Origin of the sequence: Burkholderia sp. AU16482, from assembly GCF_002223285.1 — a bacterium.
GTDB lineage: Bacteria > Pseudomonadota > Gammaproteobacteria > Burkholderiales > Burkholderiaceae > Burkholderia > Burkholderia semiarida.
Genome location: NZ_NKEY01000006.1, coordinates 398,707 through 456,377, shown reverse-complemented (window position 1 = coordinate 456,377; position 57,671 = coordinate 398,707). Strand labels below are relative to the sequence as shown.

45 protein-coding genes and 1 riboswitch (1 of these 46 running past the window's edge) are annotated in these 57,671 nt (G+C 64.9%); of the genes, 12 read left to right on the top strand and 33 right to left on the bottom strand.

From position 1 onward, the window contains the following. The 11 genes from CFB35_RS19370 to CFB35_RS19315 form a co-directional block, all read right to left on the bottom strand. Positions 1-422, bottom strand: partial view of a voltage-gated chloride channel family protein gene (locus CFB35_RS19370; RefSeq protein WP_059573758.1) — the start only. Its footprint begins 820 nt before the window's first position; the window shows 422 of its 1,242 coding nt (coding positions 1-422); its start codon is at positions 420-422; the stop codon falls past the left edge of the window. Positions 423-502: 80 nt separating this feature from the next. Continuing rightward, positions 503-608, bottom strand: a riboswitch (Fluoride riboswitch). A gap of 82 nt (positions 609-690) precedes the next feature. Then, positions 691-1,710 (bottom strand): chemotaxis response regulator protein-glutamate methylesterase, encoded by a 1,020-nt coding sequence (locus CFB35_RS19365; RefSeq protein WP_059573757.1) that lies wholly within the window; start codon positions 1,708-1,710, stop codon positions 691-693. Further along, complete coding sequence (locus CFB35_RS19360; RefSeq protein ID WP_059573756.1) at positions 1,707-4,016, bottom strand: hybrid sensor histidine kinase/response regulator; 2,310 nt, start codon at positions 4,014-4,016, stop codon at positions 1,707-1,709. Before CFB35_RS19360 ends, CFB35_RS19365 begins: the two co-directional genes overlap by 4 nt. Then, complete coding sequence (locus CFB35_RS19355) at positions 4,013-4,729, bottom strand: chemotaxis protein CheW (RefSeq protein WP_059573755.1); 717 nt, start codon at positions 4,727-4,729, stop codon at positions 4,013-4,015. Before CFB35_RS19355 ends, CFB35_RS19360 begins: the two co-directional genes overlap by 4 nt. Before the next feature lie 46 nt (positions 4,730-4,775). Further along, positions 4,776-6,191 (bottom strand): protein-glutamate O-methyltransferase CheR, encoded by a 1,416-nt coding sequence (locus CFB35_RS19350; protein WP_059573754.1) that lies wholly within the window; start codon positions 6,189-6,191, stop codon positions 4,776-4,778. After that, the gene (locus CFB35_RS19345) at positions 6,188-6,700 is read right to left on the bottom strand and encodes a chemotaxis protein CheW (protein WP_059573753.1); all 513 of its coding nucleotides are present in this window, start codon (positions 6,698-6,700) and stop codon (positions 6,188-6,190) included. The genes CFB35_RS19350 and CFB35_RS19345 overlap by 4 nt, the downstream gene beginning before the upstream one ends. After that, the gene (locus CFB35_RS19340) at positions 6,697-8,373 is read right to left on the bottom strand and encodes a methyl-accepting chemotaxis protein (protein ID WP_059573752.1); all 1,677 of its coding nucleotides are present in this window, start codon (positions 8,371-8,373) and stop codon (positions 6,697-6,699) included. Before CFB35_RS19340 ends, CFB35_RS19345 begins: the two co-directional genes overlap by 4 nt. A gap of 133 nt (positions 8,374-8,506) precedes the next feature. Continuing rightward, the gene (locus CFB35_RS19330) at positions 8,507-9,640 is read right to left on the bottom strand and encodes a hybrid sensor histidine kinase/response regulator (protein WP_059573751.1); all 1,134 of its coding nucleotides are present in this window, start codon (positions 9,638-9,640) and stop codon (positions 8,507-8,509) included. Between the two features lie 490 nt (positions 9,641-10,130). Continuing rightward, entirely contained in the window at positions 10,131-11,714 is a 1,584-nt protein-coding gene (locus CFB35_RS19325; RefSeq protein WP_060009515.1) for a Na+/H+ antiporter, read from the bottom strand. Positions 11,715-11,947: 233 nt separating this feature from the next. Then, positions 11,948-13,381, bottom strand: a complete 1,434-nt coding sequence (locus CFB35_RS19320; protein WP_059573749.1) for an aldehyde dehydrogenase family protein — start codon at positions 13,379-13,381, stop codon at positions 11,948-11,950. A 29-nt stretch (positions 13,382-13,410) separates the two neighbouring features. Further along, positions 13,411-15,051 (bottom strand): acetolactate synthase large subunit, encoded by a 1,641-nt coding sequence (locus CFB35_RS19315; protein WP_059639075.1) that lies wholly within the window; start codon positions 15,049-15,051, stop codon positions 13,411-13,413. A 400-nt stretch (positions 15,052-15,451) separates the two neighbouring features. On the opposite strand from CFB35_RS19315, the gene CFB35_RS19310 reads away from it, so the two are divergent. Both CFB35_RS19310 and CFB35_RS19305 read left to right on the top strand, forming a co-directional pair. Next, positions 15,452-15,769: a type II toxin-antitoxin system RelE/ParE family toxin gene (locus CFB35_RS19310; protein WP_060163117.1), complete on the top strand. Its 318-nt coding sequence runs from the start codon at positions 15,452-15,454 to the stop codon at positions 15,767-15,769. 3 nt (positions 15,770-15,772) lie between these two features. Continuing rightward, complete coding sequence (locus tag CFB35_RS19305) at positions 15,773-16,072, top strand: addiction module antidote protein (protein WP_059573746.1); 300 nt, start codon at positions 15,773-15,775, stop codon at positions 16,070-16,072. Between the two features lie 46 nt (positions 16,073-16,118). Here CFB35_RS19305 and CFB35_RS19300 read toward each other — a convergent pair whose 3' ends face one another. The 5 genes from CFB35_RS19300 to andAc form a co-directional block, all read right to left on the bottom strand. Next, positions 16,119-17,405 (bottom strand): DUF445 domain-containing protein, encoded by a 1,287-nt coding sequence (locus CFB35_RS19300; protein ID WP_089465445.1) that lies wholly within the window; start codon positions 17,403-17,405, stop codon positions 16,119-16,121. A gap of 107 nt (positions 17,406-17,512) precedes the next feature. Continuing rightward, on the bottom strand, positions 17,513-18,733 hold the full coding sequence (andAa, locus tag CFB35_RS19295) for an anthranilate 1,2-dioxygenase system ferredoxin--NAD(+) reductase (RefSeq protein WP_089465444.1): 1,221 nt from the start codon (positions 18,731-18,733) through the stop codon (positions 17,513-17,515). Further along, positions 18,723-19,049, bottom strand: coding sequence for an anthranilate 1,2-dioxygenase ferredoxin subunit AndAb (gene andAb / locus CFB35_RS19290; protein ID WP_039344765.1), 327 nt, complete (start codon positions 19,047-19,049; stop codon positions 18,723-18,725). Before andAb ends, andAa begins: the two co-directional genes overlap by 11 nt. A 26-nt stretch (positions 19,050-19,075) precedes the next feature. Beyond that, positions 19,076-19,552 (bottom strand): anthranilate 1,2-dioxygenase small subunit AndAd, encoded by a 477-nt coding sequence (gene andAd, locus CFB35_RS19285; protein ID WP_006479528.1) that lies wholly within the window; start codon positions 19,550-19,552, stop codon positions 19,076-19,078. Between the two features lie 14 nt (positions 19,553-19,566). After that, on the bottom strand, positions 19,567-20,838 hold the full coding sequence (andAc, locus tag CFB35_RS19280) for an anthranilate 1,2-dioxygenase large subunit AndAc (RefSeq protein WP_034174903.1): 1,272 nt from the start codon (positions 20,836-20,838) through the stop codon (positions 19,567-19,569). A 213-nt stretch (positions 20,839-21,051) separates the two neighbouring features. Between andAc and andR the strand changes: the two genes are divergently transcribed. Beyond that, the gene (gene andR, locus CFB35_RS19275; RefSeq protein WP_059573743.1) at positions 21,052-22,014 is read left to right on the top strand and encodes an anthranilate 1,2-dioxygenase regulatory protein AndR; all 963 of its coding nucleotides are present in this window, start codon (positions 21,052-21,054) and stop codon (positions 22,012-22,014) included. 270 nt (positions 22,015-22,284) lie between these two features. Here andR and CFB35_RS19270 read toward each other — a convergent pair whose 3' ends face one another. From CFB35_RS19270 to CFB35_RS19260, 3 genes are all read right to left on the bottom strand, one after another. Further along, positions 22,285-22,671: a hypothetical protein gene (locus CFB35_RS19270; protein WP_226094226.1), complete on the bottom strand. Its 387-nt coding sequence runs from the start codon at positions 22,669-22,671 to the stop codon at positions 22,285-22,287. 28 nt (positions 22,672-22,699) lie between these two features. Beyond that, on the bottom strand, positions 22,700-24,373 hold the full coding sequence (locus tag CFB35_RS19265; RefSeq protein WP_059573742.1) for a methyl-accepting chemotaxis protein: 1,674 nt from the start codon (positions 24,371-24,373) through the stop codon (positions 22,700-22,702). Positions 24,374-24,720: 347 nt separating this feature from the next. After that, positions 24,721-25,611, bottom strand: coding sequence for a LysR family transcriptional regulator (locus tag CFB35_RS19260; protein WP_059573741.1), 891 nt, complete (start codon positions 25,609-25,611; stop codon positions 24,721-24,723). 91 nt (positions 25,612-25,702) lie between these two features. On the opposite strand from CFB35_RS19260, the gene CFB35_RS19255 reads away from it, so the two are divergent. Genes CFB35_RS19255 through catC form a run of 3 tightly spaced genes read left to right on the top strand, consistent with a single transcriptional unit; the run spans position 25,703 to position 28,104 of the window. After that, complete coding sequence (locus tag CFB35_RS19255) at positions 25,703-26,836, top strand: muconate/chloromuconate family cycloisomerase (RefSeq protein ID WP_059573740.1); 1,134 nt, start codon at positions 25,703-25,705, stop codon at positions 26,834-26,836. A gap of 31 nt (positions 26,837-26,867) precedes the next feature. Beyond that, positions 26,868-27,770 carry a catechol 1,2-dioxygenase gene (gene catA, locus CFB35_RS19250; protein WP_059573739.1) on the top strand — a complete coding sequence of 301 codons (903 nt, stop codon included), beginning with the start codon at positions 26,868-26,870 and terminating at the stop codon, positions 27,768-27,770. Between the two features lie 43 nt (positions 27,771-27,813). Continuing rightward, positions 27,814-28,104, top strand: coding sequence for a muconolactone Delta-isomerase (gene catC / locus CFB35_RS19245; protein ID WP_059573738.1), 291 nt, complete (start codon positions 27,814-27,816; stop codon positions 28,102-28,104). A 106-nt stretch (positions 28,105-28,210) separates the two neighbouring features. Here the strand turns inward: catC and tssJ are convergent, their stop codons facing one another. From tssJ to tssB, 13 genes are all read right to left on the bottom strand, one after another. Further along, complete coding sequence (tssJ, locus tag CFB35_RS19240) at positions 28,211-28,729, bottom strand: type VI secretion system lipoprotein TssJ (RefSeq protein WP_059573737.1); 519 nt, start codon at positions 28,727-28,729, stop codon at positions 28,211-28,213. A 13-nt stretch (positions 28,730-28,742) separates the two neighbouring features. Beyond that, on the bottom strand, positions 28,743-29,798 hold the full coding sequence (gene tssG / locus CFB35_RS19235) for a type VI secretion system baseplate subunit TssG (RefSeq protein ID WP_226094229.1): 1,056 nt from the start codon (positions 29,796-29,798) through the stop codon (positions 28,743-28,745). Between the two features lie 65 nt (positions 29,799-29,863). Then, positions 29,864-31,678, bottom strand: coding sequence for a type VI secretion system baseplate subunit TssF (gene tssF / locus CFB35_RS19230; RefSeq protein ID WP_059573736.1), 1,815 nt, complete (start codon positions 31,676-31,678; stop codon positions 29,864-29,866). Between the two features lie 10 nt (positions 31,679-31,688). Next, positions 31,689-33,272 (bottom strand): type VI secretion system protein TssA, encoded by a 1,584-nt coding sequence (gene tssA / locus CFB35_RS19225; RefSeq protein ID WP_059573735.1) that lies wholly within the window; start codon positions 33,270-33,272, stop codon positions 31,689-31,691. An 8-nt stretch (positions 33,273-33,280) separates the two neighbouring features. Further along, entirely contained in the window at positions 33,281-37,093 is a 3,813-nt protein-coding gene (locus CFB35_RS19220) for an ImcF-related family protein (RefSeq protein ID WP_059608795.1), read from the bottom strand. Continuing rightward, positions 37,090-38,328: a hypothetical protein gene (locus CFB35_RS19215; protein WP_081068165.1), complete on the bottom strand. Its 1,239-nt coding sequence runs from the start codon at positions 38,326-38,328 to the stop codon at positions 37,090-37,092. The genes CFB35_RS19220 and CFB35_RS19215 overlap by 4 nt, the downstream gene beginning before the upstream one ends. 3 nt (positions 38,329-38,331) lie before the next feature. Next, positions 38,332-38,589 carry a PAAR domain-containing protein gene (locus tag CFB35_RS19210; protein ID WP_081066514.1) on the bottom strand — a complete coding sequence of 86 codons (258 nt, stop codon included), beginning with the start codon at positions 38,587-38,589 and terminating at the stop codon, positions 38,332-38,334. 1,284 nt (positions 38,590-39,873) lie between these two features. After that, positions 39,874-40,563, bottom strand: a complete 690-nt coding sequence (locus CFB35_RS34495) for a hypothetical protein (RefSeq protein ID WP_124657252.1) — start codon at positions 40,561-40,563, stop codon at positions 39,874-39,876. A gap of 354 nt (positions 40,564-40,917) precedes the next feature. Then, complete coding sequence (locus CFB35_RS34490; RefSeq protein ID WP_143328748.1) at positions 40,918-41,367, bottom strand: hypothetical protein; 450 nt, start codon at positions 41,365-41,367, stop codon at positions 40,918-40,920. After that, on the bottom strand, positions 41,364-44,012 hold the full coding sequence (locus tag CFB35_RS19205; protein ID WP_179231765.1) for a glycoside hydrolase family 19 protein: 2,649 nt from the start codon (positions 44,010-44,012) through the stop codon (positions 41,364-41,366). Before CFB35_RS19205 ends, CFB35_RS34490 begins: the two co-directional genes overlap by 4 nt. A gap of 8 nt (positions 44,013-44,020) precedes the next feature. Then, the gene (locus tag CFB35_RS19200; RefSeq protein WP_059575341.1) at positions 44,021-46,360 is read right to left on the bottom strand and encodes a type VI secretion system Vgr family protein; all 2,340 of its coding nucleotides are present in this window, start codon (positions 46,358-46,360) and stop codon (positions 44,021-44,023) included. A gap of 79 nt (positions 46,361-46,439) precedes the next feature. Beyond that, the gene (tssC, locus tag CFB35_RS19195) at positions 46,440-47,990 is read right to left on the bottom strand and encodes a type VI secretion system contractile sheath large subunit (RefSeq protein ID WP_059575339.1); all 1,551 of its coding nucleotides are present in this window, start codon (positions 47,988-47,990) and stop codon (positions 46,440-46,442) included. 73 nt (positions 47,991-48,063) lie between these two features. Continuing rightward, the gene (gene tssB / locus CFB35_RS19190) at positions 48,064-48,576 is read right to left on the bottom strand and encodes a type VI secretion system contractile sheath small subunit (protein ID WP_059575337.1); all 513 of its coding nucleotides are present in this window, start codon (positions 48,574-48,576) and stop codon (positions 48,064-48,066) included. 562 nt (positions 48,577-49,138) lie between these two features. Here tssB and tssK point away from each other — a divergent pair. From tssK to tssE, 6 genes are all read left to right on the top strand, one after another. Then, positions 49,139-50,488 (top strand): type VI secretion system baseplate subunit TssK, encoded by a 1,350-nt coding sequence (tssK, locus tag CFB35_RS19185; protein WP_089465443.1) that lies wholly within the window; start codon positions 49,139-49,141, stop codon positions 50,486-50,488. Next, positions 50,488-51,243, top strand: coding sequence for a DotU family type IV/VI secretion system protein (locus CFB35_RS19180; protein ID WP_179231797.1), 756 nt, complete (start codon positions 50,488-50,490; stop codon positions 51,241-51,243). The genes tssK and CFB35_RS19180 overlap by 1 nt, the downstream gene beginning before the upstream one ends. After that, a complete protein-coding gene (locus CFB35_RS19175; protein WP_256940069.1) occupies positions 51,240-53,015 on the top strand; it encodes an OmpA family protein in 1,776 nt (591 codons plus the stop codon). The genes CFB35_RS19180 and CFB35_RS19175 overlap by 4 nt, the downstream gene beginning before the upstream one ends. A 96-nt stretch (positions 53,016-53,111) precedes the next feature. Next, positions 53,112-53,597: an Hcp family type VI secretion system effector gene (locus tag CFB35_RS19170; RefSeq protein WP_059575329.1), complete on the top strand. Its 486-nt coding sequence runs from the start codon at positions 53,112-53,114 to the stop codon at positions 53,595-53,597. A gap of 107 nt (positions 53,598-53,704) precedes the next feature. Continuing rightward, entirely contained in the window at positions 53,705-56,431 is a 2,727-nt protein-coding gene (tssH, locus tag CFB35_RS19165) for a type VI secretion system ATPase TssH (protein WP_089465440.1), read from the top strand. Next, positions 56,428-56,850 (top strand): type VI secretion system baseplate subunit TssE, encoded by a 423-nt coding sequence (gene tssE / locus CFB35_RS19160; RefSeq protein ID WP_059575349.1) that lies wholly within the window; start codon positions 56,428-56,430, stop codon positions 56,848-56,850. Before tssH ends, tssE begins: the two co-directional genes overlap by 4 nt. Positions 56,851-56,860: 10 nt before the next feature. On the opposite strand, the gene CFB35_RS19155 is transcribed toward tssE, so the two are convergent. Continuing rightward, positions 56,861-57,646 (bottom strand): NAD(P)H-dependent oxidoreductase, encoded by a 786-nt coding sequence (locus CFB35_RS19155; RefSeq protein ID WP_089465767.1) that lies wholly within the window; start codon positions 57,644-57,646, stop codon positions 56,861-56,863. Positions 57,647-57,671 lie beyond the last annotated feature (25 nt).

Here is a 57,671-nt window from a genome sequence, read left to right as displayed (position 1 = left end):
CGATCGAGGCGGAGCACGTGCGTGATGCGATCGGCAAGCGCGCCGCCCATCTGCACGGCCGTGCCCTCGCGCCCGGCCGAGCCGCCGAACAGGTGCGTGACGACGGTCGCGACGAGCACGAGCGGCGCCATCCGCTTCGGCACGAGCGCCTTCGGGTCGTGAATCTCGTCGATCAGCAGGTTGTTGCCGCGCGCGACCGACTGGCCGAATCGATGGTAGATCCAGCCGGTGGCGAAGCCGGCGGCCGGCAGCCCCCACAGCAGCCACGGATGGGCGACGCGCGTACCGGTCGCCCAGTCGAGCGCGATCAGGAACAGCGCGGAAGCCGTGCCGGCGAGCGCGCCGAGCAGGGCCGAAAGCGCGAGCCAGCGGCACACGTAGCGCACGGTCGCGAAAAAATCGGCAGAAGTCGTGAAAAACATGATTTCCCAGATTCGACGGAACATCAAAACCTGGGCGGCAGAATACCGGATGGACGGCCTGCGACCTCCTGACGACCCAGGAACACGCAGGCATCATCAGCCGGGCAAACCGGCGGTTGAGGGCCGCACCGCGCGCGCCACGCGCCGGGAACGACCGCAGGGAGGCATGCCATCTCCGCAGGCGGCAATTGTACGCGACGGCGCGCCACGCACACAATGCAGACGCCGCCGGGCCGCTGCGAAACGACGGCGCCTGCCCGCTGCGCCGTCAGTCGCGCGGCGCGAGCGCGATCCGCGCGATCAGCCGGGGCGCGATCTGCTCGAGCGGCAGGATCGCCGACGCCGCGCCGATCGCCGCGGCCGCCTTCGGCATCCCGTACACGGCGCTCGTCGCCTCGTCCTGCGCGATCGTGTACCAGCCCTTCGCACGCATCGCCTTCAGGCCGAGCGCGCCGTCGCGCCCCATGCCGGTCAGCAGCACGCCGAGCGCCTCGCCCTGCCAGCCGTCCGCGACGCTGTTGAAGAACACGTCGATCGACGGCCGGTACGGCGTGTCGGCCGGATGCCGCGTATAGCCGAGCACGCCGCGCGGCGACAGCGTCAGATGGTCGTTGGTCGCCGCGAGCAGCACCGTGCCCGCTTCCGGCACGCTGCCCTCCCGCGCGACGCGCACCGGCAGCCGCGTGTAGCCGTCGAGCCATTCGGCCATGCCGTACGCGAATGCCTGGTCGACGTGCTGGACGATCACGATCGCGGCCGGAAAATCGGCCGGCAGCGCGCGCAGCAGCGCGGTGAGCGCGGTCGGCCCGCCCGCCGACGCGCCGATCGCGACGAGCGTCGGCTGGCCGCGCGCGGACGCGGGCCCCGGCGGCACGAGCGCCGCGGAGCGGCTTTCGAGCAGCCGGCCGATCTGGTCGATCTTCGCGAGCAGCGCCTGCGGCGACGCGTCGGTCGACAGCCCGAGCGCGAGCGTCGGCGTGTCGACCGCGTCGAGCGCGCCCGCGCCCATCGCCTCGTACACCGACGACGTATTGGCGCTGACGCTCGCCGTCACGATCAGGATCGCGCACGGCGCGCGCGCCATGATCCGGCGCGTCGCGGCGACGCCGTCGACCTTCGGCATCACGAGATCCATCAGCACGACGTCGGGCGGGTGCGCGACGCAGAAATCCACCGCCTCGTCGCCGTCGGTCGCGACCCACAGCACGCGATGGTCCGCGCGCAGCGCGATCACGCGGCGCAGCGCCTCCACGGCCAGCGGCAGATCGTTGACGATGCCGATGTTCATTCTCGCGCGTCCCCGATCAGGTCGTGCACGGCATCGAGCAGCGCTTCGTCGTGGAAGCTGCTCTTCGCAAGGTAGTAATCGGCGCCGGCGTCGAGCCCGCGGCGGCGATCCTCGTCGCGATCCTTGTACGACACGATCATCACCGGCACGCGCTTGAGCATCGGGTCGCCCTTGATCAGCGTGACGAGTTCGATGCCGTCCATGCGCGGCATGTCGACGTCGGTCACGACGAGATCGAACGCATCGCTGCGCACCGCGTTCCAGCCTTCCATCCCGTCGACCGCGACCGTCACGTCGTAGCCGCGCTTTTCCAGCAGCTTGCGTTCGAGCTCGCGCACCGTCAGCGAATCGTCGACGACGAGCACGCGGCGGCGCCGGTCGGCGAGCGCGAGCTGCGGATCGCGCGAGACCCGCGCGAGCTGCCCGCCGCGCACGAGCTTGTCGACCGAGCGGATCAGGTCCTCCACGTCGACGATCAGCACCGGGTCGCCGTTCTCGAGCAGCGCGCCGGCCGCGATGTTCTGGATCTTGTTCAGGCGGCTGTCGAGCGGCTGCACGACGAGCATCCGTTCGCCGAGGAAGCGGTCGACCGCGACGCCGTACAGCTCGGGTTCGCCGCCGACGACCACGACGGCCGTACTGGCGCGCGCCACGTCGGGTTCACCCGCGTCGAGCAACTGGTGCGCGGCGACGAGGCCCGCGCGCCGGCCGTCGAACGGAAAATGCGGCTGCCCTTCGAGCACGTCGATGTCGTCGTGCGCGAGTTCCAGCGTGCGGCGCACGTGCGCGAGCGGGAACGCGTACGGCTCGCCGCCGACCTCGACGAGCAGGCTGCGGATCACCGACAGCGTGAGCGGCAACTGCAGCACGAAACGCATGCCGGCACCCGGCTCGTTGAAGATCCGTACCGCGCCGCGCACGCCGCGCACCATCTCCTGCACCGCATCGAGGCCGACGCCGCGCCCCGATACGTCGGTCACCGCGTCGCGCATCGAGAAGCCCGGCAGCAGCAGGAATTCGAGCAATTCGGGATCGGACAGCCGCGCGGCCGTCTCGTCGTCGGTCAGGCGCTGGCGCACGACGGCCGCGCGCAGCGCGTCCATGTCGACGCCCGGCCCGTCGTCGATCACGCTGACGAGCAGCGAGCCGGCGCTGTGGCGCGCCTCGAGCGTGACGCTCGCCTCGGCCGGCTTGCCGCGCGCGTGCCGCGCTTCGGGCGAATCGACGCCGTGGTCGATCGCGTTGCGCAGCAGGTGGCCGAGCGGCGCGTCGAGCAGGTCGAGGATGTCGCGATCGACCTGCGTGCCTTCGCCGACGATCGAGAAACGCACCTGCTTGCCGAGCGAGCGCGCGAGATCGCGCACGATGCGCGGATACGCACGCGTCGCGTCGCCGAACGGCCGCATCCGGCATTGCAACGCCTCGTCGTAAAGCTGCTCGGCGATATGCGTGCTGCGCCGCTCGAAGCGGTCGAATTCGTCCATGCGCTCGGCGAGCGAGCGCTGCAGGTCGTTGAGCATGTGCCGAACTTCGTTCATCGACGCGAGCATGCCGGCGTCGAGATCGTCGGCGAACTGCTCGACCATCAGGTCGAGCGAACGGGCCGCGTCGCGCTGCGCGCGCTTCACGCGCAGCATCGATTCGGCGAACGGCTTGAGCCAGCGCGATTCGACCAGCGATTCGCCGGACAGGCTCAGCAGCCGGTTCAGCGTATCGGCGCGCACGCGGCGCATCGCGCCGGCGCCCACCACGCGGCCGGCCTGGGCCGGATCGGGCGCCGGGCCCGACACGGCGAGCGGCGGCACCGCGGCACCGGCCCCGACCGGCTCGTTCGCGGCGCCGTCGTGCTCGCGATACGGCACGAACGACGGCGGCGCGGGCGGCGGCGCGGCGGCCGGCGCCTGCATCGTCTGCGCGCCGTCGGCGCCCGTCAGCGCCGCCGCGAACACGTCGATCTCGGTCTGCGACACGGGGTGCCCCTGCGGATCGCCGACGCGCACCAGCAAATCGACGCCGGCCAGCAGCACGTCGACGTGCGTGGCCGTCAGCGCGATCGTGCCGGCCTGCGCGGCGACGAAGCACTCTTCCATCCGCCCCGCGATCTCGACGCCCATCGGCACGCCGACGATGCGGGCGGCGCCCTTCAGCGAATGCGCGGCGCGCATGCACGCTTCGAGCGCGACGGAATCGGGCTCGCCCGATTCGAGCGCGAGCAGCCGCTCCGACAGCGCCTGCGTCTGCGTGCGCGTCTCCTCGCGATACAGCTCGAGCAGCGACAGGTGGCTCAGGTCGTCGTCGCCGCTCATCGCATGCTCCGTGTCACGGCGTCGAACAGACGGTCGTCGTCGAGCAGCCCCACCGACTTGCCGCGCCACGACAGCACGCCGCGCGACAGGCCGGCGCTCGCTCGCCCGACCGTCGCGGGCACCGGCACCCAGTCGGACGCGCCGAAGCGCAGCACGCCCTCGACTTCGTCCACCGGAAACACGACCGGTTCGCCCTGGTGCGCGGCCACCAGCAGCCGCGTGAAACGGCCGTCGCCACCACCGCTCCCGCCGCGGCCGGCCTTGCCGGCATCGAGGCCGAGCAGCGCGCCGATCGAGATCGCGATACGCAGCGTGCCGCGGATGTTGACCACACCGCGCACGGCGGAATGGCGTCGATGCGGCAGCGAATGGATCGGGCGCGTGCCGGCGATCTCGCGCAGCACGCCGATCGGCAGCGCGAGCCATTCGTCGGCCACCCGGAACGCGAGCGCCGCATGGCGCGCGTCGCCGGCGGCGTCGCCCGCGCGCGCCGTGCCGAACGCGCTCATCCGGCGCGTGACGTCCGCCATCTCGGCCACGTCGAGCGGACGCTCGAGCAGTCTCGCCGCGTTCGACGCATAGACCGGGCAGTTCAGACAGCGCTGGCAGTCGTTCAGCCGTTCGCACGAGCGGTCGCCGCGCGTGCCGATCCGGTTCCAGCAGTCGTCGACGTCGAGCGTCGCATCGTCAGTGGCAGCGGCGTCGCGGTTCATGCATTCCTCCGGTCATCGCGGTGTCGGTCCCATTCCCGTCGTCGTGTCAGCCGGCCGAACGCCGGGCGCGTTCGAGCAGCCATTGCGCGCCCGCGCGATCGCCGCCGACGTCGAGCAGCGTCGCGAGATGCGTCAGCGCCTCGTGATGCGTGGGGCGCAGGTACAGCGCCTTCCGGTAGAAGTCGCTCGCTTCCGCGGCGCGCCCGCGCGCATCCGCGATCAACCCGTTCAGGTAGAACGCATCGGCATGCGGGCCGACGCGCGCCGAGAACTGCGCGAGCACGCGCTCGGCCTCGTCGAACGCGCCCGCGTTCGCCAGCGCCTGCGCATCCTCCAGCGTCGGGACATCGTCAATTGCCGGCGCAATGCCGTCGTAGGCCGGTACGGCCGCCGCGGCGGTCGCCACCGTCAGGTCGGCCCGTGCGTCGACTGCGGCCGTCTCCACGGCCGGCGCCGCCACGAACGGCTGACGCACGTCGCCGAACCAGGCCGGGGGCGCGACGGCCACCACCGGGCGCGGCGCGGCGAGCGGGGCGACCGTGAAGCGCTCCGCGCGCTGGTGCGGTACCGCCGCGGACAGCGGCGCAACCGGCCGCGCCGCGCATGCATCGGCCGCCGCGCCGGCCAGCTCGCGATGAAACGCGAACGCCAGCGGGACGCGCGCCGAGCGCATCCCGTGCCGCATCGCGACGCCCGTCTCCGCCGGCCCGACGAACAGCATGCCGTCGTCGGCGAGGCGCGCGTCGAGCGAGCGGATCACGCGATCCTGCGCGTCGCGGTCGAAATAGATCAGCACGTTGCGGCAGAACACGAAGTCGTAGCGAATGCCGGTATCGGCCACCGGCTCGACGAGGTTCGCGTGGCTGAACTGCACGCACGCGCGCACGCGCTCGTCGAGCAGCCAGCCGTCGCGGGTCGGCGTGAAATACCGCGTACGGAACTCCGTCGCCGTCCCGCGGAATGCATTGCGCCCGTAACAGCCGAGCCGCGCCTGCTCGATCGCGCGCGCGCTGAGGTCGATCGCGTCGATCGCGAAGCTGGCCGGCTCGAGCCCCGCATCCAGCAACGCCATCGCCGCTGAATACGGCTCCTCGCCCGTCGAACACGGCGCGCTCAGCACGCGGATCACGCGGCCGGGCATTGCGGCGAGCCGTTCGGCGGCCAGCCGCGCGAGCGTCGCGAAGGCCTCGCGGTCGCGGAAGAACCACGTCTCCGGAACGACGAACAGCTCGATCAGCGCGCGCCGTTCGTCGGCCGACGCGTTGAGCTGCTGCCAGTACGCATCGAGCGCTTCCGGCGTCACGGGCGCCCGCGCAGCCGACGGCACGCGCTCGCCGTCGGCCTGCAATGCATGCACGCGATCGGTCAACGCCCGCATCAGGAAATCGTTGCCGAGCGAATCGGGGTCGATGCCGGTCTCGCGCAGCAACCAGCCGCGAAATCGCGATTCGGACACGTTCATGCAGACTCCTCCCCGTGGCCCGACAGGCCGTCGAACAGATACAGGCGCGCAACGTCGTCGATCAGGTCGGGCACCGACACCTGCTGCACGACGCCGTCGGGCGTGTTCGCGACCCGCCCGAGCCAGCGCGTGCGCGCGGTCGCGATGCCGCTCGCGCGAAACGCCGCGCGGTCGATCCGCATCGTCTGCGTCGCACGCTCGACGATCAGGCCGATCGTGCGCTCGCCGTCAGCGTGACCGGCGCGATAGCGGACCAGCACGAGCCGCGTCGAGCGCAGCGCCTGCGCGCGCCGCCCGAGCGCCAGCATCGGCACGTCGATCACCGGCACCGGCTGGCCGTCGCGCATCAGCAGCCCGGCGATCCAGTCGGGCGCGCCGGGCATCGCCTTCATGACGGCGAGCGGCAGCACCTTGTCGATGCCGGCCGCGTCGAGCGCATAACGCTCGCCGTCGAGCTCGAACATCAGGAACAGCGCGCGCGCGCCGTTCTGCGGATCGGCGCGCGTCACGCGTCGACCTTGAAGCGCGACACGCTGGTGCGCAACTGGTTCGCGACGAGCGTCAGGTCGTCGATCGCCTGCGACGACTGGCGCAGCGATTCGGCCGTCTGCTGCGCGGCCTCCGACAGTTGCGACAGCGCCTGCGTGATCTGCTCGGCGCCGTTCGCCTGCGTCTGCATGCCTTCGTTGACCATCTGGAAGCGCGGCGCGAGCGTCTGCACCTCGGCGATGATCTGCGACAACTGCCCGCCGACCTGCTGCACGTCGAGCATCCCGCGGCGGACTTCCTCGGAGAACTTGTCCATCCCCATCACGCCCGCCGACACGGCCGACTGGATTTCCTTCACCGTCTGCTCGATGTCGTAGGTCGCCACCGCCGTCTGGTCGGCGAGGCGGCGGATCTCGGTCGCGACGACCGCGAAGCCGCGGCCGTACTCGCCGGCTTTCTCGGCCTCGATCGCCGCGTTCAGCGACAGCAGGTTGGTCTGGTCGGCCACCTTGGTGATCGTCGCGACCACCTGGTTGATGTTCAGCGCCTTCTCGTTGAGGATCGCGAGCTTCGCGTTCACCGAGCCGGCCGCGTCCATCACGCTGCGCATCGTCTCGCCCATCCGCGTGAGCCCGCTCTGGCTCACGCCCGCGAGCGTCGCCGACTGCTCGGCCACGCCGGCCACCTCGTTCATCGTGCGCAGCAGGTCGCGCGACGTCGCGAAGATCTCGCGCGAGGTCGCGCCGATCTCGGTCGTCGTCGCGGCCGTTTCGTTCGCGGTCGCCTGCTGCTCGCGCGAGGTGGCCGCGATCTCGGCCACCGACGTCGTCACCTGCAGCGACGATTGCTGCGCGCGCGACACCAGCTCGGTCAGCTCGTCGGCCATCCGGTTGAAGCCCGTCTCGAGCGTGCCGAACTCGTCGCGGCGGCGCAGGTCGAGGCGATGTGTCAGGTTGCCGGTGCGCATCACGTCATGCACCTCGACGAGCCGCGCCATCGGCACGGTGACCGACCGGTACAGCATGTAGCCGAGCCCGAGCGCGGACAGCAGCATGAACGCCAGCGCGGTCGCCAGCACGATCTCGGTGTCCTGCACGGATTCGCGGATCAGCTTCGCGGACTGCTCGGCGAACTTGCGGTTCTCCTGCACCAGCACGTTCGCGTTGCGCACGACCTCGGTCCACGCGGGCAGCGTTTTCGCGTACGCGGCGACCGCGTCTTCGCGCGACGCGCGGCCCTTCTGCACCGCTTCGTTCAGCAACGGCACGTAGTGATCGTAGGCGCCGCGGAACGCCGTGAAGCGCTGCCGGTCGTCGTCGCGAAACGTCGTGTTCTGGTAGTCCACCGTCAGCGACTCGACCTCCTTCAGCGCGTCGGCGATCTTCGCGAGATCGCGCTGCGCGGCGTCGGGATCGGTTTCGACGAAGATCGCGCGCTGCAGCAGCGTGAACGATTCGTTGACCGCGCCGCGCAGCGTCGACGCGAGGTAGACGCCGGGCAGCGAGTCGCGCTCGATGCTGACGGCTTCGGCGTTGATCGCACGCAGTCGCTCGTACGACACGCCGGCCGTCACCAGCATCAGCACGAAAAGCACGCCGAAGCTGAGCAGGATGCGATTGCCGAGCGTCAGCCGGGCGGCGCCGATCGTCGGATGCAGGCTTTCATTGGTCGCGCGGGGCGTCACGGTGGCCATGTTCGTTATGGGCTTTCTAAATTCAGCGTTGAAAAAACCGCGCCCGCGTACGCGCCGAATGGCGCGCCACGAGCGCATCGAGGTCTCTCGGGCGGCGCGGCGGCGGCAGGCCGCGGCAGGCCGCGCCGCGACGTCACCGCTCCGCCTGCGCCGGCAGCCGAAGCGCGACCATGAAACCGCGCGCCGTATTGCGCATCAGGATCTGGCCGCGATGCCGCGCCGCCGTTGCGCGGACGAATGCGAGGCCGAGGCCGAAACCGCCGCGCGCCGCGCCATGCGCGGATTCGAGCTGCACGAACGACTCGGTCGCGGCCGTGCGCTGCTCCGGCGCGATGCCGGCGCCGGCATCCTCGACGCCGATCAGCCAGGCGCCGTCCTCGCCGCCCAGCGTGCAATGTACGTCCATCCCGGCCGGGCCGTATTTCAGCCCGTTGTCGACCAGGTTCGCGACCGCGCGCGTCAGCATCATGCGGTCGCCCATCGTCACGCACTCGCCGTCGGGCACGTGCGCGATCACCCGGCAGCCGAGCCCGGCCGCCTTCTCCCACAGCTGGTCGACGGCGTCGACCACGATCTCGTTGAGACTCACGACTTCGTGCGCGCGGCGCTCGGACTGCGCGCGGGTCAGGTGGATGAAGCCGTCGGCGAGCGCGAGCGCGCGCCGCGCATGGCCGGCGATGCGCTCCATGATCGCCGGCATGTCGCCGTGTTCGGCCCGGTAGACGTCGAGCAGCGCGAGGATCGACGTCTGCGGCGAACGCATGTCGTGCGACAGGAAATCGAGCGCCTCGTCACGCTGCCGCGACATCAGGTACGAATTCGAGTGGTAGCGAATGCGCGCGGTCAGCTCCATCGCGTCGGGAAGCTTCACCAGATAGTCGTTCGCGCCGGCGATGAACGCCTCGCGCTTGACGATCGGCTCTTCCTTCGCGGACAGCACGATGATCGGCACGCGCGCGGTGCCGGCGTCCGCGCGCCACGCGCGCACGAGATCGAGGCCGTCGATCTCCGGCATCACGAGATCCTGCAGGATGACCGTCGGCTTCACGTCGCGCGCGACCGCCATCGCCCGATGTGCGTCGGTGCACACGTGCAGGTCGATGTCGTGCTCGCTGCGCAACGCGCGGCGGATCACCTCGCCGACGAATGGCTGGTCGTCGACAAGGAGGACCGATAACCCCGATTCGAGGCAATCCGAGGCATTATCACTACTCGATTCTTTCATAAATCCAGTTTCAAACGCCGAATCTCCAAACGATTCTTTCATAGGAGTTGTTTATCCGACTTGGGCGCCATCTTATATTGGCAGTTGAAAAACCCGCCTGATTCCGCGGATTAGGCCTGTCGGCATTGCCTTGCGGGGCCTCGGACGCCGTTGTTTCCCCGTCGACGACCGCATTACCTCCGCATTCTTTCTCTCAATAAACATAACCGGCTGATTCTAAATGAAATTAGAACACAGCATCTATCTCCTTCCGGTTTAGTTTTGCCAAATATGCAGAAAGAGACGGCAACGGATAAATCGGATCATTTCCGGATTCGACGCACGATAACGTTTGCGAGACCCGCGCCATAAGGCTTGCATGTCGTGCAAGGCTGCGGGATCGGTCGTATTGGGGCCCGATCGTGGCGAGTCAAATCGGCAGTGCGAGGGGAAATCGCGCGGCGGGCGACGCTCGATCCGCATGCGTATGAGAACCGGCGGGAAGCCGGCAGGACGCCGGCCCCGTGGGTGTGAGTCGTGAGCCCGCGGCCGATCAGCCGCGCGCGTGCTGCGCGGACACTTCCTGCAGGTCGAGGTCGCGTTCGAGCGCGTGCAGCATCTCGTCGTGAATGCGCCCCGACCGGTGCAGGCGCAACAGCTCGGCGCGCCCGGCCCGGATCGCGGCCAGCACCACGTCGTAGTGCGCGGTGCGCACTTCCACCGGATACGCGGGCGCGTTCTTCGACCGCTCGGTCAGCTCGGCGCGATACGTGTACTGCTCGAGCAGGCGGGGATGGATCACGACGCCGTTCTCGTCGCGCACGAGCGGCTGGATCGCCGCGAGCTGCGCGGCCTCGACGTACGCCCACGTCTGCGGCTCGGTCAGGTGGTGCGCGGCGCGCTCGTCGCGCGGCGGCAGGCGCAGCAGCCGGATCAGCGGGCCAATCGTCGTGCCCTGCAGCAGCACGGTGACGAGGATCACCGCGAACGATGCGACCAGGATCACGTCGCGGCCGGGCAGCGCCTCGGGCAGCGACAGCGCGATCGCCAGCGTCACCACGCCGCGCATCCCGGCCCAGCTCATGATCGTCGCGGCCTTCCAGTCGGGCGCCTCGCCGCGGCCCGCGAGGCCGCGCACCGGCCACTTCAGCGCCTCGACCGCGTAGATCCACACGAAGCGCGACACGATCACCGCCGCCAGCACCGCGAGCACTGGCGGCACCATCGTGCCGAGCACCTGCTCGAAGCCGCCGAGCCGGTGGATCGCGCCGCGCAGCGACAGCCCGATCAGCACGAACACCAGCGCCTCGAGCAGGAACACGATGACCTGCCAGAACGCGGTGCCGCGCGTGCGCACGGCCGCCGAAAACACTTCGTGCTGATGCCAGCCGACGATCATGCCGGCCGTGACGGTCGATATCACGCCCGACACCTCGACCATTTCACCCGCGATGTACGCGATCCAGCCGGCGATCACCGCGACGGTGATCACGAGATAGTCGTCGTCGAGCAGCTTCAGGAACCACACGACGAGCTTGCCGACCACGAAGCCGACCACCACGCCGCCGAGCCCGAGCTCCGCGAAGCGCACGACCGCGTGCTCGAGGCTGAACGCGCCGGTGAGCGCGGCCGCGACCGCGAAGCGGAACAGCACGAGGCCGGCCGCGTCGTTCAGCAGGCTCTCGCCTTCGAGCAGCACCATCAGCCGGCGCGGCAGCGCGACGCGTTCGAGCACGGCCTTCGCGGCCACCGCATCGGGCGGCGACACGATCGCGCCGAGCGCGAAGCACGCGGCCCACGGCAGCGTCGGCACCACCCAGTGCACGGCGAAGCCGACCGCGAACGTCGTGAATACGACCGCGCCGATCGCCAGCATCAGGATGCCGCCGACATTGCGCTTGAATTCTTCCCACACGGAGAAGTACGCACCGTCCATCAGCAGCGGCGGCAGGAACACCAGCAGCACCAGCTCGGGATCGAGATCGATCGGCGGCAGGCCGGGGATGAACGCGATGCCGATGCCGCCGATCAGCAGCGCGGCCGCGGGCGGCAGCCGCAGCCGCTTGGCGATGCATTCGAGCGCGACGATCGCGAGGAATGACAACAGAACCAGCTTGAATGCCGAGACGGGGGACATGAATCGACCTCGTGAAGAATGAATTCGCGCGTTCCGGCGTCGTACCCCGGCCGGCAGTTTCGCGCGATTACATCACGAGGCGACGCCCATCGTCGAGCCCGTGTCGGGCAGTTCGGCGCGCGGGACACGCGCGGCGCCGCGCCGCGCTCGCGACGCGCGATGAAAGAACGGCACGCGGGCCGGCCCGATCGCCCGCCCGCGTGCCGTCGTGGCGCCGCGCCGCCTGCCGCGCATTACCGGCGCCGCACGACCATCAACCGCGGCTCGGTCATGTCCTCGATCGCGTAGCGGACGCCTTCGCGGCCGAGGCCCGAATCCTTCACGCCGCCGTACGGCATGTTGTCGACGCGGAACGACGGCACGTCGTTGATCACGACGCCGCCCACCTCGAGCTCGTCCCACGCGCGCTGCGCATGCGTGAGCGAATCGGTGAACACGCCGGCCTGCAGCCCGAAGTCGCTGTCGTTCACGCGCGCGAGCGCGTCGTCGAAGCGGTCGAACTTCTCGAGGATCGCGACGGGGCCGAACGCCTCCTTCCGGTAGAGGTCCTGCTCGCGCCCGACGTTCTCCAGCAGCGTCGCCTCGAACATCGCGCCGTCGACCTTGCCGCCCGCGACGATCTTCGCGCCCGCCGCGACGGCCGCGTCCATCCAGCCCGACAGCCGGCGCGACTCGGATTCGGAGATCATCGGCCCGACGAACGTCGACGGATCCTTCGGATCGCCCATCTTCAGCGAACGCGTCTTCGCGATCAGCTTCTCGCGCAGCGCGTCGTACAGGTCGGCATGCACGAGAATCCGCTGCACGCCGATGCAGCTCTGGCCCGACTGGTAGTACGCGCCGAACGCGAGGCGATCGACCACGTAGTCGAGCCGCTCGCGCTGGTCGGCATCGACGATCGCGGCCGCGTTGCCGCCGAGTTCCAGCACGACTTTCTTCTTGCCGGCCTTCTCCTTCAGCGCCCAGCCTACCGCCGGCGAACCGGTGAACGACAGCAGCTTGAAGCGCTCGTCGGTCGTGAAGAGGTCGGCGCCGTCGCGATGCGCGGGCAGCACCGAGAACGCGCCCTTCGGCAGGTCGGTTTCCGCGAGCACCTCGCCGATGATCAGCGCGCCGATCGGCGTGCGGCTCGCCGGCTTCAGCACGAACGGGCAGCCGGCCGCGAGCGCGGGCGCGACCTTGTGCGCGGCGAGGTTCAACGGGAAGTTGAACGGCGAGATGAACGAGCACGGGCCGACCGGCACGCGCTTCGTGTAGCCCGTATAGCCCTGCGCCCGCGCGGAAATCTCGAGATTGACGATCTCGCCGTCGATGCGCACCGATTCCTCGGACGCGACGCGGAACGTGTCGATCAGCCGCGTGACTTCGCCCTTCGAATCGTTGATCGGCTTGCCGGCCTCGATGCACAGCGCCTCGGCCAGCTCGTCGAAACGTTCGCGAAACCGCGCGACGCAATGATCGAGCACGGCCTGCCGCTTGTAGGCCGGCATCTCGCGCATCGGCTTCGTGGCGTCGACTGCCGCGGCGATCGCCGCGTCGATCGCCTTCGCGTCGGCCAGCGCGACGCGCGTGGCGACCTTGCCGCTGAACTTGTCGGTCACCTCCAGATCGGTGTTCGCGTAGACGGCTTCGTTGGCGAGATAGTACGGATAGGTTTCCTTCAACATGGAACGACTCCTTCCTGTGAACGGGGCATTCAGAGTTGCGCCGACAGGCGCTTGATCTCGCGGTTCAGCACGCGCTCGTTGTCCGAGTAGTCGATCGGCACGTCGATCACGTGCACGCCCGGCGACGCGAAGCATTCGCGCAGCAGCGGCTCGAGATCGTCGGCCGACTCGACGCGATGCCCGTGCGCGCCGTAGCTTTGCGCGTACGACACGAAATCGGGGTTCTGCAGCGTCATCGCGAAATCGGGAAAGTTCATGTTCTCCTGCTTCCAGCGGATCATCCCGAACGCGTCATCGCGCAGGATCATCACGACGATGTCGAGCTTCAGCCGCACGGCCGTTTCGAGTTCCTGCGAATTCATCATGAAGCCGCCGTCGCCGCACACGGCGATCACCTTGCGCTGCGGATGCACGATCTTCGTCGCGATCGCCGACGGCAGGCCCGCGCCCATCGACGCGAGCGCGTTGTCGAGCAGCAGCGAGTTCGGCTCGTGCGCACGCCAGTAGCGCGCGAACCAGATCTTGTACATCCCGTTGTCGAGACAGACGATGCCGTCCACCGGCAACGCGTTGTACAGGTCGTTCACGATCCGCACCGGGTACATCGGGAAGCGCGGATCGTGCTGGCCCTTTTCCAGATGCGCGTCGAAATGCGACTTGATCATCCTGAAGCGCTCGAAATCCCAGTGCGATTGCGGCGTCAGCGCCTCCTTCATCTGCCACACCGCATTCGCGATGTCGCCGACCACCTCGATCTGCGGGAAATAGACGGGGTCGACCTGCGCGCCGAGGAAGTTCACGTGGATCACGGTCTTGTCGTCGGTGCGCATGAAGAACGGCGGCTTCTCGATCACGTCGTGGCCGACGTTGATGATGCAGTCCGCATGCTCGATCGCGCGATGCACGAAGTCGCCGTCGGACAGCGTCGCGTTGCCGAGCCACAGCGGGTGCGTCTCGTCGATCACGCCCTTGCCCATCTGCGTCGTGAAGAACGGAATGCCCGTCTTGTCGACGAATTCGAGCAGCATCTTGCAGGTGGTCTTGCGGTTGCCGCCCGCGCCGATCATCAACAGCGGATGACGCGCGGCCTGGATCGCGTCGACCGCATGCGCGACCGCCTTCTCCTCGGCCACCGGCCGCCGGCTGTAGCTGCGCGGGATCGGCTTGCCGTCGCCCTCCTCGTGCGCGATGTCCTCGGGCAGTTCGAGGTGCGCGGCGCCCGGACGCTCTTCCTCCGCGCGGCGAAACGCCTCGCGCACGGCCGACGGGATGTTGCCGATCGACACGATCTGCCGCGTGAACTTCGTGAGCGGCTGCATCATGTCGACCACGTCGACGATCTGGAAGTGGCCCTGCTTGCTGGACTTGATCGGCTTCTGCCCGGTGATCATCAGCATCGGCATCCCGCCGAGCTGCGCATACGCGGCGGCCGTCACGAAGTTCGTCGCACCCGGCCCGAGCGTCGCGAGACACACGCCGGTGCGGCCCGTGAGGCGGCCGTAGGTGGCGGCCATGAACCCGGCCGCCTGCTCGTGCCGGGTCAGCACGAGCTTGATCTTCGATCGCCGCAGCGATTCGAGCAGATCGAGGTTTTCTTCGCCTGGAATGCCGAACACGTACTCGACGCCTTCGGCTTCCAGCGCCTTCACGAACAGATCCGATGCTTTCATGGGACTCTCGGTTATGCCGCCTGCCCGGCCTACGGACACGCGGCGTTCAGGACGCGCGCCGGCCTACGGCACGCGGACGCCTTACCTGCTGGACACAAACCACGGCACTGCTCGCCGCGCGGCACGCGATGCCGGAGCGTGATGCGCGATGCGCGGCGGCGCCTCCGGATGATGGAGGACGAACGGATCCGCCCGCGCGCGGCCAGCTCGCGCGAACGGCAAAGACGTTTTCGATTGTAGACGGATTCCTGAAATTCCGGCTTCGGCCGGATGGCCGGCTCCGCCAGCGGAAAGATCGGCCTGACGGCCAGTCAACACCCGCCGACGCGCCGGCCGGGCTGTAATGGCAACGATGTTCCATTCAACAGACATGTGAACCATGGTTGACACACTGCAATTCATGCCCTACAGTCCTCCTGCATTCAGCATCCGGACCACCGACGTCTTCGACGCCTGGTTTGCCGGCCTGCCCGATCGCATCGCCAGGCGCCGCATCCAGGCGCGCATCGACCGCCTGTCGATGGGCAATCCGGGCGACTGGAAATCCGCCGGCTCGCCCGTCGTCGAAATGCGCATCGATCATGGGCCCGGCTATCGCGTCTACTACGCGAGGCGCGGGACGATCTGGGTGATCCTGCTCTGCGGCGGCGATAAATCGACGCAACAGGCCGACATACGCGCCGCGCACGCAATGCTCGCGCACCTCGACATGGAGTGATCGATGGACAAGATCAAGACGCGGCCGTGGGATTCGGCCGAACACCTGAAAACCGAAGACGACATGGCCGACTACTTCGACGCCTGCCTGCAGGAGGCCGGCGACGATCCGGCCTTCATCGCGCACGCGCTCGGCGTGATTGCCCGCGCGCGCGGCATGTCGCAGGTCGCGCGCGATGCGGGCCTGTCGCGCGAAGGGCTGTACAAGGCGCTGTCGCACGACGGCAATCCGAGCTTCGGCACGATCCTGAAAGTCATCAAGGCGCTCGGCCTGCAATTGCACGGCGCCAAGGCGTCCGCGTGATCCGGCGGCGCGGCGTCGCGTCATGCGCGCAACGCCCGTGCCCGCGTCAGTGCAGCCAGCCGGCCGCCCAGCGCGGCGCCAGCGACACCAGATACAACCCGAGTCCGATCAGCCCGCCGACCAGCGTGCCGTTGATGCGGATGTACTGCAGATCCTTGCCGATGTTCAGTTCGATCTGTCGCGACATCTCGCGCGCATCCCAGTTGCGCACCGTGTCGCGAATGTGACGCATCAGGAAATCGGCAAAATCGGGCGCCATCTCGTGCACCGCCTTCTCGATATGCTCGTTCAGCGACGCGCGCAGCGCCGGGCTCTCGGCGAGCCGCGCGCCGAGCCAGCCGCCGAGCGTCGCGGCCTGCCGGTGCAGCGCAGAATCGGCGCGCGCGAGATCGGCCTTCAGCCAGGCCCGCAACTGGCCCCACAAGTCGCGCACATAGTCGTTGAACGCGTCGCCGTCGCGGATGTAGCGCTTGATCTCGTCGCCCTTCGCGATGAATGCGGGGTCGTGCTTCAGCCGCTCGGTCAACCGCACGACCGTCCGGTCGAAGCGTTGCCGCAGTTCATGCTCGGGGTCGGCCGCCACGCCTTCCAGCACGCGGCTCACCGCACTCGCGAGCATCCGCGCGCCGTTCTCGCCGAACCACTGCGTCGGCATGATCTTCTCGACCTTCGGGTATTGCGTCTTCAGCCATTCGACGATGAAGCCCGCGATCACCTCGCGGTTCTCTTCCTTGCCGAGCACGTCCACCACCTGTTCGATCGCGTCGTCGAGCAGCGCCTGGTGGCGGCCGTCCTTCGTCAGCGTGTCGAGGATCGCGCCGGCCGATTGCGACAGGTCGACCCGGTCGATCACCGCGCGGAACGCATCGTGGACGAACGACTGGATCCGCGCGTCGTCGGTCATGTCGAGCGCGAAGCTCATCAGCTTCGTCACGTAGCCGCCGAGCGCGTCGGTGTTCGCCGGCTCGCCGAGCCACGCGCCGAGCATCCGCGCCGGGTCGTGCTGGCGGATCTGCGCGGCGAGCGCGTCGGGGCCGAGGAATTTCTCGCGCACGAACACCGCGAGGTTGTCGGCGATCTTGTCCTTGTTCTTCGGGATGATCTCGGTGTGGCGCGACACGAACGGGATCGGCACGCGGCGGAACAGCGCGACGACCGCGAACCAGTCGGCGAGCGCGCCGACCATCGCGGCTTCGGCGACGGCCTTGAAACCGTCGACCCACGGGCCGCGCGGCAGCAGGATGGTCGTGACGAACACCGCGACGGCCGCCAGCAGCAGCCACAGCGCACGGCGCTTGCTTCGTTTCAGTTCGAGAGCTTTGTCTGGCGTCATGGAGGACGGGCGGATCGGCGATGTCGTTAATATCCCCGATTTCGCCGCAGCCGACAAACCCGCGGCCGGCGTCGCACACACGGCGCATGCGTGCCGCGTGTGCCCCGCTACATGAACGCCTTCAGACTGACCGCCGGATCGGCCAGCTTCACCGGGTCGGGCACCGCGCCTGCCGCGATCAGCCGGCGCGACGCGCCGATGTCGCGCCCGAGGTTCGCCGCGGCCACCGCGACGATTCTGCCGTCGTCGCCGAGCCCGAACACCGTGAACGGCCCGCTCGCCGGATCGCCGCGCACGACGATCGTGCGTTCGCCGCCGAACAGCCCGAGCATCTGCAGGTTGCAGTCGTACTGATCGGACCACAGCCACGGCAGCTCCGCATAGCGCTCGTCGGCGCCGAGCAGGTTCGCGGCCGCGACGGCCGGCTGGTTCTCGGCCACCTGCCACGATTCGATCCGCACATGCCGCCCGAGCAGCGGATTGAAGTGCATCGTCACCTCGCCCGCCGCGAAGATCGCCGCATCGGCCGTGCGGCAGCCCGCATCGACGCGTATCCCGTTGTCGACGTCGAGCCCGGCCGCCTGTGCGAGCTCGACGTTGGGCACCACGCCGATGCCGACCACGACGATATCGGCCGGCACGTCGCCGCGATCGGTTTCGACGATCGCGCCGCCGCCCGGTGCGCGACGGATCGTGCGCGGCAGCGTCGCCAACCGGAAGCTCACGCCGCGCCCATCGTGCAGCCGATGCGCGAACGCACCGACCACTTCCGGCAACGCGCGCTGCAGCAAACGGGGCGCCGGATCGATCACCGTCACGTCGCAGCCGAGCTGGCGCGCCGCCGCCGCGACCTCGAGGCCGATGAAGCCGCCGCCGAGCACCGCCACGCGACGCCCCGCAGCAAGTTGCGCACGCAACGAACGTGCATCGCCAACGGTACGCACGTAATGCGGCACGACGCCCTCGTCGACCGGACCACCGAACGCACGCACCCGCGAACCCGTCGCGAGCACGAGTCGCGCATACGGCAGCGTCGTCCCGTCGTCGAGGCGCACGCGCCGTGCATCGCGCTCGATCGCCTCGACGCGCGTGCCGAGCCGCAGCGCGATGCGCTGCGCGTCGTACCACGCCGCATCCCGGATGAACGCGCGCTGTTCGCCGCCATCGCTCAGCAGCGCGTCCTTCGACAGCGCCGGCCGGTCGTACGGCAGCTCGCGCTCCGCGCCGATCATCACGATGCGCGCCGCCGCATCGCGTGCGCGCAGCGCTTCGGCCGTGCGCCGCGCCGCGTGGCCGGCGCCGACGATCACGAACGGATCAGCCGACATTGACTTCCACCTGCCCGTCGACGATCCGGATCGGATAGGTCCGCACCGGCTCGGTGATCGGCGCGCATTTCGGCGCGCCCGTGCGAATGTCGATCAGCCCCTGGTGCAGCGGGCATTCGACGCAGCCGTCCTCCACATAGCCTTCGGACAAGCGCGCGTGGCCATGCGAACAGAGGTCGTGCATCGCGAACAGTTCGTCGCCGATCCGGAACACGGCGATCGGCTTCTGGCCGGCGACGCGCGCCGCCGGTTCGTCTTCGGAGAATTCGTCGAAAGCGCCGAGCGGATGCCACTCGGCCAGCGTTGCTTCGGTCATGTCGTTTCCTTGCTTCGTCGGAGCGGTCAGATCGGCGTCGCGAGCAGCGTCTGCACGCGCGACGTGTCGTAGATCACGCGCTTGGTCTTGTAGCGCAAGCCGTCGGGCGTGCGGACCACCGTGTCGTAGTACTTGCCGGCCTGGTACACGTTCGATTCGCCGTTGCTGCGCGTCTGCACGACCACGTAGTTGCTCTCGGTATCGAATTCGCCGTCGCGTTCGGCGACGATCGTCAGGCCCGACGTCATGTGCCGGTACGTATGCTCCTCGTAGATGTTCGCGTGCCGCAGCGACACCACGCGGTCGCGCAGCATCCGCTGGTTCGTGCAGTGGACGATCCCGACCGGCAGCCCGAGATCGGCGTTCTCCTTCGGCACGATTTCGTACGTGCAGTCCTCGGTGAACATCTCCGGCCAGTGTTCGAGCCGGTCGTTGTCGAGGTGCCCGATGTAGCGGTTCTGGAGCATGTAAATCTCGAACCACGTCTTCATGTCTTCCGTCATTTCTTGCTCCCGCCTCAATAGCCCATCAGCTTCTGATAGCCGACCCAGAACTTGCGGATCAGGCTCTCGGTGATCACCGTGTCCTGCTGGTCCGGATTGCCGCGCGACATCTCGATCACCGACGTCGCGTCGGCATCGCGCACCGTGCCGCGCTGCACGAGCTCGGTCGCCTCCGTGTCTTCCATCGAGATGTAGCCGGCCGGCCCGACCAGGTTCGCCTGCTTGATGCGCAGCGCGCGCAGCTCGGGCGTGTCGTCCGCATAGCCGAAGAAGTGGAAGATCAGCTCGAAGTTGTCCGGCCCCTTCGGCAAGATCTGCCGCGCGACCAGCGTGTTGTGGATCTGCTGGATCACGAGCTGCGGGAAGATCGGCTGGATATGGTTCGTGCAGTCCTCGTCGTATTCCGACACGAGATCGAGGATCGACTCGTCTTCCAGATGGAAGCCCTCGTCGAACGAACGGATGTTCTGCTGCTTGTACGCGGCCGACGTATCGTCGCCCGTCTTCGTCACCGTGATGATGCTGTGCAGCCCGTGGTTCGCATCGGGAATCGAGCGCGCCTTCATCCCGACGCGGAAGATGTTGAAGGTCGTATGGAACAGGTGCAGCATGCTCGCGTGATACGGGTCCTTCACGTTCTCCATGTACAGCTTCCAGTTCGACTTCGAATACTGGCGCGTGCAACCGAGATACTCGATCGGCTTGTGGAAGATCCGGTCGATCCACGGGCGCATCTGCTCGCCGAGATAGTCGGGCAGCGGCGCGACCTCGTCGCTGAAGGTCGCGAACACGAGCCCGCGATAGCTGTCGACGCGCAGCTTGCGCAGCCCGTGCTGCTTCGGATCGAAATCGGCCGGCATCCCGGTCATCCCCTTCTGGCCGCGCCGGAACGGCACGCCGAGCAGGTTGCCCTGGTTGTCGAAGCTCCACTGGTGATAGACGCACGTGTGCGAACTCGCGTTGCCGCGCGACTTGCGGCACACCTGCGCGCCGCGGTGCGCGCAGCGGTTCACCCATGCGGACAGCGCGCCGTCCTCGGTGCGCGTGACGACCACGGGCGTGTCGCCGACGAACGTGCTCTTGAAGTCGCCGGCGTTCGGGATTTCCGCTTCGAGCGCGACGAAATTCCACGTCGGCCCGCGGAAGATGCGTTCCTGCTCGCGATCGTAGACCGCCCGCGAGCTGAACACCTTGTACGGCACGCGCGAGCCGTCGTCGTGCGGGAAAGTCACGTCGGATGCGTCGCCGCGTGCGGCGAAAACGACGGGCGATTCTGTCTGCTCCATGTCGGACTCCTTGTCGATCCGTTGCGTTGAATGCATGGAGCCGATTTTTGAAAAGCTAATATTCGGCGTCTATCCGGAAAGTGCGATTGCGGCGGCGCAATATCCACTTTCGGCGGATTTCTGCGCTAGCATGACGGCACACGCGGCTGGCGCACGATCGCGCCCCCGTTCGCCGGATCGAAGCGCGTGCCGTCCATACCAAGGCTGAAGCCCATGTCCCCAACGTCGTTCGAGCCGCTCGCGCTGCGCGCGCACCGGCTGTTCGAATCCCGCGATCTCGACGAGACTCGCGAGCGGATCTCGCGCGTGATGCAGCCGCACGCGCTGCTGCCGAACGGCCGCGTGCACGGGGCATCGCACATGGATTTCGTCAGGCTGGGCGGGCTCGGGATCGGCACGATCGCGTTCGGCGACGCGATGCGCGTGCAGGTCGACGCAGTCGACGGCTATTACCTGCTGATGTTCTGCCTGTCCGGGCACGCGGAAGTCCATGCGATGGGGCGTCGGCTCGGCGTCGACGGCCAGACCGGCGTGCTGTGCGCGCCCGGCGAGCGCTTCGACGCGGTGCTGTCGGCCGATTGCGAACAATTCGTGCTGCGCATCGACGCGGCGACCGTCGGCTCGCTGACCGGCGACCCGCGCGCGACGCTCGATCCCGTGCTGCACGTCAGCGACGCCGCGCTCGCCGCGTGGCGCCAGCAGTTGATGCTCGTCGCGCGCTCGCCCGAGCTGCTCGAACGCGCGAACGCGAACCCGCGGGTCGCGTCGCAGCTCGAGCATCTGCTGATCGACCTGCTGATCGAAGGCCATCCGCCGTCGTCCGTGCCGCACGCATCGCACCGCGACCCGGCGCCGGGCTTCGTGCGGCGCGCGCAGGAGTTCGTCGATGCGCATTACGCGCAGCCGCTGCAGCTCGCCGATATCGTCCAGGCCGCCAACGTGCCCGAACGGACGCTGCGCGACGCGTTCCTGCAATTTCGCGGCATGAGCCCGATGCAATACCTGCGCGCGACGCGGCTCGCGCACGCGCGCGAACTGCTGCGCGGCGCGGCATCCAACCGGCGGATCGCCGATATCGCGCTCGACTGCGGGTTTACCCATCTCGGGCGGTTCGCGATCGCGTATCGGGAAAAGTTCGGCGAATCGCCGTCGGAGACGCTCGACGGGCTGCGCTGAGCGCACGTCCGCGCGTTTTCGGGCGGACGCGCCCGCGGCAGCACGGGCGGTTGCCTGTTGCATGGCACGCGCGCACGGCGACAAGCGGGCCGACGATCATTGCGGTACCGCGCGGCGCCGACCGCTTCGGTGGCTGCGGCCGTCTCCGGCACCGGTTGCTGCGATGGCGCGCGCAGCGCGAGCGGCGTCAGCGGCGTCAGCGGCGTCAGCGGCGTCAGCGGCGTCAGCGGTTAGTGCCGCTGGTGCCCATGCCTGCGCCGTTTGCGCCGGTCATGCCGGTTGCGCTGTGTCGGCAGCGCCCGCGGGCGGCAATCGCGGGCCATCCAGTCGCGACGACGCGCAGGCCAGCGCGCGTTCCACCTGTTCGAACATCGCCCGCGTGGCGGGGCTATGCGGGCACGCGCGCAGCAGCAATTCCAGCCATTTCAGCCGCCGCGCCAGCATCGGCACGACCATCGTGCGCACGATCAGCCGCTGATCCGCGTCGGACGGATCGAAACGCGCGCACGTGTCGACGAGCGCGTCGAGCGTCAGTACTGCCTGAGTCGGGTTCGTCATGAGCGTCATGAACAGATCCACCGCCCGCATCGCCGCGGACGGATCGTGAAAGTGAACGGCGAACGCGCGCGCCGGCGTGTCTGGCGCACCGGCAAGCACGTCGCCACAAGCGCGGACCGCGTGGCGTTCAAAACGCGTGCCACTCGGCGGCCCCGCCCGCTGCCGCTACCGGCACGCTCGGCGGCCGCGCCGCCGCCGGAGGCTGCACCCGCGCCGCAGGCGCAACCGCCGGCGCGGCGGGCTCGTCCGGGGAGGCCTCCGCCAGCCGGAACGCCGACATCGCCGCCTGCAAATGGCCGGCCTGCTCCTCGAGCGAATGCGACGCCGCGGCCGCCTGCTCGACGAGCGCCGCATTCTGCTGCGTCACGCCCTCCATCTGCCCGATCGCCACGTTGACCTGCTCGATTCCCTGGCTCTGCTCCCGCGACGCGGCCGCGATTTCGGCGACGATGTCGGACACCTGCTTGATCGCCTGCTTCACCTGCCCCATCGTCGCGCCGACGTCCGCGGCCTGCTGCGCGCTGTCATGGATCATCGACACCGACGCGCCGATCAGTTCCTTGATCTCCTTCGCGGCGCTCGCGGAGCGTTGCGCGAGGTTGCGCACTTCGCTCGCGACCACCGCGAAACCACGCCCCTGTTCGCCCGCGCGCGCCGCTTCCACCGCCGCATTGAGCGCGAGAATGTTGGTCTGGAACGCGATTCCCTCGATGACGCCCGTGATGTCGGACACCCGGCTGGAGCTGCTGCTGATCTGCTCGATCGTCGCGACCATGTGCTGCACGGCGTCGTGGCCGGCGTCGGCCATTCCGGTCGCGCGCGTCGCGAGCGTATTGGCCTGCTGCGCGTTGTCGGCGTTCTGCTTCACCGTCTCGGTCAGTTGCGTCATGCTCGACGCGGTTTCCTCGAGGGACGCGGCCTGCTCCTCCGTGCGAGCCGACAGATCGGCATTGCCGCTCGCGATCTGGTGCGACGCGATCGCCACCGATTCCGCGCTGCGCTTGATGCCGCGCACCGTCGTGCCGAGCTGCCGGTCCATCGTCTCCAGCGCGCCAAGCAACTGGCCGAATTCGTCGTGCGAGTCGATGTCGATCCGGTTGTCCAGCCGGCCGCCCGCGATTTCGTCGGCCACGCCCACGGCCTTGCCGAGCGGCGTCGAGATATGCCGCAGCAGATGCGCCGACGCCCACACCGCGACCAGCAGACCGACACCGATCAGGCCGATCGCGATCCACAAAATGTTGCGGAAGGTCGATTCGCTGTCGTCGACGAACGATTTCGCCTGCTCGACGTTCAGCGCGATGTCGTCCTCGAGCGCCTGCCTGAGCAGGTTCGCGGTCGGCGACAATCGCTCGATCACCGCCCTGGCCGCGTCGTGATCGCCGCCGTTCATCGCCGCGGCCACGTCGTTCACCCCGGCCCGGAACTGCGGCAGCACGCTCCGGATGCGCTCGGCGATGATGCGTTCCTTGTCGCTCGTGATCGATTCCCCGTAATAACGGCCCCAGATCGTATCGAGACGGCTTTGTTGCGTGCGAATGTCGTCGACCGCGCTGCGCATGAGCGCGGGGTCATGCTCGGCCTGCAGCCGGCGCATTTGCAACCGTATGTTGAACGCGAGCGCGCTGATTTCCGTCAATTCGACGATCGGCACCGTATTGCCCGTATAGGCGCGATGGAGATTCGAATTCAGTCTGGACAGACCGAATACACCGAACGTGCCAATTGCGACCATCAACGCGACGCACACCGCAAGGGTGGCAAAAATCCTGAACTTTATGCTTTTCGCAAATCGACTCACCTCGTTCCCCTCCGGTTTTCCAGGTCGGCAATGAATGAAAAGTGCCGCTTCATGACCCTGGTTTACGGGGAGAAAATCAGATTATTTATGATTCGATATTGCAACAATTAAAACCACACACAGCAAGAATCAATATGCGTCGCCACCCATTATCTCATTATTACGTTTATTTTTTAATACATTAAATTGAGTGCAGCCTGAGAGACGCTTGTTTCGCCGACCAGTTATCTCATTAATAGGGCGGCCGGCGCCAGCTCGACGGCACGAAGCCGCGGCGACAAGCCCGATTCCCCCTCGGAGGAGCGCGTCGAAATAGGCCGTTAGCTGCGATTCGTGCTCGAGTCAGGTCACGTCACCGGCACGAACATCTGCCGTGCAATCGCACAGAACGCCGCCGTGGCCGCGCTCTCACCGTGCAGCCGGCGGCTCATGATGATCGGTGACGTCGCGGCCGGCTCTGGCAGCCGCCGGTAAACCACCCCCTTCACGCGCACGCCCTCCACGCTTTCCGGCACCAGCGACACGCCCACCTGCGCCGCCACGAGCCCAAGCGCCGTCTGCAACTCGCGCACCTCGTGCACGGCCGCCGGCACGACCGCGCCGTCGCGCAGCGCCGACAACTGCTGATCGGCGAAGCTCGGCCGCGGCGTGCTCGGGTAGACGATCATCGTCTCGTCCGCGAGATCCGCGAGCGTCAGCGGCCGGGCCGGATCGGCGAGCCGATGCCCGAGCGGCAGCGCCGCGATCAGCTTTTCCTCGATCAACGCCTCGCGCACCAGTTGGTCGTCGTCGAAGCGCAAGCGGCCGAACCCCACGTCGATCCGCCCGCCCTTCAGCGCGCCGAGCTGTTCGAGCGTGAACATTTCGATCAGCGACAGCTCGACGTCCGGCTGCGCCTCGCGAAACGCGCGGATCACGTCCGGCAGCGCGCCGTACAGCGTCGACGGCACGAAACCGATCACGATCCGCTCCGACAGTTGCGCGAGCCGCCGCGTCAGCGGCCCCAATTCGTCGGCCTGATCGACGAGACGTTTCGCCTGCGCATGGAACACGCGCCCGGCATCGGTCAGTTTCAACGGCCGCGCGCCGCGCTCGAACAGCGGCAGCCCGATCTCCTCCTCGATCGCCTGGAGCTGGCGGCTCAGCGGCGGCTGCGTCATGTGCAGCCGCTCCGCGGCCCGTGTGATGTTCATTTCCTCGGCGACGGCGATGAAGTAACGGAGCTGACGCAATTCCATTTCATGCCTCAAAGGTATGGAAGTAGTCGGAAAGAGTGTTGGACGACGCGGGGCGGGAATTCCTACCATGTGCACCAACAGGAGGAATCGCATGATAGCAACTACCGCCACCATCGAACGCATCGAGACGCTGCTGGTCGACGTGCCGACGATCCGGCCCCACAAATTGTCGGTCGCGACGATGAATTGCCAGACGCTCGTGCTCGTCCGCGTTCGATGCACGGACGGTATCGAAGGCGTCGGCGAGGCGACGACCATCGGCGGGCTCGCCTATGGCGAGGAGAGCCCCGAAAGCATCAAGGTCAACATCGATACCTACTTCGCGCCGCTGCTGCTGGGCATGGACGCGACGCGCCCCGGCGCCGCGATGGCGCGTGCGCGCAAGCTGTTCCAGGGCAACCGCTTCGCGAAGTGCGCGCTCGAGACCGCGCTGTTCGACGCGCAGGCGCGGCGCCTGGGCGTGCCGCTGTGCGAGCTGTTCGGCGGGCGCCGGACCGATGCGGTCGATGTCGCGTGGACGCTCGCGAGCGGCGATACCCAACGTGACATCGCGGAAGCCGAAGCGATGCTCGACGCACGCCGCCATCGCGCGTTCAAGCTGAAGATCGGCTCGAACGCGGTCGCCGACGACGTGGCGCACGTCGTCGCGATCAAGCGCGCGCTCGGCGAGCGCGGCGACGTGCGCGTCGACGTGAACCAGGCCTGGAGCGAAACCGATGCGATCTGGGCCGGCGCGCGGCTCGCCGACGCCGGCGTGAGCCTCGTCGAGCAGCCGATCGCCGCGACCAATCGCGCGGGGCTGAAACGCCTCACGCAGCTCGCGCAGGTGCCGATCATGGCCGACGAGGCGCTGCACGGCCCCGTCGATGCGTTCGCGCTCGCGCAGGATCGCGCGGCCGACGTGTTCGCGGTGAAGATCGCGCAATCGGGCGGCCTGCAGGGCGCGGCGAGCGTCGCGTCGATCGCCGCGGCCGCCGGCATCGAGCTGTACGGCGGCACGATGCTCGAAGGCGCGGCCGGCACGATGGCGTCCGCCCAGTTGTTCAGCACGTTCGACTCGCTGAAATGGGGCACCGAACTGTTCGGCCCGCTGCTGCTCACCGAGGAGATTCTCGTCGAGCCGCTGCGCTACCAGGATTTCAAGCTGCATCTGCCGGCCGCGCCCGGCCTCGGCATCACCTTCGACTGGGCCCGCATCGAACGGATGCGACGCGGCGCCCGCTGACCCCACACGACAACCGAAACCGGAGACACAGATGAACAAGCAAGCCATCGACGCCCTGCTGAAGACCTTCGACGACGCGGCCGAGAAGCCCGGCAACCCGCGCGTGCGCGCGATCGTCAACCGGATCGTGAAGGACATCTGCTACACGATCGAGGACTTCGACGTGCAGCCGAGCGAATTCTGGACGGCGCTCAACTTCCTGAACGAAGCCGGCCGCGAATTCGGGCTGATCGCCGCAGGCCTTGGCCTCGAGCGCTTCCTCGACGTGCGGATGGACGAAGCCGAGGAAAAGGCCGGCATCCAGGGCGGCACGCCGCGCACGATCGAAGGCCCGCTGTATGTCGCCGGCGCGCCGGAATCGGTCGGCCATGCGCGCCTCGACGACGGCACCGATCCGGGCCAGACGCTGATCATGCGCGGCCAGGTGCTCGGCGAGCATGGCGCGCCGCTCGCGAACGCGCTGGTCGAGGTGTGGCATGCGAACCATCTGGGCAATTACTCGTACTTCGACCCGTCGCAGCCCGCGTTCAACCTGCGCCGCTCGATCCGCACCGATACCGAAGGCCGCTACAGCTTCCGCAGCGTGCTGCCGGTCGGCTACAGCGTGCCGCCGGGCAGCAAGACCGAGCAACTGCTCGACCAGCTCGGCCGCCACGGCCATCGTCCGGCGCACATTCACTTCTTCGTTTCGGCGGACGGTTATCGTAAGCTGACGACGCAGATCAACATCGATGGCGATCCGCATCTGTGGGACGACTTCGCGTTCGCGACGCGCGACGGGCTGATCCCGCCGGTGCGGCAGGCGGAGGGCGCGGAAGGCAAGCCGTACGGCGTCGACGGACAGTTCGCGCTGATCGACTTCGACTTCTCGCTGGTCAAGGAAAAGCAGGACGTGCCGGGCAGCGAAGTCGAGCGGGCCCGCGCGCAGGCGTGAGCGCCCTTCCCGTTCGACGAATCGACAACGCAAGGAGTGCAGGATGCTGTTTCATGTGGAAATGACCGTTCGCCTGCCGGCGGACATGGACCCGGTCAAGGCGGCCACGCTGAAGGCCGAGGAAAAGGCGATGTGCCAGCGGCTGATGAACGAAGGCGTCTGGCGCCATCTGTGGCGCATCGCAGGGCAGTATGCGAACGTCAGCATTTTCGACGTCGAGAGCGTGCAGCAACTGCACGACGTGCTGAGCCAGTTGCCGCTGTTTCCGTACATGGAGATGGACGTGCGGGCGCTGTGCCGGCATCCGTCTTCAGTACGGGACGACGATCGGTGATGCCCTTGCGGCCCATCATCGCCGGGCAACCGGCGCATGGGCCGCATTTTCAGTTCAAGTCGCCTGCGTCAGCGCGGTCTCTTTCGCGCCCCCGACAGCAGTGCGATCACTTCGGCCTATCCCCCGCCATCTGCAATCCGGTCGATGTCAAACCGACGCGTAGCGGCTTGTGCGGATCGAGCTTCCTTTTCTCGATGACGCGCTTCCAGCCGCCGGCTGCGTCCGGGACGCGATACAACGCGACGATCGCCACATACTCCGTCTCGCGTTGCATCGGTTGAGACAAGCTCGACGAAGCTCCGGGGTTCACGACGGCCGACATATCGGCCTGCAGATCCTGAGCAAGCACCGTCCGGTCGTTCTTCAACAGATCGTCGTACGATGCTCCGTCGAACATCTTGCGGTCCTTCAACTGGTAGACGCGAACGGCCACCGACGTCGGCCGCCCTGCGTCGTCGGGGTTCAGTTCGGCACGGGCGACCAGATCGACGTCAAGCACCTTCACCTGCTTGAAAAACACGGCGCGATACGCATTCGACGACGCGTCCGACACGGACTGCCAGGCACCGCAACCTGACAGCAGCAAGACGGCGACGGCGGTAGCCGCACTCATTCGATAGAACATGGGAACTCCGGAATCAGATCGTGCGCGGCACGAGATGCGGGTTGGGTTGCGGTACGGGGAACGCCTCGTACACGCCAAGCGCGATGCCGATCATGCGTTCATCGACCGACGGCAGCACCGTCGTCCAGCCGAGACGCGGCGCCGGGCCGGCATGTTCGACGCCGACGGTCGGATGCGGAACGAACCTTGACGACACTTCCATCCGCAAATGCACATCGGCCTTGACGCCGACATACAGCTGGATGAATGCCATCACCTCTCGATGCAGCCACGCACCGGGCAACAGGTCCTGAGCCTGCCGTTCGTCGACCGGCCGCAATGTCACGCGCACCGCGCGGCTGCGATACGCGAGACGCCTGCCGAGCACGTAACCGCCGCCGAGCCCGCCGCGCTTCCCGTCCGACAGCGCGTCCGCATCCGGCTTCGCCGACGTCAACGGCTTTGGCCGACCGCTACTCGTCGTCACCGCCCAGAATTCGTCCACCCGAACATCGGCTCCCGGCGCGGCGAGCGCCACCACGCCGGCCAGCCCTTCCGACGTGCGTGTCCGCTGGATCAGCAGCCCCAGCAGGGCAAGCATCCGGGAATCCGGCAAACCCGCACGCAAGGGCTTGTCGCCCCATCCGAATCCGGCGAGACACAACAGGCTGCGCGAATAATCGTCGACTCCGCCGACCTGGAAACGCTCCGGATAACGATATTTCTTCCATGCGCGATACAGCAGCGTCGCCACCCGGTGGTTGAACGGATCGAGAAACGCCTCGACCGCCTCATGCCCTTCCTCCCGCAGTACGATCTCGTCGATCATGTGCGACGGCATCGCCGCATCGACGCCGTAAAGCCCCATGAACGTCGTGCGCACGGTCGGCGGTGCCTCGGGGTGCTCGTCGTCGAATTCGACCGCGGCCATCTCGCCCGCCGGAAACCCCAACCGCGGACGCGGCCGGAACCGCACCGGCTCGTGCTCCGGCGTATCGCGCGTACCGAATCCGGCGCGTTCGGGCGTACACGCCTCCAGCAGCCGACAGAACTGCATGAACGTCATCTTCGGCGCTCGCTGGAACAGCATCCCGACAACCGTCGGCACCCCCTTCGACGCGGCAGCTTCGGCCACCGTCCGATCGATCGAAGCCGTCATAGCGGCGCCCGCCGAGCCTTGCTGCGCGGCCACTCCGTCCGCGACCGGGACGGCAGGCTGACGATCGCCAGCTTCGTGAACAGATTGATCTCCGCATACGCGCCGAAGAACCGATGCAGCAGCTCGCCGAACAGCATCACGTCGCCTTCGCCGGAGAACGCGTGCGAATCGAGCGTGATCTCGATCAGCACACCGCGTTCCACCGCGCCGCCCGATACTTCTTCCAGCATGTCCTGCGACACATGCAGGATGCCGGCGAGCCGCCGCCGGTTCAGCTCCTCGTTCGTCCAGTCGTACAGCGCCAACGCGCCGCGCAATACCTCCGCGTTCATCATCGACAGGAAATTCGGCGCGAGATGCGACAGCACGCGCCACTGGAAGCGGTCTTCGGTCGGCGGATACAGCGGCAACGTCGGCGCGACGAGATTGCGCACACCCCCGACGTTCGGCGTGCTGGCCGCCAGCTCGTCGAGGCTCGCCTCGCGCAGCCCCTTGCGCGGCAGCAGCCCGTTCGTCCCCGTCACGCGCAGCGACAGGCTTTCCTCGGGCAGCGTGTCCATCGACTCCCACGCGTGCCCGCCGAGGATCACCCACATTTCGTGCAACCCCGATACGCCCGAACGCACGCGCGTGTGGAAATAGCGCTCCGGCGCCTCGTGCCGCAGCATGCCGCCGCGGTGCCGGAACGTCGCGAACGGCACGTATTCGTATCGCTCGGCCGTATCGTGATCGAACGTCGCGACTGCATCGACCGAATACGTCTCGACATGCTCGCCCTGATGGCCGGCCGGCACCACGCGATATTCGGTTTCGTGATGATCGATCTCGATCGGCTCGGCATCGAGTTCGAACAGGTTGATCACCGGCGAGCAGAACAGCCGCACGTTTTCCGCGTTGAAGCGCTGGTCCGACGGATAGGCGTCCTTGAGGACCATCTCCAGCTCGAAGCGGGTCGATGTTTCCGGAAGCGTGGAGATGTCCAGCCCGCACAGATCGACGAACAGAAACTTCTCGCGGAACGTGAAGTATTCGAGCAGCAGCTGATATCCGGAGAATGCCGCATCGGCTTTGGGCCACAGCCGTTCTTCCGTCGAAAAGCCGGCCGGCTCGATCGTGACGCCCGGCAGCGGCACGGCTTCTCCGTCGCGTATTTCCGGAACGCGCCAGTGAATCGCATCGACCTGGCGCGTCAACGCAAGATGCATCGCGAATGCGGTCGGCAGATCGGCGTTCAGGTGCAGCCGCAGCCGCGACAGATCCGTCTCCTTGCGCAGCGCCGAGCCGTGCAACGCGAAGCGCAGGCGGATCACCGAACGGCCGTCGTGACGCACGGCCGGCCCGGCATGCGTGATCGAGACCGGCTGCAGCGCAACGGCCTGCGTCGTCCGATACAGACATTGCACCGTCCGCGGCGCCACGCCTTCCGCGCCGCTCGCAGACGGCACGTTGATCGGCGCGGAACGCACCGGCACGCCGGCAGGCACGACGATCGTTTTCTGAAGCGTCTCCGCGAACGGCGTCAGCTCGACGATCGACAGCGAAGGAATCATCCGCAGATAGTGCGGCCACAACAGGCTGACGAGCCCTTCGGTCAACTCCGGCAATTCGTCGTCGAGTTTCTGCCGTAGCCGGCCCGTCAGGAACGCGAAGCCCTCGAAAAGGCGCTCGACGTACGGATCGCGATCGCCGACGCGGTCCAGATTGAGCAGGCGCGCCCGATCGGGGTGCGCCTTCGCGAATTCCTTGCCGGACTCGCGCAAGTAACGCATTTCCGCTTCGTAGTAGCGCAGGATGGGATCGTCGTTGTCCATGAAAAATCCATTACGAAAGAGTCAATGCGCGCGCGGGATCGAGTACCGTGAGTTCCGCATGCAGTTCGCCGATCCGGCGCGCGAGCGCAGGCTTGTCGGCATCCTTGCGGCTGCTCGTCGCTTTCAATGCGTTGACCAGTTGTTGCTTGACCTCGAACGTCAGCGCCGGCTCCCAGCGCATCAGTGGCAGCGAGCGGGACGTGGCGTCGAGTTCGACCAGGAGCGCGAGCGCTGCATCGTGACGGCCGACGTGGTCGGCCAACCGGGCCATCACGAGCCGCTGCAAGTAGCGATGTCGATCGGTTTTCATGCCGGGCAGCGCTTCGAGCCACGCGAACGCCGCCTCGATACCCTCACGCCCCACCAGTTCGCGGGCCTGGGCTTCGATCTCCGGCCAGTCGCCGGTTGAGTCGCTTTCGCTATCCGCGGAGACCGGCAGCGGCGCAACGGCCTCTCCCGCCTCCAGGTCGCGCACGACCGCGTGCCGGGCAATCCATTCGAGTGTCGTGTCGTCGGCGAAGGGCGTGCCGTCGCTGAACGCCAGCCGTTCGATGCCGGGCAAGCGTTCGAGGAATAGCGCGAAATCGGCGCGCAGCAATGCTCGCCACGCGCCGTACGGCGTACCGACGTGATCGAGCGCCACATGCTGGAAGTACTGCAGATCGAACCACAGGTGATTCGCGCCCTCCATGAATGCGCCTTCGACCCGCTCCAGCAACTCGTGCCAGTGCTTCTGCAGCACGAGGCGCTTCATCTGCTGGCGCAACTCCGCGCGTGGGGGCGCCAGACGCGTATGCGACGCGGCATCCGCCGGCGGCACGTCGTGCAGCGTGTCCCAACGAATGCTTCGCGCGACGCGTACCGAAGGCAGGTAGCCGTTTTCCTGATCCCGCAGCCACGTCGACATCGCACGTGCCTGATCGAGCAAGTCGCGCGTCGACGCGATCGAGCCGGCTGAAATTTTGCCCGGCGCACTGGCCGGCGGCACTGCCGTGCCGGAATCGGCCCCGTGCGCCGGTGCTTCCTTTTTATCGAAGCGCGACACGAGCGGCTGCAAATTCGGACGGGCGGCGTCGGGCCACGCCTGCGTGCACGTCACGAGCACGCCGAGTGCGGCAAGCGCACGCTCGAGATCGGCCGGCGCGAAATCGCCGTGGCGGTCCAGCGCGTCGATCACACGCGCGGTGGCGAGCATGTCCAGCGCGGCTTTCCTCGCTTCGTGGCGGGCGGGCAACAGCGCCTCGCCGAACCGGTCGACGAGCGCGGCGGCCAGTTCGAGCCCGTCGGCGAAACCGGCCGGGCCGTCCTGCCGCAGGCGCGCGAACGCGTAGTAGCCGGCCACGCGCAAATCCTTTCCCGTCTCCTTCAGCAGGTGTTCGCACGCGCGGACGATCAACCCGTCGTCGATTCCCGACAGCTTGCCGGCTTCGTCCTTCATTTCGAAGAACGCTTCTTCGTAGCCGGGATCGCGCCCGCACGCATGCTCGCCCGGTATCGGCGCGATCCATGCGGCCCAGGTGTCCGTGCGTCCCCGATGGAGCGAATCGGCACGCGTGCCGCCGACAAGGGTCTTCACAAAATTGGCTAGCGTCATCGCTGGTCTCAAAAAACGAATGCGTCGCCCAGCAGCGTGAGGGCGTACCGGAACGGGCTGGCGGGTGGATCCGAAAGCGCCGACGTCGTCACCACGGGCGAGATCGAGGGCTTCGGCGGCGTCGTTCGTGTCGTCGGGACGGACGTGGTCGTTCGTGCCGACGCTCGAGCCGGTTCGCGATCGGCATTCCGGCCGGATACCTTCTCCGACGCCGCCCACCTCGCTTCATCCGGCAACGGGCTTCTGCCCGGAAGCCCCGACGGCAGCGGCACGGCCGCATGCTTCGCGGCCTCGATCGCCGACGGCGGCAACGGCGGCGGACCGCTCGCCGAAACCCGCGCCCCTGCGTTCGCCGCCGCCGTCACGAACACGCGTGCCGGCAACGCGAAATGGCGCAACTGGAGCACGTCGAGCGGGCCGGCGCCGGCTTCGCTGCGCAATTGCACCCTGAGCGGAACACCCTGGCTCGTATCCGGCGTCCAGGTCAGCAGATAGCGCGCGTTGTCCTGTTGCTTGACCTTCGCGCGCTCCAGCAGCCGGATGAAACCGAAGCGTCCCTGCGAATCGAGCGCGGTGCGCAAGCCGCCTTGCTCCGTCTGCCATTCGATGTGCGACAGATTTTCAAGCGACTGCCCCGGCCACTCGAACGGCGTCCATTCCTGCTTCTGGTTGAAGTAATGCAGTTCGCGGCCGGACAGCACGAATCGCATGTCGGTGACGCCCGGCGTCGGCTCCGGTCTCAGCTCGTAGCGCACCCGTGCATCGCCGGACGGGAACAGCACCGTCGCCGTGCGCGCGAGCTTGTTCAGCCCGTTCAGGAAAGCCGGATCGATCGTCAATGCGCCGGAGTCCGCGCCCTGCGAGGCCACCCACCGATCGCCATGCCGTTCGACGACACCGGCCAGTTGCGACGTCACGAACTGCGCGACCACGCCGCTGTCCGGACGCATGAAGCGCGCCATCTCGGGCAGCGACGCATCGTTGTCGGAATCCGCGAACGGATAACGGCCGCCGAACGTCCTGTTCCAGTCGGCAAGAATCGCGGTACGCCAGATTTCGTTCAGGCTTGCGGCGGCCGGCTGCACGATGACTTGCCAAGACTGATCGAACGGCGCACGGAACAATGCACCGAATCCGGACCATTGTTCGCCGAGGCTTGCAGCGACGCGGCTCGCGTAATCGCGACTGTCGGCGATATCGGACGTCTTGCCCTGCAGCACGGACTGCGCGGCCAGACGCGCAATCGCGTCCGGATCCGGACTGGAGACGATCTGAGCCGTTTTCAGGCGCATCGCGGTGATCCGCTCCAGGTAGCGCGCCAGACTCAGGTCGCCGGTTGCTGCGGGCGGGCTGACGCCCTTGCCGCCGGATCGCGCCACCGAAACGAGATCGCTGCCGGTCAGACGCAAGATCGGTCCGAACGCGGCCGCGAGCGGCGCAAGTGGTGGCTTCGCCTGCTTCGACGGATCTTTCTCGTCGGCGCCGACCAGTTGCTGCGCCTTACTGATCAGCGTATCGGACAGCGACTGTGCGTTGGCGCCCGTTCCCGCCTGATAGACGACCGCATTCATCAGCGCGACGAGCGGCGAGCGCTGCGGGTCGCCCAGCAGCGTGAGTTGATCGGCCGTGGCTGATAGCGTAGGTGCGGGTTGCCAACGCAGACTGTTGAGGAATAGCCCCCATGCCCGCGCGTAATCGTCGAAATAGCGCTGACGCAGTTCGGCCTTCAATGTCGACGGAGATGCATTGGCAACCTTGGTGTCGGAGAGTACCCAGTCGCTCGCCACATCGCGTTGTTCGCCGGCTTCGTCGATTGCCTTCGAGATGCGCTCTTCCCATGCTGCACGCGTGAATACGCCGGGTACCGTGGCGGTCGTGCCGAACAGGCCCCGGCTCGTTGCACCACCGGCAGAGGATTGCGACGCCGCGTCGCCGAGCAATGTCGCGAGTGATAGCGGCGGGTATTTCGGTGTCGCTTCGTCGACGATCTGCTGGTAGATCGCATCTCCCGAGTTCTGAATGCCGCGCACGCCGACAATCGTCTGGCGGGTGGACGCGATCAGCGCGCCGTCCGGCACGATCGCCGGCGCGGTGCGGTCCGCTCCGGCTCCGCGCCCGATGTGATTGGCAAGGAACGTGATCGCGTGCTGACGCATATCAGCCCATTTGCCGCGCGACAGTTGCGAACCGGCCGGGCGTTCGGGCGCGGACGTCGCGACGAGTTGCGGCGCCAGGAACGCGGCCACGGCCCGCTCGGGCCTGGCAAGCATCAGGTACGTCTTCAGCGTGTCGTAAGCGGCCTGCACCTGGGCTTCGCCGCCGCTCGCGATTTCCGCGTCGGACAGCGACGCGAGTTGATGCAGTCTTGCCTCGAGCTTCCGGCGGATCGGACCGATGAGGATACGGTTCGCGGCATCGGCGTAGTGCGGCCAAAGGGCGTCGAGCAACGCTTCGTCGCGATTCAGGCCGAAACGGGCAATCAACGGCGCGCCGGTGCGCTGACGGATTTCGAGCGTGTCGATCTGGCGATCGAGGTCGGTGAGCGTTTGCAGCGACTGTGCCGGGTTCAAGGCGCCAGTGAGCTTCGCAACCGTATCCGTTGTACCCGAGATCGTTGCACGGTTGCCGAACCCGGACAGCATCGTGCCGACGAGCCAGCAGCCGATCAGCACGGTCGCCATCCACGCCGCCGTGGTCGATAGCGAAAAGCCGATGCGGCGGCCGTGTACGTTGCGGCTGTGGGCGGCGACGGTTTGCCAGATGGTGCGGTGGTGGGGATTGTCGGGCGTATCGTCGCCGTTCTCGATACTGGAATCCGGCGACATCACGTCACGCTCCTTGAACAGCGGCGCAAACATCAGACCGTGAACCGCATGCCTCCAGATACTGGATTCAGACGCTTGCCGCACCAAGTTCGACAGCGCCTCGTGCAGCCTTGAAACATGCTGGGACAATTCCGCGGGATAACGATCGCGGGCATCCGCGGCGAGGCGCGCGACACCCGCATCCGCGAGGTTGCCGGCGAGGTTCCGCAGCGATACATCGATCGCTTCTCCGCTCATCGACGTGTTGGCCCACGTCAAGCCGATGGCTTCGTCTGGATCCAGCCACTCGCTACCGAAATCCGTGACATTCAGAAGGTAAGCGGGCGCGGCCCAGCGTAGCGCGCGCGCATGGCGCGCTAGACGCGTAGCGAGCTCATCAGTGTCGAACGCAGTATTCGCGGCGCTACGGTTGCGGGTAACCGCTACGATCGCATCGATCGGACGGCGCCGCCGCAGTCGGCGGATTTGATCCAGCCATTCGGTGTCGAGTTGGTCGCGGGTCTGGTTTGCATGCAACACGACCGTGTTACCGAGAACGATGTACCCGATGTCGGCCAGTTCGGGCGCGAGACGCCTGACGAGAGGCGTGTCTCCGGCGACAAGCAGCCAGCGGTCACGATAGCCCCAACGCCAGCCGTAGCGGTTACGCAGAACCTCGCGAAGCGCAGCAGCGCGATTGATCTGTCCTGGTGACAGGTTCGGATCGTTGCGCTCGCCGGATTCGGCGCGCTTTTCGGCATCGAAACGAGCGAACCATCTGGACGCCCTCAACACCGCAATCTTCAGCAATACCCACTCGAAGAACTTGACCGCCAGGATTGCCAGCAGCAACGCACATGCCAACGCAAGCTGGCCGATGATCAGGATTTCGCGCGACCACCCGCGACGAGGCCCCTCCACCCACACTGCGATACTGAGTGCCAGGAATACGATGACGGCCGCGACGCCAATGAAGAAACCGGCCGATCGTGTTTTGTTCTCGCTTTTGTCGTTCATGTCCGTTTTCTGCATACGAGTGCGAAAAGTTCCTCATCTTCGCCACAAAGCACCAATTGCGGATCGCCCGTCGTCCGGGCCGCTTCTGCAGCGAGGGCCACGGCCAACCAGGGCCCTGCGCCCGAACAGTCGCCCACCGCTGTCTCGAGCGCGATCCAGCATGCGTCGTCCGGCAACGGCGCCGCTTGGCGAACGCTACCGATACCGTCGCCGACCAGGCCATGCGTCCATACCGTACGCAGACGGTCGGACGGAGTTTGTCCCCACCGTGCAGCAAGCTCGAGTGTTGCGGCAGGAGAAGCGAGCGAGCCTTTGGCAGGCCGATGCAAAAGAAGTCCGGCGGACATCGGCGACGACTCGGGGCGCGAACGCTTGACCAGCAGCGCGACGCCTGCCTCCGCAACGCCGTCGGACAGTACCGAGCTGATTGCATTGCGAAGCTCGACGGCGACCAGAAGGTGGGCGCTCCCGGCGTCTCGGTCGTCGTGCCAGGCATCCGCTTTGAAGACCGTGAGCGCGGGTTCGCTGGCTCCCATCTCCACGTTCAATGCAGGGGCTTGTTCAGCGAGTAGATTCAATATCTGAGTCCCGACGACCTCGTGCTCGAGCCACGATTGGTGACTCAGTTCGACGTAGAGTCTCGTTCCCCGTGGCAGCGCGCGGAGCTGCGGCAGCAGGCCGTCTATCAGGCGCTCGAGCAGCCATGTACAAACCGAACGATGGCGAACATATTCCGAGATTTCGTTACCCGGATAGAAACGAATATCCGGAAGGTTGAGCCAGCGTGCATTGACTTCTCTATCCGCCACTGCATCGCTTGGTCGCGATTTCGTTCCTTCGACTCCCGTCAGTATCTGTTGGAGTGAGTTTTCGGAATCGTTCGTGGAGACGCACCAAGCATGACCTACGATCGTCAAAGGTATGGCTGCCATTGCGTGGCACGCCTGTTCTGCGTCATCGCTCACGCGATTGGTCGCAATCGCCTGATTGCGACAGGCATAGCCGTATCCGAGCCACGCAAACAGCAGGAATGCCCATGCCAGAAATGGGTAACCCGCGACGCAAAACCAGAACCATGGCGTGTTCGCAGGGCGGTCCGTCGACCAGAGCGCGATCGTCAGTCCGGCTCCCGCTCCCATTACGAGTACCAGCAAAATCGTCCAGACGAGCGCCGAGACCCGGGGCGCAGCCGGCACCTTCACGCGCGGCGGCACACGATTGAAGTCGATGGGCATTGCTTACCGGACCCGCGCTCCGCTGGACGGCGCGATCAGAACGGCTCCGCACCGTGTGCGATCACCGTCGCGCGATAGCTGTGTCGTACCGTCCTTCATCCTGCTGCTGCCTTCGACGATTTCATTGTCGCCATGGATCGGGCATGAGACTTTGTCGCCAATACGGGCTGCGCGGCGTCCTTTCACCTTGATGCGATCGGAGCCAGTCAGGACCCGGCCGCCGTGGGTCGTTGCGTCACCTTCGTATGCGAGATTTTTCATTTACGCTTTTCCTCGTGAATATTCAACAACCATCGACCCAACCGGCTTCGGACATGTCCGTACGTTTCCGCAGCATGAAACTCCAACATCTCGCGACCTCTAACATCGATTTAAAATAATCAAAACATAGATTCCCCACCTCTACTTTCCATGATGATCAAGCTTATCGGTGTTATCCACGACCCCATATTCCACACCACTTCGAACAGCTTTATCGAATGGGATATATGCATTGCCTTCGCAAATCTGATCGAATACCAGTTTCCCATTTTTAGAAACATAAATCTCCCCAGGCACGAGCGCATTTGAGACTACGTAGGTGTAGGGCCCGCTCGTAAACTTTAGATGACTACCTAAGCCTTCAGAGAGCCTTGAGACATCAATGATCGAAATTCTTCCGCGCGGGTGTAAGAGTTCGCCAGGGTACTTGTATTCAATATTACTCTGTGTCCCAAAGCGATATTGCACATATCCATGATCGGGTGACGAGTTGTTAGACGCACAAACCGATGCAATCTTCTTTGAGTCCTGTAATTTGCAATTAAAGTACTCGACTTCACCATAATGACAGAGACTCCCCGCATATAGATAATCTTCGCTTGCAGCAGAGGCCACACTATTACAAATAGTTAACAACACCAAGACACCCACCTTTGAGATCGTTTTCACACAAGGCATCCCCAAGCATTTACCAATTCACATCAAAACCAGCGATCAAGCATTTTATAAATTTTCAATTCGACAGAGACGCCAAACGATCGAACCACGGATGGCGCAACTATTAATTATCTACACCATCAACAATCGGGACTGTCACTTGAACAGCTGAAGTAAATTTCCTCGTGCGGCTGACACAACGTGACTTCATCTGCATATGCGCAGCCTCCAACACCGAACACGAAAACCGCCTTAAATACGTCAGCCAAAATACTGTGTGAGCCAAAAATCAATTGATCTCCTTCTTCTATTAATTCTCGAAAAGCACCCACTCCCTCCCCAGACAGCCACCCTTTACCCTGATGCAACTCTGACCGCGACTACTTCGCAGAAAAAACACTATCCCGGACTTGCCGAAAAAAGCCATCTCGATATCCAGCGCTAGCATTTCTTATCACTTAACGCATAAATCCGTATCCGAGCGACCGATCCACTTAACCAAACAGCACTTATTCTTCATTTTTCAAGAAAGAAAGCAGACGCACATAAATTGACCGCCAATGCGAAAATTCCATAAATGAAAAAATGCACTTCAATTTCATGATGCGCGACCATATGAAAAAGGTATCAATTCACATCCACTCCGGCCCCAACATCAAGCGCAGCACAAATCAACCACATTTTTATCGGCACCTTGCTTCCACGATAGTCAATTTTGCACCATCCCGCAGTAGTCCTTTCAACCACCACTCGATCGCCGGCAATCAGATATTTATTTGTCTTAGCACTGGTACGTGACTCATTAAATAGGTAAGCCTTTCTCTTGACCTTTGCACGAACACCATCAGCCCCCTCCATTAGCAAAGCGAGGGGCGAATTAACCACCGACTCAACATCTTTTCTATATTGATACGGAAACCTATAAACCACCCTCTCCCCATCAGACAGCCAACTGTAGTTAGCCCCAAACCAGTCGGTAGCACGCTCATCTTGGCGCAAAACACCCCCAACCGACTCAAAGACGTAGACTGAATAAAATTTTCCGGACGAGTTTTTCTCAACAAGCGAATTTCGAACGTCAAAATAATGAATCACATATATCTTTTCCCGACGATCACGACCGCCCCGCAATAAAAAAGCATCAACGATTTCACCAGGCGTATCGTCGTAAAGCAGACCTCGTCCTTCAGCCTCGACCGGAACACCTCCGCTTTTGATATAAAATAGGGAAATTCCATCAAGCCCGACTGGTGACTTTGTTTTATCATCCAATATCGCCTTCCGGACAAAGCAAACAACTCCCTCTTTGATCTTCAAGGGCGAGTATATTTTCTCCCCGCGCACATCCGAACACACCCCCTTCGCATATACAGAACAACTTACAATAAGAGCACATCCAAAAACATAGCCCTTAATCATCTACACCCCCATTGAGAAATCAGGAAGACCATCCTAAGGATGTTCATAAATTACTCCGCCGGGAGACCTCCGAGATGCGCCGTCCTATTGCATCGACTACAATCTGTGTTCGCAGCAGAAGCTACGCCATTAAAAATAATTAACGATACTAAGGAAAGCTCCTTTGAGATCACTTTCACGAAGACACTCTCGAATATTGACTAATGCACATCAACTTCAGAAGGTAATACCCGCCTCACCCCATCCGACACATCATCCGAGAAGTTTTTGTACTTCGATGACCGACACTCTTGATCCATAATCACCCTTCCATTTCGCGAAACGTACACCCCCCCCCGGCCAAACAGAAGATACAACATACACGTAAGCTCCATTTGTTATTTTTAAATGAAGACCACGAATACTGCCTTCCGAAACATCGGATATTGAAAATAAATTACTTGAACCAATATACCCCTCCGGAATCTCGAAGAAATTATCCTTCTTCCCATATCGATATTTTATATATCCTTTTCCGGGCCTATAATTATTCTTCGCGCAAATTGAAATTACTTTTTTGTTTACAAGCGGACAGCTAAAATAAATATCCTCATCTACTCGACACAGAGTTTCTTCATCTCTCGCCGCGCCGACTCCAGCGCCGGCCACGTTAATTTTCGCCACGCACAAGAGAATTGCAAAAGTAAATTTCCCATTTGTCATCTCAACCCCTGCCAGCCATGAATAGATATGAAATTATTTCTCCGATCAACAATATCCGACATATTTTCATCAGAAATTGGCTGGCCAGGGCGATGACTAAAAAGACCAGGATTTATAACTCTAGTTACGTTGTCTACATCGTCGTTCGCGTCACCATGATCGGCAACCTCATACAACCGATTATCAACCCAATATCCGGCGGCCGATCTAGTTGCATATTTAGCTTGACCGACCAATTCAAAATTTTCCACAAAATTCAGTGACGCCTCACTAGGCCACCCTTGCGAATTTTCTCTATGCCATTCGTTAAATTTTTCATACTGCCTACGCCCAGTAATCTGTATCAAACCTCGCCCCCGATACTTCCACCCGTCCCCGCTTGAAAATGCACCGTTGCCATTTCTTTTTTCATACGCTCGATTTGCTATCGCCTCTTGATCAGCGGGGTGACTGCTCGTACGCCCATATTGTTCTGCTTCAGCGGGATGGCGCTTGAAATAGCTGAATTTCTCGATCAGCCTGGAAGGTGGATAATTCAAACTCTCGCCGTCGTGGACAACCAATGACGGACCCGATTCGCGACGAATCTGGGCAAAGAAATGCTCTCGCCGGAGATAATTGTCCAACTTGAATAACTCTATATTGCCATTTAACTCGTCCATAACCGCTTGCAGTGTTCCAATGTTCGCTCCTGGAAAAATATGCTGAAGCATTGGCAGCGTAAATTTAAACTTTGACTCGAAATTGGCGGCTAGTGAGATTGGATTGACGTGATAGACACTCGCCCCCGGGAAGCCCGGCACCCCAGCCCCCACCTCATCCCACCACGCCAACTTCTCAATCCGCTTCTGCTCTTCCTCATGCTGCGGCTTAGGCCCCGTCTGCTTCTCCAACTCGGCGATCAACTGCTTCCACTTCGACGGATTCGCCCACTCGCTCTCGTGCTTGACGATCAGTCGCGACGCCGCTTGCATCAACCACGGATATCCATCCCGTTCGCCTGTCGACAACGTGCAAAGCTCGTCAGCCGCGCGGCTACCATCACCCCTCTTGTACAGTGCGTCGTATACCTTGAGCATCAACGGACTGAGCTTCGAACACGATGCGAGATCAGGCGCATTCGCACCGCTCGCGTAATCAATCCATGATTGCGTCGTCGCAAAAATCGTATGTGCCGGATCGTGGGTATCTGCCAAACACTCGAAATCGATCCACTTCTGTGCGAACTCGCGGGTCACTCGCCCGCCAGCGAAGTTGAAATCGCACACCCAGCCTTCAATCGCGTGCCCGTGGGCGTTTACGCCGTCGACATGCCACCAACTCACCGGGTATCCTGGATCGGGATTCGGTCCGGGCACCGGAACACGCCGTGTTGAATCACGCGCCAGCTCGGCGAGCGAGTACACCTGCACACGGTCTGTTTTTCGCGATTGCGGATCCGCGCCCTGTACAAATTCGTTGTTCGGCGTACGCTGATACAGCACCGTACCCGGCTCGATTCGCAGAATGGTCGGTTCCGACGGAAGCCCGAGCTCGGCCCAGTCCTCCTTGCGCGAACCATGTTGGCTAACCCATGCACGCCCTTGCTCGAGGAACGGCCGGATGCTGTCATCACAGAAAACCTCGACGTGCGCCATTCGAACGCCCGAGCTACGTTGATTCAACGAGTCGTATCGCCCCAGGTGTCCGATCAGATCCCCCGCCTTGATTGGAATGCCGGGTGTGTCGCCAGGCTTGGCTTGATCCGTTACCACGACAACCCGATCGAACATCGCGTCCTCAACAGCCTCCTCGGCAACCGGCCCGCCATTTTCCTGGCCGAGGAAAACCCACCCACCGATCGCACTCGACGGCTCGACATAACCGCCCGCGTGTTGCGGATACAGCGATGCCCCGTGTAGATCCGTCAGTTGCCCCCACACCTTCCCGTGCTTCGTCTCAATTTTCCCGATGCCGACGCTGGTCCCCTGAGGCACGATGCCAATAGGGGCGCCGTTCGAAACCTTGCGGACTCGCAACCCCTGCTGCGCCGGATCGACAGCCTGTCCGTTTTTTCCCGACACCGGTTTATCCTGCGCATACTGCGTCACCCGCCATTGCCGCGGCCAATACGACGGCTTCTCCCGTTTCGGGAAATTTGCGTAGTCCTCCCAGGACATCAGGTGCATATACAAGCTGTAGAACGTCAGCTTGGTATCCCGCGGGAACTCCATCGTATGCCGCACCAGCGCGAAGCCCGTGCTATACGGCGCTTCATACGGCGCGCCACTATCGGCAGCCGCCATTTCGCTGACCGGATAGGTCTTGTTGGCGCGAAACGCAATCAGCATACCGTCGGCGATACAGCGCAATCCCCCGTCGAGGTCCAGCGACTGGCCCGCACCGGCCTCCGCGATATGGATGCCGCCGTGCCACATGCCGTTGCTGCTCGAAAGATAGGTGCCGGACGGTTCACGCTCGGCCAGCAGCCGATAGATATCGTGCTCATCGGTGAATCGGGTTGACGCATCGGACACGCCATTGCCTTTACGCAAGAACGGAAATGCGAATGACAGTTTCTTCAGAGCAGGCTTAGCAGGCGTCGGCGTTGACTTGGGCGGCGTCGCTCGCTTCGGCGCATTTTTCGATGTGCGTTTGGTCGCCATGGTCGGGCTTACTCCGAAAAACCGAAATTCAGTGTGTTCTTCACGTCCTTTGGCGGCGCCGAGGACCACATCGGAAACTTGAAACTCCCGCCGTCGGCGTCATTGACGGTCAGGTCGCCTTTCAGCTCGATTTCCCCCGCAGGACTCCCGAGCACGATCTTTCCGCCTGACAGCTTGATATAGGCACCCGAGCCATCACCGATCGTGACGCCTTTACGACCGGTTATCGTGATTCCGCCATCCGAAGAACACACGTGCACGTCCTGCATCGCCATCAATTCCATGCCGTCGCCTTGCGCCTGAATCTGCACCTTGCCCTTTGCCGCGAAGAGTCGAATTCCCAGCCTCGCCGCGAAGAACGAAATCGCTTCACCGGCCGCCGCGGTGATACGCTTCATGACGCCGATGTCCAATCCTTCGCCGGCCGTAATGAACATCTGCTTGCGTGCAGCAACCTGAACGTGCTGCCCGCTCGCGATGCCGACACCCTCCGGCGCGCTTGCGACAATGACGGGCTTCTGGAGGCGGCTCAACTTCTGCTCGATCAGTACGCGTTGCTGATTGGCCTCAGCCTGTAGTGCCTTTGCGGCGTTCGCGGCATCATTGAGAGAGCGCAGAATTTCTTCAGCCTGTGCGAACGTCGCATCCGCGTTTTGCATCGCGAGCTGCTCGCCGGCCGCCCCAGGTTGCGCTTCGGCCGATACGAGCACGCCGTCTGCCGCCCGGATCGACGCATGACCATCGGTAGCGAGTTCAGCCCCCGTTCCGCGCGCGTTGCGATCGATGTCGACCATGAAGCCGAGATTCAGCTGGCTTGCCCGGAACGGCGTGATTAGATGGACATGCTCGTTGCCCTCCCTATCCTCCATCCGCAACTCATTCCGCGCAGCCGTCCGAATCAGGTTCCGCGTATGGTTCAGGTTGTTGACCAGATCCGGATGCGCGCTGTCATGCATCGCCCCGATGATCACCGGCCGGTTCGGATCGCCGTCCGTATGGACGATCGCCACTTCCGCCCCGTCGATCAACGGAAAGTGATGCCCATAATCGCCGCCGCTATACGGCTTCGCCAACCGCACCGGCCGGCTCGTCCCACCCGGGCTCCATTCATCGAGATCGAACGGCAGCTTGATCACGTACCAGCCCTGCTCGGTCAGGTACGCATACTTGTAGTTGCCTGGCGACGTAATCCGCGCTGGCAGAATCCCGTCGACCACCGGCCGCGAAATCGAGGCCATCGACGTGCGCCACACGCGATCCGACGGAATCCCCTCGAACGCCACCCAGTACGATTCGTTACGCCCGCCGTGCGACTCGACCGACGTCACGAACACACCATGCTTCGCATCGGCCGGCTTCGGCTCGACGCGCATCACCTCGCCGGCTTCGAGCCAGAACGGATTACCCGTTCCCTTGAAGGTGATCTGCCCGGCCAGATAGGCCTCGTGCCGCAACCGCGCCACCCGCTTGCCCTCTTCGGGCGTCTCGTAATGCTCGCCCCAGCGATAATCGACGGCGTTCGTCGTCTTGTCGTCGCGTGCCGTGTTTTCCTCAACCAGCAGCGACACCCCGGCCTGTCGATGGTTGTAGTCATGCAGTCGCACGGCCTCCGGCACGCGCTTCATCTCGCGCCCGAGCGTCTTGATCGCATCCGCACCGACACTCTCCAGCCCCGAATCACGCCGATACGGCACCGTGCGCTGCTTGCGCGCATACGCATCGAGATCGTCGCCGAACACCACCACCGCGCGATCCTTCTTCTGCTCCCAGCGAAACCAGATCCCCTCTTCCGCACACATGCGCCGGATGAACGCGAACGTAGTCTCGTGATACTGCGTCACGTATTCACGGCGCTTGTACTGCCCGCGCAACTGGAACTGAAAATCCACCCCCGCGCGATAACCGTAGTGCCGAAGCGTGTCGGTCACGATCTCCTCGACCGACTGCTTCTGAAACAAGCGGCTGGTCACGCCGCGATCGAGATCCGCGAGCGTCGGTTCCAGCACGACGCGGTAACGCGTTTCGTCCGCCGAAGTCTCAAGCTCGTCGAATTGCGTGATCACACCATGAACCGTATACGCCGCCGGCTTCGTACTGAACCGAGCCGCGTTCTCCCCGAACATCTTTCGCAAGTAATCCATGTCCGGGTCGATCGGATCCGCAACGAACTTCGCCGGCCGGCCCAGCACCTGGTCCATCGGAATCCCGGCCACGGGGCTTGTGAATTCGATCTCGTACCGATAAAGCTGGCTCACGCGGTCCAGCCCCGTGAACTTCAGGATCGAGAACGGCGCCGGATGCGGCGCCAGCTTCAATTCATAAGCCTGCGTAGGCAAAATCATCGACATCGACTCTCTCGGTTGCGCAAACAGGCGGTGCCGCCGGGGCAATCATCGTCACCCCGGCGGTTCGCCATCACACGTCGGATCAGTTCTTGGCCTTCGGCATCTGCGACACGAGCGACAGCCCGATGTCCATGCCTTCGACCTGGAAGTGCGGGACGATGAACAGCTTGATCCGGAAGAAGCCCGGGTTGTCCTCGATATCCTCGACCGTGACCTTCGCCTCGCGCAGCGGATGCGACGCCTGCAACTCGTCGCCCGGATCCTTCATCTCGGTGACGAGCCCCTTGATCCAGTTGTTCAGTTCGAGTTCAAGCAGCCGGCGATCCTTGGTCGTGCCGATGTTTTCGCGCTGGATCAGCTTCAGGTAGTGCGCGATGCGAGACAACAGGAAGATGTACGGCAGCCGTGCGTTGATGCGGCTGTTCGCGGTCGCTTCCTTGGTTTCGTACAGCGCCGGCTTCTGCGCCGAGTTCGCGGAGAAGAAGCACGCGAAGTCGTGGTTCTTGTAGAACGACAGCGGGATGAAGCCGAGATTCGCGAATTCGAATTCGCGCGTCTCCGGGATCAGCACTTCGGTCGGGATCTTCGGCTGGTAGCCGGTGCCGAGGTCGTACAGGTGAACCGGCAGATCCTCGACCTTGCCGCCCGCCTGCGGCCCGCGAATCTGCACGCACCATCCATTGCTCACGAAGCTGCGCACCATGTTCGCCGCGAACGCGAACGACGCGTTCATCCACAGGTACTTGTCGTGATCGGGGCCCTTGACGGCCTCCTCATAGTTGAACGCCCGCACCGGCGCCGTGTCCTTGCCGTACGGCAAGCGGCCGAGCACGCGCGGCATCGTCAGGCCGACGTAACGCGCATCGTCGGTATCGCGGAAGCTCTTCCACTTGATGTATTCGGCGCGATCGAAGTAGTTGCCGATGTCCTGGATCGCCGCCACTTCCTCCATCGACCGCTTGCCGAAGAACGCCGGCCCGACCGAGCCGATGAACGGCATGTGCGCGGCAGCCGCGACCTTCGAAATATTGCGCAGCAGCGCAACGTCCATCGGCGAATTCGCGAACTCGAAGTCGCTGATCATCGCGCTGATCGGCTGGCCGCCCGGCGTGTCGTATTCCTCGATGTAGGTGAGGCGATACAGGCCGCTCTGGATCAGTTCCGGCGTGTCCTCGAAGTCGCGCTGCAGCGCGTCCTTCGATACGTCGAGCACCTCGATGCGCGCGTTCTTGCGGAAATCGGTGCGGCTCACGAGCATCTTCAGGCCCCGCCAGCGTGCTTCGAGCGCCTGGAATTCCGGCGTGTGCATCACGGCGTCGAGCTGGCGGCTGATTTGCCGGTCGATCTGGCCAATGTGGAAGTCGAGCAGCGATTTGTCGAGCCGGTCCACCGGCTGGCGCGCGTTCGCGACGAGTTCGAGGAACGCGCCCATCCCGCGCGCGATGCGCTCGTCGGCCGACGCCTCGGACAGCATGTCGTTGTCGCGGAACGCCTCGAGCGGGCGCGCCTCGCTAATGGGCTTCAGGTTGATCTTGCTGCACAGCGACGCATAGACGCTGTCGATATCCCCATGCGGGGCGTCCAGCACGACGGTCTCGGTCGCGCCGGCCTGCTGCGTTTCAGTGGGTTTCATCTCGGATCCTGTCTGCGATCGAATGGCTACGAAGTTGCGGAATGCGCTGAACGCGCGTTTTGCCCGGCGTCGCTCACGCATGCCCTTCAGGCTGCGTCGCGGCGGTCGCGATCTGCGCGAGCTCGCCGCGCAGCTTCGCGGACAGGCGGTCGTCCTTCAGCACCTTCTCGAACTCGCGACGGAACGTCCCGTTGTCGAGCAAATTCGATTTCAGGTCGCGCAGCAGGTTGCGCATCGCGAGGAGCGCCTGAAGCTCGGGAATCTGGCGCGCCACCTGCTCGGGTTCGAAATCCTTGATCGACCGGAACGACAGGTTGACGGGCAACTCGGAACCGTCGCCGGCCAGCGTGTTGTTCGCGGCGATCTTGAGATCCGGCGCGTAGTCGGCCAGCACGGCATCGAAATTGTTCTTGTCGATGTTCACCTTCTTGCGCTCGGCAAGCGGCGCCTGCTCGCGGCCGGCGCTGAAGTCGCCCGCCACCAACAGCTTCAGGGGCAGCTCGACCTTCTTCTGCGCGCCGCCCGTATGCAAGTCGAGAGTGATCGACACCCGGCTCTTCGGGATCTCTCGCTGAAAGCTATCCAATTCGTTCTCCTTATCTCAGAAAGCTTGAAGATTCCGCGATATGCACCCCGGACCACGAGTGCACCGTCGTTCACGTCACTTTTGTAGAAAATCGCAACCCGTATTGACGCACGACCGAATCGGATATTCGCGGCATGACGTGCCGATTCAGACGGCAGAAAATATCATGCAATTTCATGAAAAGTAAACAGACAGAAATCAAAAATCACATCCGACCTAACGAGAAACGGATCAATTAATACTCGTCCTATATCACCCCCTCGCCCGAGGCAGACATGAACTACACCAAAATCAATCTCAAATAACTGAATTCTCACCACAACTCATTGATATTTATAACGAAATTCAGCAAACGACACTCGCAGAAATCTCGATAAATCAGCGCACACAAATTCCCGTAGATCACAAAAACAATTCACACCACAATCTCAAAATCAACCCCACTCTTATCTCGATATAAATGACACATTCGTCAACAAATTACCCGATGACGGAGTGACGAAATCGGCAAATGATGGTTAGAATCGGCGCCTCATAACTTCTGATCGATATTGACTACACCATGCGGATCGAAAAGCCGCTCTGGCATGAAGGGCTGATTCTCACGCAGCAGCATTTCCAGCAGCAGGACCGCTGGAACGGGTTCGCGCTGCAACAACTGGCGTCGGCGGTCGCCGCGTCGCCGTGGGGAACGCTGAACGTCGATGTCGACGAAGAAGCACTGGCGTCCGGCCGTCTGAAGCTCACGCGGCTTCGGCTACGCTTTCCGGACGGCACGCCGATCGACACGACCATCGCCGACGCACTGCCGCCCGCGCGTGACCTCGGCCGCGAAATTCCCGCCGATACCCAGACCGTCGACGTGCTCGCCGCACTCGCGCTGCCCGATGCGAACGGCGGCAACTGCCGTTTCGACGAGACGGCGTTGGCCCGTCCGCGTCGCGCGTATCGGGAGTTCGTGAAGGTGGTGGACCTGAACGGCGCGGGCGAAGCCGAAATCGCAGCCGAGCGCCACGCCGTCCGCTTGCTGTTCGGCCACGAATCGCACGCAGACGACACTGCATGCGCAATCGCTCGCCTGACGCGCACGACGAGCGGCCAGTTCCAGATCGATCGCGAATATGTACCGCCCTGTCTGTCGCTGTCGGGTCATCCGCTGCATATCGAACGCATCCGGCGGCTCGCGGATATCCTCGCCGCCAAGAGCGCGCTCCTCGGCGCGCGCCGCAGCGAACGGATCGAACAGGTTGCCGAATACGGCGTCGCCGACGTCCAGCTCTTCTGGCTCCTGCACTGCATTCATCAGGCGTGGCCGCAACTGCGCTTCCTCGCGTCGCATCCCGCGCAGCCCACGGATCGCCTGTACCAAGTGCTCGCGCAATTGGCAGGCTCGTTGAGCACTTTCTCGACACACGTGTCGCTGACCGACATCCCGCCTTACGATCATGCCGGCGCACACGAGGTGTTCGCGACGCTCGAGGCGTTGATCCGCGATCTGCTCGACGCGATCATCCCGTCGCGGGTCGTGTCGATCGGGCTATCGCACACAACGCCGACCACCTGGGCCGGCCGGTTCCTTGACGAGCGGATCGTCGAGGGCGCGGCGGACTGGTACCTGTCCGTCAATGCGGCGCTACCGGCGTTCGAGCTCGTCGAACAGTTCCCGCGCCTGTGCAAGATCGGTGCGCCGGACGACGTCGAGCACATCGTCAATTCCGCGGTGGCGGGGATTCCGCTCAAGGCCGTGCAGCGCGTGCCGGGCGCCATTCCGGTGCGGCTGGACAACCATTATTTCGCGCTGGATGCGCACGACGCCGCCCATGCGCGAATGCTGGCCGCGCGCGCTTGCCAGATCTATCTGCCGGCGTCGGTTCCCGACGCATCGATCGAACTCTACGCGGTGCTGCGCTGATGAACGCCATCGTCTCCACACGTCACGATTCCGCGTTGCTGGCGCGGGAGCCATCGTCCAGCCACGCGGCCGGGCCTTCGATGCGTGCGCTGCTGCGCGATACGGCACTGCTCGTCGCGCAGCTGTCGAGCGGCGGCGAGGTCGACAACCCGGAAGGGCTGCGTCAGCAGTGCGCCCGGCTCGTCGCGCAGTTGGCGACGGCACTCGATGCACAGGGGGTCGCCGCCGACATACGGGACGATTTGCTCGTCGCGCAATGCGCGCTGATCGATGAAACCGCGCTGCGGCATCTGCCCGCCGCCGACAAGGCGAACTGGGAGTCCAGGCCGCTGCAGGTCGACCGGTTCGGCACGCACGACGCAGGCACGCGCATTTACGAGCGGCTCGAGTACCGGATGCGCGAACCCGCGCCGAACGTCGATCTGCTCGAATGCTATGCGGCCATTTTCGGTCTGGGATTCCGCGGCCGCTACGCCGCTCGCGCGGGCTCGTCGGCGGACGCCCACGAGGGCGAGGCAACGCGCCTGGCATTGCTGGCCGCGCTGGTCGCGCAAATCGATCAATTGCGGCCGGCTGTGCGGCCGGGGTTCGTCACCGATCGTTCGAACACGCGACTGATCGACCGGCTCAGGCATCTGTCGCCATGGGCGATCGCCGGAACGGCCTGCGTGATCGCGATACTCGCATGGTTCGCGTGGGATCGCATTCTCGACGCGGAACTGGCGCAACTCGTCCAGACAGTGAAGCGGCCGTGACGTCGGATACCCCTCTCCCACGGGCGGCGACCCACGTCGAATCCGATGCCGCAAACGCGGCGCTGTCGGGTCTCGGCTATCCGCTGCGCACGATCGTCACGCTATCCGCGACGCTCGCGCTGGCTATCATCGGATGGGTTTTGGCCGTCGATCGCGGCGTCATGTGGGGATTGACGGCGAGCGTCGTTGCGTTCTCCGCGCTCGTCGTCTGGCTGCATTCGCGCCGGCTGACACGTGCCCGCGAACGGAACGTGCACGTGCTTGCGCAACTCGGCGCGGCGACCGCCGACCTGCCCGTCGCACTGCGCACGAAAATGCCGCTCGCGCTCGTCACCGGCGACGGCCTGTCCGCCTTGTTCGATCGCGATACGGCGCGCGCACGTTTCGTTCACGTGGGCGACGGCGCAATCTGGCTGCGCGCCGATCGCCCGCAGGATCTCGCCCGGCTTGCCGTCGCCGTCCGTCAGTGGCGAGACGGCCATGCACCCGATTGCGTCGTGCTCTCGGTCGCGCCCGGCCTCCATGCGAGCGACGATACGTTGTCGCAGAACCTGCGCGTGATCCGGCAGGCCGTCGCCGATGCGTGTCGCATGCTGGGCACGTCGCTGCCGGGCTACGTCGCCGTCTATCAGCGACTGTCGGATGCGAGCGTGGCGACGAAGGCTGCCGCCGGCGCATCGGCGGCGCAGTGGTACGGCATGTCGACCGGCTCGGCCATCGCGAATCTGCACGGCTTCGACACCGCAATCGCGGCGGCCGAGTCGGACGCACTCCATGGCGACGCAAATCCGGCCCTCTCGGCCCGCGCCGCCGGAATCGCATCGATCGTCGGATGGACCCGCCGTCTCGTGTTCGACACGCTGACGGACCGACGTCAGCCCGCGTCGCCGTGGCCGCTGCTCGGCGCCGGCTGGATCGATCACGGCCCGGCGTCCGGCCCAGGCAAACCATGGGAACGCGAAGTGCGCGCGCTGACGGGTATCACGCCGGCCGCATTGCCGGCGTCGCCGCTCCCGTGGCCCTTTCCGCAACCGCTGATCGATACGATGCCGCGCCGCGCGTGGCGATCGCCGCGCGTCGCCGCAGTCGCGCATGCGATTGCGATCGTCGCGTGCGCGGCGGTCGTCGCCATTTGCACAGCCGCCCGGAACAATGAAGCGCTGATGGCCCGCGTCGGCGCGCATCTGGAGCGCTACAACCACATCCCCGTCACGCAGGACGCCGCGAAGCGCGACGCGCTGCTGTCTCTTGCAGCGGACCGCGATCAACTCGACCGATACGCCCGCGTCGGCGTTCCGCTGCGGCTGTCGTTCGGCACCTATCGCGGTGCGCAGCTACTGCCGCTTCTCGACGACGCGATCGCCTCTTACGAACCGCCCCCGCCGCCGCCCGCCGTCGTCACGCTGGACAGCATGTCGTTGTTCGACAGCGGCAACGCGCGGCTCAAGGCCGGCACCACGCGCGCGATGGTCGATGCGCTCGACCTCATCAAGGCTCATCCGGGCAAGCGCGTGCTCGTCGCCGGTTACACGGACGATCGGGGTCGGCCCGATCGGAACCTCAAGCTGTCGATCGATCGTGCGTCGGCCGTGCGTGACTGGCTCGTCGATGCATCGGGCATCCCGCCGACGCAGTTCGCGATCCAGGGCTACGGCGATACACGGCCGGTCGCGGACAACGCGACACCGCAGGGGCGAGCGAGGAATCGTCGGGTCGAAATCACGCTCGTTCCCGATACGCCGCCGGCCGTCCCGACGAGCGCCGCGCGGTAATACGCAACATTTTTGGGTCCCGGGGCGACGCCTCGGGCTTGTCAGCGCCGGAACGCCGTTCCGGCGATTCGCAGTACGAAAAGAAGGAGTGAACAAATGGCAATTCCGGCCTACATGTGGCTCAAGGACGACGGTGGCGCGGACATCAAGGGCTCGGTAACCGTCCAGGATCGCGAGGGCAGCGTCGAACTGGTCGCGTTCGACCACGGCGTGCACATCCCGACCGACGGCAATACGGGCAAGCTCACCGGCACGCGCGTGCACAAGCCGATCATGCTGACGAAGGAAACGGACGCGTCGACGCCGTACCTGTACAAGGCCGTGACGAGCGGCCAGACGCTGAAGTCGGTCGAGATCAAATGGTATCGGATCGACGACGCGGGCAAGGAGAAGGAATACTTCAACACGAAGCTCGACAACGTGAAGATCGTCGCGGTGAAGCCGAAGATGCTCGACATCAAGAACCCCGACTACGAGAAGCACAACCATCTCGAAGACGTGGAACTGCGCTACGAGACGATCACGTGGTCGTACAAGGACGGCAACATCATCCACAAGGACACGTGGAACGAACGTTCCTGACGTGTTGACCGGCCGGCGGAATCCGGTGCGTGCGCGCACCGGATTCCGCCGGTTCGCATGCGCATCGACGGATGCGCGCCCTCTCCCTCTCCTGATCCGCTACCGACATGACGCCGCCGCTCCGGGACGCTTCCCATCTCATTCGCCGTCTCAATCCTCATTGCACGCGGGCGCTCGAAGCCGCTGCAAGCCTTTGTCAGACCCGGCTCGCCGACGAAATCGCGGTCGAGCACTGGGTGCTGAAGCTGATCGAGGCGGACGACGGCGATATTCCGGCGATCCTGCGTCACTACGATCTCGACATCGATGCCGTCTGGGATGCGATGATCGACGTGATCGACCGCATGCCGCGTACGCTGCGCGGCGTGCCGGCGTTGTCACGGCAGCTCGCCACGGTGATCGAGGACGCATGGGCGCAGGCGGTATCCGACGACCGCAACGGCGCCATTCGCTCCGGGCATCTGCTACAGGCGATCGTCGACGCACCGCATGTGCTCCGCACCCAGCGGGCATGGCCGCTGCTGTCGGTTTCGAGTACGCAGATCAGGCGTGTGCTGCCCCGGCTCGGGCGGCGCTCGTGTGAAAACGCATGCGACGAAACGGTATCGACGTGGGAGACCAACCCGGCCGGCAGTCAGCGCGGCGCCGGGACGGCGGCATCGACCACCACCGGCAACGCGGCCCCGCATGCGCCGCACGTGCCGGCGCGCGCGATCGACGGCGATGCGCTCGCCCGTTTCGCGCTCGACCTGACCGAAAAGGCGCGCGAAGGCGAGATCGACCCGGTATTCGGCCGCGACCGCGAGATCCGGCAAATGATCGACGTACTCGCGCGCCGCCGCAAGAACAATCCGATCCTGGTCGGCGAACCAGGCGTCGGCAAGACCGCGCTCGTCGAAGGGCTCGCGCTGCGTGTGGTGGAAGGCAGCGTGCCGGAAACGATCCGCGACACGCGCATCCTGACACTCGATCTCGGCTTGTTGCAGGCCGGCGCGGGCGTCAAGGGCGAATTCGAGCAACGGCTGAAGAACGTGATCGACGAAGTGCGCGCGTCCGAAACACCGATCCTGCTGTTCATCGACGAAGCCCATACGTTGATCGGCGCGGGCAACGCGGCGGGCGGCGCCGATGCGGCCAACCTGCTCAAGCCGGCACTCGCGCGCGGGGAATTGCGCACGATCGCGGCCACCACGTGGGCCGAGTACAAGCAGTATTTCGAGCGCGACGCCGCACTCGAACGGCGCTTCCAGGTCATCAAGGTCGACGAACCGGACGACGACACCGCCTGCCTGATGTTGCGCGGGCTCGCGAGCCGCTTTGCGAAGCATCACGGCGTGCATATCCGCGACGAAGCGATCGTCGCGGCCGTGCGGTTGTCGCGCCGCTATATTCCCGCGCGACAGTTGCCGGACAAGGCCGTCGACCTGATCGACACGGCCGCCGCACGCGTGCGCATGTCGCTCGACGTGCCGCCCGCGGAACTGCAGCAGGCGCGTGCGACGCTGGCGGCGCTCGAACTGGAGCGCGCCGCGCTGGACGCGGACCGCCATGCCGGGATCGCCGCTGTCGCCGAACGGCGTGCGTCGATCGACACGGAACACGACACCGCGCGCGGCGCCGCCGACAGGCTGCTGGATCAGTACACGCGGGAACGCGAACTCGTCGGCATCGTGCATGCCCTTCGCGACGCAACGAATCAAGCGGTCGATCCGGCAGCCGTGTCGGATGCGCTCGATGCGTTGTCGGCCGTTCAACGCAAGTCGCCGATGATTGCCGCCGACGTCGACGCGCCGTCCATCGCGCGCGTCGTCGCCGAATGGACCGGCGTACCGGTCGGCAACCTCGTCGAGGACGAACTGCGCAACCTGCTCGCCCTCGAAGCGACGCTGGCGACGCGCGTGGTCGCACAAGACGATGCGATCGCGGCATTGGCCGAGAGTCTGCGCACCGCCAAGGCCGGCCTGAAGAGCGAACACGCACCGCTCGGCGTGTTCCTGCTGGCCGGGCCGTCCGGCGTCGGCAAGACCGAAACCGCGCGAGCGCTGGCCGACCTGTTGTTCGGCGGCGACGCCGCGCTGACGACCATCAACCTGTCGGAGTACCAGGAAGCGCATACCGTGTCGCAACTCAAGGGCTCGCCGCCCGGCTACGTCGGCTACGGGCGCGGCGGCGTGCTGACCGAAGCCGTGCGTCAGCGGCCGTACAGCGTGGTGCTGCTGGACGAGGTCGAAAAGGCGCATCGCGATGTGCTCGACATCTTCTATCAGGTATTCGACCGGGGCACGATGCGCGACGGCGAAGGGCGCGAGATCGATTTCCGCCACTGCGTGATCGTGATGACGTCCAATCTCGGCAGTGCGCAAATCGACGATGCGACGGCTGAGGACGCATCGATCACGCAGGCGGTATTGCGGGAAGTCATTCACGCTCGACTGGTCGCGCATTTCCAGCCGGCACTGCTCGCGCGGTTCCAGACGCTCGTCTATCGGCCGCTCGATGCCGCGGCGCTCGCGTCGATCGTGCGCATCAAACTAGACACGATCGCAGCGCGCCTGCTCCGGCAACACGGCGTGACACTGACGTGTGCGGACGATCTGATCGACTCGATCGCGCGGCACTGCGTATCGCGGGAATCGGGCGCACGCAGCGTCGATGCATTCCTGAACCAGCGCGTGCTGCCCGTCGTGTCCCGCGAATTGCTTGCGCGGATGGCATCGGGCATCGCGCCACGGCAGATCTCGTTGTCCGCGACTGCCGAAGGCACGTTGACGATCGATTTCGTCGATGCGCCGACGGCCGCCGACGACGGCACCGAACGATGGAGCCGACAGTGACAGCCGGCCCGTCGCTGTACGACATGCTGCTCGGCCAGATCGGCGGCGAACCGATCGGCGCCTACGACGATCGCACGCTTGAATGCCTGAGCGTCCAGCAGAACGTCCGCCGTATTCTCAATACGCGAGCCGGCGCGCTCAAGCATCTACCCGACTACGGGCTGCCCGACCTGACGAACATCTACAAGGCATTGCCCGCGTCCGCGCATCTACTCAAGCAGCAGATGGAAGCGACGCTGTTGAAATACGAACCGCGCATTCGCGCGATCGACGTCGCGATCGTCGACAACCGCGATCCCGGCATTCTCGTCAGCTTCGAGATGACCTGCCATCTGAAGAACGCCGGGCTCGTACGCTTCGGCACCTACTTCGAGCCGCCGGGCCGCCTGCACGTCGTCCGGCGCATCGACCCATCGTGATCGCGCACGATCAACCCTCGTGCGCCAGATGCGCACTAAATCCAACCTTCCCCGGCGCGATCCCGTCCTTCAGCGTCAGTGCCGGAATCTCGTAATCGCCCGCGTTCTGCCGGCGAAACGGAATCGGCTGCGTGGTCCACAGATCGTCGAGACGCCGGCCGAGCGCCGCGCGCGTTTCGTCGAAGCGCGCCGCGTTCATCTTGCCCGTCCGATAGATCACGAACGGCGGCAGCACGTCGAACCCCGGGTAATACAGCATGCCGTGCTGGATCGGGAACAGCAGGTCGTCGATCGGCCCGTTGATACCGCGCGGGCTGTAGTGCGGTTCCCACCCGCCCGTCGTGACGATCACCATCGCCCGCTTGCCGGCGAGCGACCCTTCGCCGTAGCGATCGCCCCAATGCGTGTCGGAATGCTCGCCGACACCATAAGCAAACCCGTACGCGTACACGCGCTCGAACCAGCCCTTCATGATCGCCGGCATCGAGAACCACCACAGCGGAAACTGCGGAATCACCGTGTCCGCCCACTTCAGCTTGCCCTGTTCGCGCGCGATGTCGTCGCGCTGTGTGCCCGTCTCGAACGCGCGCTTCGAATCGAGCGCCGGATCGAAGCGATCGTCGGGTGCACGGCCGGTCATGTCGTGCGCATCGAGCGTCGCCTTCCAGTTCATCGCGTACAGGTCGGTCACTTGCACCGTGTGGCCAGCCGCTTCGAGGTGCGCGACGGCGAAGTCGCGCAGCGCGCCGTTCAGCGAGCGCGGCTCGGGATGGGCATACACGATCAGCACATTCATGTTCGTCACTCCGTGGATTGAATGA

What these genes read in the sequence shown, in the direction of transcription:
- CFB35_RS19365 (WP_059573757.1), bottom strand. Translation starts at nt 1,710, where the DNA reads ATGAACATCGGCATCGTCAACGATCTGCCGCTGGCCGTGGAGGCGCTG.
- CFB35_RS19360 (WP_059573756.1), bottom strand. Translation starts at nt 4,016, where the DNA reads ATGAGCGGCGACGACGACCTGAGCCACCTGTCGCTGCTCGAGCTGTAT.
- CFB35_RS19355 (WP_059573755.1), bottom strand. Translation starts at nt 4,729, where the DNA reads ATGAACCGCGACGCCGCTGCCACTGACGATGCGACGCTCGACGTCGAC.
- CFB35_RS19350 (WP_059573754.1), bottom strand. Translation starts at nt 6,191, where the DNA reads ATGAACGTGTCCGAATCGCGATTTCGCGGCTGGTTGCTGCGCGAGACC.
- CFB35_RS19340 (WP_059573752.1), bottom strand. Translation starts at nt 8,373, where the DNA reads ATGGCCACCGTGACGCCCCGCGCGACCAATGAAAGCCTGCATCCGACG.
- CFB35_RS19330 (WP_059573751.1), bottom strand. Translation starts at nt 9,640, where the DNA reads ATGAAAGAATCGTTTGGAGATTCGGCGTTTGAAACTGGATTTATGAAA.
- CFB35_RS19325 (WP_060009515.1), bottom strand. Translation starts at nt 11,714, where the DNA reads ATGTCCCCCGTCTCGGCATTCAAGCTGGTTCTGTTGTCATTCCTCGCG.
- CFB35_RS19320 (WP_059573749.1), bottom strand. Translation starts at nt 13,381, where the DNA reads ATGTTGAAGGAAACCTATCCGTACTATCTCGCCAACGAAGCCGTCTAC.
- CFB35_RS19315 (WP_059639075.1), bottom strand. Translation starts at nt 15,051, where the DNA reads ATGAAAGCATCGGATCTGTTCGTGAAGGCGCTGGAAGCCGAAGGCGTC.
- CFB35_RS19310 (WP_060163117.1), top strand. Translation starts at nt 15,452, where the DNA reads ATGCCCTACAGTCCTCCTGCATTCAGCATCCGGACCACCGACGTCTTC.
- CFB35_RS19305 (WP_059573746.1), top strand. Translation starts at nt 15,773, where the DNA reads ATGGACAAGATCAAGACGCGGCCGTGGGATTCGGCCGAACACCTGAAA.
- CFB35_RS19300 (WP_089465445.1), bottom strand. Translation starts at nt 17,405, where the DNA reads ATGACGCCAGACAAAGCTCTCGAACTGAAACGAAGCAAGCGCCGTGCG.
- andAa (WP_089465444.1), bottom strand. Translation starts at nt 18,733, where the DNA reads ATGTCGGCTGATCCGTTCGTGATCGTCGGCGCCGGCCACGCGGCGCGG.
- andAb (WP_039344765.1), bottom strand. Translation starts at nt 19,049, where the DNA reads ATGACCGAAGCAACGCTGGCCGAGTGGCATCCGCTCGGCGCTTTCGAC.
- andAd (WP_006479528.1), bottom strand. Translation starts at nt 19,552, where the DNA reads ATGACGGAAGACATGAAGACGTGGTTCGAGATTTACATGCTCCAGAAC.
- andAc (WP_034174903.1), bottom strand. Translation starts at nt 20,838, where the DNA reads ATGGAGCAGACAGAATCGCCCGTCGTTTTCGCCGCACGCGGCGACGCA.
- andR (WP_059573743.1), top strand. Translation starts at nt 21,052, where the DNA reads ATGTCCCCAACGTCGTTCGAGCCGCTCGCGCTGCGCGCGCACCGGCTG.
- CFB35_RS19260 (WP_059573741.1), bottom strand. Translation starts at nt 25,611, where the DNA reads ATGGAATTGCGTCAGCTCCGTTACTTCATCGCCGTCGCCGAGGAAATG.
- CFB35_RS19255 (WP_059573740.1), top strand. Translation starts at nt 25,703, where the DNA reads ATGATAGCAACTACCGCCACCATCGAACGCATCGAGACGCTGCTGGTC.
- catA (WP_059573739.1), top strand. Translation starts at nt 26,868, where the DNA reads ATGAACAAGCAAGCCATCGACGCCCTGCTGAAGACCTTCGACGACGCG.
- catC (WP_059573738.1), top strand. Translation starts at nt 27,814, where the DNA reads ATGCTGTTTCATGTGGAAATGACCGTTCGCCTGCCGGCGGACATGGAC.
- tssJ (WP_059573737.1), bottom strand. Translation starts at nt 28,729, where the DNA reads ATGTTCTATCGAATGAGTGCGGCTACCGCCGTCGCCGTCTTGCTGCTG.
- tssG (WP_226094229.1), bottom strand. Translation starts at nt 29,798, where the DNA reads ATGCTGTTCCAGCGAGCGCCGAAGATGACGTTCATGCAGTTCTGTCGG.
- tssF (WP_059573736.1), bottom strand. Translation starts at nt 31,678, where the DNA reads ATGGACAACGACGATCCCATCCTGCGCTACTACGAAGCGGAAATGCGT.
- tssA (WP_059573735.1), bottom strand. Translation starts at nt 33,272, where the DNA reads ATGACGCTAGCCAATTTTGTGAAGACCCTTGTCGGCGGCACGCGTGCC.
- CFB35_RS19220 (WP_059608795.1), bottom strand. Translation starts at nt 37,093, where the DNA reads ATGAACGACAAAAGCGAGAACAAAACACGATCGGCCGGTTTCTTCATT.
- CFB35_RS19215 (WP_081068165.1), bottom strand. Translation starts at nt 38,328, where the DNA reads ATGCCCATCGACTTCAATCGTGTGCCGCCGCGCGTGAAGGTGCCGGCT.
- CFB35_RS19210 (WP_081066514.1), bottom strand. Translation starts at nt 38,589, where the DNA reads ATGAAAAATCTCGCATACGAAGGTGACGCAACGACCCACGGCGGCCGG.
- CFB35_RS34490 (WP_143328748.1), bottom strand. Translation starts at nt 41,367, where the DNA reads ATGACAAATGGGAAATTTACTTTTGCAATTCTCTTGTGCGTGGCGAAA.
- CFB35_RS19205 (WP_179231765.1), bottom strand. Translation starts at nt 44,012, where the DNA reads ATGGCGACCAAACGCACATCGAAAAATGCGCCGAAGCGAGCGACGCCG.
- CFB35_RS19200 (WP_059575341.1), bottom strand. Translation starts at nt 46,360, where the DNA reads ATGTCGATGATTTTGCCTACGCAGGCTTATGAATTGAAGCTGGCGCCG.
- tssC (WP_059575339.1), bottom strand. Translation starts at nt 47,990, where the DNA reads ATGAAACCCACTGAAACGCAGCAGGCCGGCGCGACCGAGACCGTCGTG.
- tssK (WP_089465443.1), top strand. Translation starts at nt 49,139, where the DNA reads ATGCGGATCGAAAAGCCGCTCTGGCATGAAGGGCTGATTCTCACGCAG.
- CFB35_RS19180 (WP_179231797.1), top strand. Translation starts at nt 50,488, where the DNA reads ATGAACGCCATCGTCTCCACACGTCACGATTCCGCGTTGCTGGCGCGG.
- CFB35_RS19170 (WP_059575329.1), top strand. Translation starts at nt 53,112, where the DNA reads ATGGCAATTCCGGCCTACATGTGGCTCAAGGACGACGGTGGCGCGGAC.
- tssH (WP_089465440.1), top strand. Translation starts at nt 53,705, where the DNA reads ATGACGCCGCCGCTCCGGGACGCTTCCCATCTCATTCGCCGTCTCAAT.
- CFB35_RS19155 (WP_089465767.1), bottom strand. Translation starts at nt 57,646, where the DNA reads ATGAATGTGCTGATCGTGTATGCCCATCCCGAGCCGCGCTCGCTGAAC.